Origin of the sequence: Streptomyces sp. NPDC006476, assembly GCF_040612015.1 — a bacterium.
Lineage (GTDB): Bacteria > Actinomycetota > Actinomycetes > Streptomycetales > Streptomycetaceae > Streptomyces > Streptomyces griseorubiginosus_B.
Genome location: NZ_JBEXPK010000025.1, coordinates 52118 through 109472, shown reverse-complemented (window position 1 = coordinate 109472; position 57355 = coordinate 52118). Strand labels below are relative to the sequence as shown.

The following is a 57355-nucleotide window of genomic DNA, read 5'->3' as shown; positions in this document are numbered from 1 at the left end:
CGCCGCCGCCGAGGAGATCTTCGCCGTGCTGGAGACACCCGTTCCGGCGTCGGGCACGGCAGCGGTGCCGACGGGCGCTGTGGCGTTCGAAGGGGTTTCCGTCCGGTACCCGGGCCGGGCTGAGGACGCCGTGTCGGACGTGTCCTTCTCGGTGCGTCCCGGAGAGACGGTCGCGCTGGTCGGACCGAGTGGTGCGGGCAAGTCGACGCTGCTGAACGTGCTGTTGGGGTTCGTGCCGGCCAGTGAGGGGCGGGTGCGGATCGGCGGCGCCGACCTCACCGACGTCGATCCGCAGCAGTGGCGCTCACGGGTCGCCTGGGTGCCGCAGCGGCCGCATCTGTTCGCCGGGACCATCGCCGAGAATGTACGGCTGGCCCGTCCCGACGCCGACGAGGCTGCCGTACGCAGGGCGCTGGCGGATGCCGGTGCGCTGGAGTTCGTGGACGCGCTGCCCGCCGGTGCCGAGACGGTGCTCGGCGAGGACGGTGTGGGTCTGTCCGCCGGTCAGCGGCAGCGGCTGGCCCTGGCGCGGGCGTTCCTCGCGGACCGGCCGGTGTTGCTGCTCGACGAGCCGACGGCCGCGCTGGACGGGGCCACCGAGGCCGAGGTCGTGGAGGCGGTACGGCGGCTCGCGGTCGGGCGGACGGTGCTGCTGGTGGTGCATCGGCCGGCGCTGCTCGGGGTGGCGGACCGGGTCGTCCGGCTGGCGGAACCGTCGGTCCCCGTTCCCGTGGAGAACCGGGCTTCCGGGGCACCCCGCGCTGAGCGGGAGACCGTCCAGGACATCGCCCTCGATGCCGCCGCGCCCACCGAGCCCCGGACGACCAAAGGCGGCGTCCTCCGCCGTGTCCGTGCCATGTCCGGCCCCCGCCGCAGCCGTCTCGCCCTCGCCCTCCTGCTCGGCTCCCTCGCCCTCGGCAGCGCCGTCGGACTGATGGCGACCTCCGGGTGGCTCATCTCGCGCGCCTCGCAGCAGCCGCCGGTGCTGTATCTGATGGTGGCGGTGACGGCGACGCGGGCGTTCGGTATCGGGCGGGCCGTGTTCCGGTACGCGGAGCGCCTGGTGTCGCACGACGCGGTGCTGCGGATGCTCGCCGACACCCGGGTCGCCGTCTACCGGCGCCTGGAGCGGCTGGCGCCCGCCGGGCTGCGCGACACCCGCCGGGGCGACCTGCTGTCGCGGTTGGTCGCCGACGTGGACGCGTTGCAGGACTACTGGCTGCGCTGGCTGCTGCCCGCCGGTGCCGCGGTGATCGTCTCCGCCGCTTCCGCCGGCTTCACGGCATGGCTGCTCCCCGAGGCGGGCGCGGTCCTCGCCGTCGGCCTGCTGGCGGCAGGCGTCGGTGTCCCCCTGGTCACCGCCATGGTGTCGCGGCGCGCGGAGCGCCGACTGGCTCCTGCCCGGGGGGTCCTGGCGACGCGCGTGACCGACCTGCTCACCGGCACCGCCGAGCTGACGGTCGCCGACGCCCTGCCCGCCCGTACCGCCGAGGCGCGGCGGGCCGACGGCACGCTCACCCGGATCGCCTCCCGCGCGGCCACCGCGACCGCGCTCGGCGACGGACTCACCGCGCTGATCTCCGGCCTGACCGTCGCCGCGGCCGCCCTCGCGGGCGCCCAGGGTGTCGCCGACGGCCGGTTGAGCGGCGTGGCGATGGCCGTGGTCGTGCTCACCCCGCTGGCCGCCTTCGAGGCCGTTCTCGGGCTGCCCCTGGCCGTGCAGTACCGCCAGCGGGTGCGCAGGAGCGCGGAGCGCGTCCACGAGGTCCTGGACGCGCCCGAACCCGTACGGGAGCCGCGGCAGCCCAGGCAGGCGCCCGCCTCCCCGTTCCCGGTCGCCCTCCGGGGCCTCACCGCCCGGTACGCGGGCCAGGACCGGGACGCCCTCGCCGGCCTCGACCTCACCCTCGCCCAAGGGCGCCGGATCGCCGTGGTCGGGCCCTCCGGCTCCGGCAAGACCACGCTGGCGCAGGTGCTGCTGCGGTTCCTGGACGCCGACGCGGGCTCCTACACGCTGGCCGGCGTGGACGCGTACACCCTCGACGGCGACGATGTCCGCAAGCTCGTCGGGCTGTGTGCGCAGGACGCGCACCTCTTCGACAGCTCGGTGCGCGAGAACCTGCTGCTGGCGAAGAAGGACGCCACCGAGGACGAACTGCGGGACTGTCTGCGGCGTGCCCGGCTGCTGGACTGGGCCGACGGTCTGCCAGACGGGCTCGACACGCTCGTCGGCGAACACGGGGCACGGCTGTCCGGCGGGCAGCGGCAGCGGCTCGCGCTGGCCCGCGCGCTGCTGGCCGACTTCCCGGTGCTGGTGCTCGACGAGCCCGCCGAGCACCTCGACCTTGCGACGGCCGACGCGCTCACCGCCGATCTGCTGGCCGCCACCGAGGGCCGTACGACCCTGCTCATCACGCACCGGCTGGCCGGGCTGGAGGCGGTGGACGAGGTTGTCGTACTCGACGGGGGACGAGTCGTGCAGCGCGGGACGTACGCCGAACTGGCCGCCGTCCCCGGGCCGCTGCGGGCGATGGTGGAGCGGGAGGCGGAGACGGAGTCGCTGGTGCTGGGAGCCGCGTAGGAGCGGAACGGTCTGCCGTTTCCTGTCGGCCGGACTACGCCCGCTGCGCCAGCATCCGCTCGATCACGACCGCCACCCCGTCGTCGTTGTTGGCGACCGTCCGGCCGGACGCGGCCGCGATGACGTCGGGGTGGGCGTTGCCCATGGCGTACGAGCGGCCCGCCCAGGTCAGCATCTCGACGTCGTTCGGCATGTCCCCGAAGGCGACGACCTCCTCGTGCGAGATGCCGCGCTCGGCGCAGCACAGGGCGAGTGTGCTGGCCTTGGAGACGCCCGGGCCGCTGAGCTCGAGCAGCGCGCTGGGGCTGGAGCGGGTGACGGTGGCGCGGTCGCCGATGGCGAGGCGGGCCAGGGTGAGGAAGGCGTCCGGGTCGACCGTGGGATGGTAGGCGAGGATCTTCAGGACCGGCTCCTCGGCGCCCGGGCCGTCGGGCGCGAGCAGGTCCTCGGCCGGGGCGAGGTTGTCCGGGATCTCCATGTGCAGGGCGGGATAGTCAGGCTCCTGGTGGAAGCCGTAGGTCTGCTCGATCGCGTACACCGTGCCCGGTGCCGCCTCCCGCAGCAGCAACGCGGCGTCCAGCGCGTTCTCCCGCGCCAGCTCGCGCACCTTCACGAAGCGGTGGGCGCCGGGGCCGCCGTGCAGATCGACCACGGCGGCGCCGTTGCCGCAGATCGCCAGGCCGTGGCCGTGCACATGGTCGCTGACGACGTCCATCCAGCGGGCCGGCCGTCCGGTGACGAAGAAGACCTCGATGCCCGCTTCCTCAGCGGCGGCGAGAGCGGCGACCGTGCGCGGGGAGACCGACTTGTCGTCCCGCAGCAGGGTGCCGTCGAGATCGGTGGCTATGAGCCGCGGCGGTACGGCGGCGGCCGGGGTCTCGGGCTGTCGAGTCGCTGAGGTCACCGCGCCATTCTCCCGCATATGCCCGCGCGACCGTGCGGGAGTGCCCACAGGCGGTGCACAGACGACACCCTGTCGCGGTCAGCCCAGCTGGGCGGGCGCCTCCATGGCGATCTGCTCGAAGACCTTCTCGTCGGCGGCGAAGACGGTGTCGGGGACGGGCCAGTGGATCACGATCTCGGTGAAGCCGAGCTCCCGGTGCCGGCCCGCGAAGTCCACGAACGCGTCCAGCGACTCCAGCGGACGGCCACGGTCCGGGGTGAAGCCGGTGAGCAGGATCTTGTCCATGTCCGTCGCGCTCCGGCCGATCGCGGCGCACGCGTCGGCGAGGTTCTCGGCCTGTCCGCGAATGGCTTGAACCGACTGTTCAGGAGTGCCGTTCTCGTACAGCCTGGGGTCCCCCGTGGTCACCCATGCCTGTCCGTACCGTGCGGCGAGCTTCAGCCCGCGGGGCCCGGTGGCGGCGATGGCGAAGGGCAGCCGGGGCCGCTGTACACAGCCGGGGATGTTGCGTGCCTCGTGCGCCGAGTAGAAGTCACCCCCGTACGACACCTCGTCCTCGGTCAACAGCCGGTCCAGCAGCGGCACGAACTCGGCGAGACGGTTCGCCCGTTCGCGCGGGGTCCACGGCTCCTGGCCGAGTGCGGTGGCGTCGAACCCGGTGCCGCCCGCGCCGATGCCGAGGGTGATCCGGCCGCCGGAGATGTCGTCGAGGGAGATCAGCTCCTTGGCGAGGGTGACCGGGTGCCGGAAGTTCGGCGAGGTCACCAGCGTGCCCAGACGCAGTCGTTCGGTGACGGCCGCGGCGGCGGTGAGCGTCGGCAGGGCCCCGAACCACGGGCCGTCCCGGAACGGGACGCGCCAGGAGAGATGGTCGTAGGTGTAGGCGGTGTGGAAGCCGAGCTGCTCGGCCCGCTGCCATGCCGTGCGGCCGCCCTCGTGCCAGCGGCGGTGCGGAAGGATCACGGTGCTCAAGCGCAGACTCATGTGTCGAGCGTAAGCGGGAGAGAGGGTTTCACGTGAAACGGGCACTGACGGTCATCGCACGCGGCCGCTGAGCCAGGGCGTGAGGGTGAGCATCGGCACGTACTCGCGATGCGTACGGTCCCCGGGCAGCGGCACGATCAGGAAGTGGCCGGGCAGAAAGCGGCGGCTCTTGACGTGGGCGCGATCGTCGAAGAGGGACCGGAGGAAGGCGGGGACGTCGTCGCGGGCGACGTCGGGGCACTGGACGCCCTCGACTTCGATCAGCGCGTCGTCGTCCGGGTAGAGCCGCACACTCACCCGGGGCAGTCCGCCGAACTCGGCATACGCCTCGTGGGGAAGGGAGCCGTCCGGATCGGTGGTGACACCGATGCCCGCGGCGGTGCGGCGGGAGGTCTGGTCGGCGCCGATGTCGTGGCTCACCTCGATCTCGCGCCCGTACTCGGCCGCGATGGCGCGAAGGGCGTTGACGGCGGCCTGGGTGGTGGGGAGACGGTCCATACCTTGGATCATGCAGGGCTCAGTGCGCTTCGGGGAACCTCAGGTGCCGCGGCGGTACGGCCTGCGTCAGCCACACGCCGTTGGCGCTGACGTGGAAGACATGGCCGTCGCGGTGCATGCCGCCCGCGTCCACGGAGAGCACGACGGGCCGTCCGCGCCGTGCGCCGACCCGGGTCGCCGTCTCGCGGTCGGCGGAGAGATGGACGTCGTGCCGGTTCATGGGGCGCAGCCCCTCGGCACGGATCGCGTCCAGGTTGCGGGCCACGGTGCCGTGGTAGAGGTACGGCGGCGGGGTCGCCGGGGGGAGACCCAGTTCGACCTCGATGCTGTGGCCCTGACTGGCGCGGATCCGGGTGCCGTCGATCGCGAAGCGCTTCTTGTCGTTGTGGGCGACCACATGGTCGAGTTCGTCGCGGGTGAAGCGGAAGCCGTGGGCGGCGGCCGCGGCGATCAGCACGTCGATCTCGACCCAGCCGGCCTCGTCCAGCGTGAGCCCGATCCGCTCGGGCTGGTGGCGCAGGTGCTTCGAGAGGTACTTGGACACCTTGACGGTGCGTCTTTCATCCATCCGCTCAGCATGACGGGAGAGACGCGCATCACGCAGATTATTTTCGCGCGGAGGTTTGATCCACAACCAACTGTAGTTATCCACAGGCTACTTGGTAGTTCTGTGGACAACTCCCCGACAAGTCAGCCCTCTTCGTCAAGATCGACTGGGGGCCCACCCCTTGACGTGAGCGCGTCCAACTCCCGCGCCCGCACCTCCCGTTCAGCCGCCAGCGCCACGAACTGGGCCACCCGCTCCGCCCCAACCAGTCCCTCCACCGCCCGGATTGTCTCCTCGGGCAGGAATACGGAGCGTGACACCGCCCGCTCCTCCGGCATCTCGTCCCTCTCCAACTGCCGCCGGAGATGCCGCACCGCCAACGACCGCATCGCCCGCGCCAGTTCCGCGTCCACCGTCTGCTGCGCCAGCGGCCGCAGCCGCCGTACCAGGGAGGCCGCCTCGGCCGCGTCCGCGTCGGTCGGACGGTGCGGTCCCCGCAGATAGCGAGCGAACACGTGCTCCGTGGTGAACTCCAGGAAACGGGCGGCGATGTGCTCGACCTGTCCCCTCAACTCCCGCAGATGACCGGAGATCGCGGACAGCGGCACGCCCGCGGCGTACAACTCGGCCGCGACGGCGAGCTCTTGGGGGCTGGGCACGAGGAAGAAGCCCTCGTCGCCGGGCACCGGCTCCAGCACCCCGAGCTCCACCGCCTCGGCGACCGCCTGGTCGTCGGGGGAGCCGCCGAACCGTTCGGCCAGCTCGGTGCGTGAGATCCGTACCGCCTCCTCGTCGGACCACGGCCCGTCCACCTCGGCGACCAGCCCCAGCACTCCGCCGAGCCCCCGGCCGGCGTCCCACGCCTCCAGGAGCTCCCTGATGGACGCCAGGGTGTAGCCGCGGTCGAGGAGGTCGGCGATCTGGCGCAGTCGGACGAGATGGGCCTCGGAGTAGACGTTGGCACGGCCACGGCGTTCGGGACGGGGGAGCAGCCCGCGGTCCTGGTAGGCGCGGATCGTACGGACCGTGGCGCCGCTGCGGTGCGCCAGATCCTCGATCCGGTATCCGGCCGTCCCGCTCACGCCGCCGTCCCCGCGGCGGGTGACCTGCGCAGGTACGCGACCGCGCGGCTCAACGAGCCTTCCCGCGAAGGGTGGTAGGACCGCCGGAAGTACCGCGGAATCGCCGCTCCGAGGTCCTTCCAGGCCGGCAGCAGACCTTTGCGCACGGCCTTGTTGTGCTCTGCCAGGGAGTAGCGGGCACGGCCGGGGAGCTGCGGGTCGTGGTGCATCAGGTACGCCGTTCCCCATACCCACAGGTACAGCATCACGGGCGCGGTCACGGCCATCGCGGCGAGGCGGCGGGCGTAACGGGGCGCGCCGGTGCCGCCGCAGTGCTGGTACATGTCGAAGGCGACCGCCCGGTGTTCGACCTCCTCGGCGCCGTGCCAGCGCAGCAGGTCGAGCATGACCTCGTCGGCGCCGGCCGCGTCGAGGCCGTCGGCGGTCAGGATCCAGTCGCCGAGCACCGCCGTGAACTGTTCGATCGCGGCGACGACCGCGAGCCGGAAGCGCAGCCACTCGCGCGCGGGCAGCGGCGCGTTCAGCGGAGGCCGCTCGCCCAGCAGCCTCTCGAAGAGGAAGTCGACGTACCGGGTGAAGTCCGCGGTGTCGAGCCGCAGGGCCGCCAGGTGGTCCAGCACGTACGCGTGCTGCACGCTGTGTGTGGCCTCCTGGCCCATGAACCCCCTGACGTCCGCGAGCAGTTCGGGATCCGTGACCAGCGGCAGCCCTTCCTTGAACACCTTCACGAACCACCGCTCACCCGCCGGCAGCAGCAGGTGCAGCACATTGATCACGTGCGTCGCGGTCGGCTCGCCCGGTATCCAGTGCAGCGGCGTGCGCGACCAGTCGAAGGACACCCGCCGGGGCGTGATCGGCGCGCTCACAGCGGTGGCTCCAGTCGTGCGATCGCCCGCAACGCGCGCGGGGTGAGGCGGGACATGAGCCGGGCGCCCCGCGCCTCGGGGGTGACGGGCACGACGGCCTGGTTGCGCACGACCGCCTTCAGGATCGCGTCGGCGACCTTCTCCGGCGGGTAGTTCCTCAGGCCGTACAGCCGTGCCGTCCTTTTCTGTCGCCGCTTCTCCTCCTCCGCGTCCACGCCCGCGAAGCGCGCGGTGGAGGTGATGTTCGTGTTGACGAAGCCGGGACATATGGCGCTCACGCCGATTCCCCGACCGGCGAGTTCGGCGCGCAGGCACTCGCTCAGCATCAGCACCGCCGCCTTGGAGGTGCTGTAGGCGGGCAGCGCCCTGGACGGCTGGTAGGCCGCCGCCGACGCGGTGTTGACGATGTGGCCGCCCTGGCCGCGCTCGGCCATCTGCCTCCCGAAGAGCCGGCAGCCGTGGATGACCCCCCACAGGTTGACGTCGAGGACCTTCCTCCAGTCCTGCGGGGTCGTGTCGAAGAAGGAGCCGCCCAGGCCGATCCCCGCGTTGTTGACGAGGACGTCCACCACGCCGTACTCGGCGGCGACCTTGTCGGCGAGCTTCTCCATGGCCTGCTCGTCGGAGACGTCGACCGTCTCCGCCCACGCCTCGCGAGCACCGATCAACCGGGACAGTTCCGCGGTGCGCGCGGCGGCCTCGGCGTCCCGGTCGACGGCTACCACGCGCGCGCCCGCCTCGGCGAACGCGAACGCCGTGGCCCGGCCGATGCCGCTGCCCGCGCCGGTGACCAGCACGAGCTGCCCGCCGAACCGGTCGGCGTACCTGCCGGTGGCCGCCGGTTCGCTCCTGCCTCCCTCGGTGGCGGTGACGAACTCGGTGATCCAGGCGGCCAGTTGGTCGGGCCGGGTGCGTGGGATCCAGTGCTTGGCCGGCAGCGTGCGGCGGGTCAGCCGGGGAACCCACTGCTCCAGTCCGTCGTAGAGGCGTTCGGAGAGGAACGCGTCCCCCAGGGGCGTGATGAGCTGCACGGGCGCGTGCGCGTAGGCGTCGGCGCGCGGCCTGCGCAGTCGGGCGCGGACGTTGTCCCGGTACAGCCACGCCCCGTGCGCCGCGTCCCGGGGCAGCGAGGAGGTGGGGTAGTCGCCGCCGGGCACCTTCTCAAGGCGCTGAAGGATGGCGGGCCAGCGCTTGCCGAGGGGGCCGCGCCAGGCCAGCTCGGGCAGCACGGGCGTGTGCAGCAGGTACACGTACCAGGACTTGGCGCCCTGGCCGAGCAGCTGGCCGACGCGGCGCGGGGTGGGCCGCTTCAGGCGGCCGTCGATCCAGTGGCCGAAGTGGTCCAGGGACGGGCCGGACATCGACGTGAAGGAGGCGATGCGTCCCTCGGTGCGCCGGACGGTGACGAACTCCCAGGACTGCACCGAGCCCCAGTCGTGCCCCACGACGTGCACCGGGCGGTCCGGGCTGACGGCGTCGATCACCGCCAGGAAGTCGTCGGTCAGCTTCTCCAGGGTGAAGCCGCCGCGCAGGGGCCGCGGCGCCGTCGAACGGCCGTGTCCGCGGACGTCGTACAGCACGACGTGGAAGCGGTCGGCCAGCCGTGGGGCCACCTCGGACCACACCTCCTTGCTGTCCGGGTAGCCGTGCACCAGCACGACCGTCGGCCGCCCGGGATCGCCCAGTTCGGCGACGCACAACTCGATGCCCCCGGTGTGCACCCGGCGCTCGCGCGCGCCCTCCAGTGCCGTCACTTCTCCTCCGCCCAGCGCCGCACGTGCGGCAGATCGTCGTCCAGCCAGAAGGCGCTCTGCAGGGGATCCCGCGAGTCGGTCACGACCAGGATCTCCTCGAACTTCGCACCCGTGCCCCGGAAGCCGAGATGGGGCTCCACCGCCCACAGACCCGGCTGCGGCGGGTGGTCGGAGAAGCGGTGGGGCGACCACAGCGGCGACCAGCCCTCGCGGTGACCGCGCAGCGCGTCGGAGGCGAGGCCCTTGAGCGCGTGGGTGCCGAACCCGAAGACGTGCGGTGACCAGCGATGCCGCTTCACCCGGTCGACCTTGTGGGCGATCACGCCGAAGGGGTAGGCGCGGTGCCGGTTGGCGTAGCCCTGGCGGACCATGAGGCGGTCCACGTCCTCGTAGATCTCGCGCAGCGGGCGCCGCTCGCGCACCTCGCGCAGGATCAGCTCCCGGTGCGCCTCCAGGTCCGCCATGAGCCGGTCCTGCACCGGGTTGGGGCCGAGGGAGCCGGAGTAGCCGATGTCCGCGGTGCAACCGTCGAGGACGGGAGCCATGTCGAGGATGAACGGCATTCCCGGCTCCAGGCGCCGGTCGGTCGGGAAGAACTGCAGGGGGACGCGGAAGTTCACGAACGCGGTGCGGTCGCCGAACCAGGCGAAGGGCAGATGGAACCAGTCCCGCACGCCCCGCTCGCGCAGCCAGGACCGCTGCATGCGGGCCGCCTCCCGCTCGGTCACCCCCGGTCGCAGCCGGGCGGCGACCGCCTCGGCGCACTCGTAGGCGAGGCGCTGCACCCTTCTGAACCCCCTCAGCCGCGCCGAGAGTTCGCCCGTCACTGCCGTCGTCATGCCACCGCCCACCCTCGTCGTACCTCGACCGCGGTACGTGTCCGTAACGTGACACCGGTGAATGTGACAGTTGTCAGTGGCTGCGTCAACAGCCGGGTTCCGGGCTGTGGATAACTCTGCGTAGCTCTCAGGTAGGGGAATCCCCCATGGACCCGTACGTCTGGAGACTGAGACGAAGACGGCCCTCGGGTCTGACTACAGGGGTGGTCCAGGTCACTACCTTCGAAGCGTGACTGTGATCGCGACCGAAAGCCTGAGCAAGCGGTTCCCCCGGGTGACCGCGCTTGACCGGCTCTCCGTCGACGTCGGGCCCGGTGTGACCGGACTCGTCGGAGCGAACGGAGCCGGCAAGTCCACACTGATCAAGATCCTGCTGGGTCTGTCCCCCGCCTCCGAGGGCCGAGCCGAAGTGCTCGGGCTCGACGTCGCGACCAAGGGTGCCGCCATCCGCGAGCGTGTCGGCTACATGCCGGAGCACGACTGCCTGCCGCCGGACGTCTCGGCGACCGAGTTCGTCGTGCACATGGCCCGTATGTCGGGCCTGCCGCCGACCGCCGCCCGCGAGCGCACCGCCGACACCCTGCGCCACGTCGGCCTGTACGAGGAGCGCTACCGCCCCATCGGCGGCTACTCGACCGGCATGAAGCAGCGCGTGAAGCTCGCGCAGGCCCTGGTGCACGACCCGCAGCTGGTCTTCCTGGACGAGCCGACCAACGGCCTCGACCCGGTCGGCCGTGACGAGATGCTCGGCCTGATCCGCCGCATCCACACCGACTTCGGGATCTCGGTCCTGGTCACCTCCCATCTCCTGGGCGAACTCGAACGCACCTGCGACCACGTCGTCGTCATCGACGGCGGCAAGCTGCTGCGTTCCAGCTCCACCACGGACTTCACCCAGACCACGACCACCCTCGCGGTCGAGGTCACCGACACCGACGCGCACCCCGACGGCACGCGCGCGGTGCGCGAGGCGCTGCACGCGCGCGGGGTGACCGTCGAGGCGGGCAGCGGCCTGCCGGGCGCGGGCCACATCCTGCTGCTGACCGCGCAGGGCGAGGAGACCTACGACCTGGTCCGTGACGTCGTCGCCGACCTGGGCCTGGGCCTCGTGCGCATGGAGCAGCGCCGGCACCACATCTCGGAGGTCTTCACCACCGAGGACGAGCAGCGCAAGGAGGCGGCAGTCAATGGCAGTTGAGCACCCCACGGCCGCTGTACCGGGTGACCAGACCCGCATCCACAACATCGGCTACCGCAACTACGACGGCCCCCGCCTCGGCCGCTCCTACGCCACCCGTTCCCTCTACTCGCAGTCGCTGCGCGGCGCCTACGGCCTCGGACGCTCCATCAAGTCCAAGGTGCTGCCGATGCTGCTGTTCGTGGTGATGTGCGTGCCCGCGGCCATCATGGTCGCCGTCGCGGTCGCCACCAAGGCCAAGGAACTGCCCGTCGACTACACGCGCTACGCGATCATCATGCAGGCCGTCATCAGCCTGTACGTCGCCTCGCAGGCGCCCCAGTCCGTCTCCCGGGACCTGCGCTTCAAGACCGTCCCGCTGTACTTCTCGCGGCCGATCGAGACCGCCGACTACGTCCGCGCGAAGTACGCGGCGCTGGCCTCCGCGATGTTCGTCCTCACCGCCGCCCCGCTGATCGTGCTCTACGTGGGTGCGCTGCTGGCCAAACTCGACTTCGCCCACCAGACCAAGGGGTTCGCACAGGGGCTGGTCTCCGTGGCACTGCTCTCCCTGCTCTTCGCCGGCATCGGCCTGGTCATCGCCTCGGTGACGCCCCGGCGCGGCTTCGGCATCGCGGCCGTCATCGCCGTACTGACCATCTCCTACGGCGCCGTCTCCACGCTGCAGGCCATCGCCGACGCGCAGAACAGCAGCGGCGCCATCCCCTGGATCGGGCTCTTCTCGCCCGTCACGCTCATCGACGGCGTCCAGTCGGCCTTCCTCGGCGCGAGTTCGGCGTTCCCCGGCGCGGTCGGCCCCAGCAACGGCGAGGGCGCGGTGTACGTGCTGGTCGTCCTGGGCCTGATCGCCGCCTGCTACGGCCTCCTGATGCGCCGCTACAAGAAGGTGGGACTGTGACCACGCTCTCCATCGACCACGTCTCCCGCTGGTTCGGCAACGTGGTCGCCGTCAACGACATCACCATGACCATCGGCCCCGGCGTCACCGGCCTGCTCGGCCCCAACGGCGCCGGGAAGTCGACCCTCATCAACATGATGGCGGGCTTCCTCGCCCCCTCCACCGGCACCGTCACCCTCGACGGCGAGCAGGTGTGGCGCAACGAGGCGGTCTACAAGCACATCGGCATCGTCCCCGAGCGCGAGGCGATGTACGACTTCCTCACCGGACGCGAATTCGTCGTCGCCAACGCGGAGTTGCACGGTCTGGGCGAGAAGGCCGCCCAACGGGCTCTCGCGACGGTCGAGATGGAGTACGCGCAGGACCGCAAGATCTCCACCTACTCCAAGGGCATGCGCCAGCGCGTGAAGATGGCGTCCGCGCTGGTCCACGACCCCTCGCTGCTCCTGCTGGACGAGCCCTTCAACGGCATGGACCCGCGCCAGCGGATGCAGCTGATGGACCTGCTGCGGCGCATGGGCGACGAGGGCCGCACGGTGCTGTTCTCGTCCCACATCCTCGAAGAGGTCGAGCAGCTCGCCTGGCACATCGAGGTCGTCGTGGCCGGACGGCACGCGGCCAGCGGCGACTTCCGCAAGATCCGCCGGCTGATGACCGACCGCCCGCACCGCTACCTGGTCCGCTCCAGCGACGACCGCGCCCTCGCGGCCGCGCTGATCGCCGACCCGTCCACGTCCGGCATCGAGGTCGACCTCGCGGAGGGCGCGTTGCGCGTCCAGGCCGTCGACTTCGGCCGCTTCACCGCCCTGCTGCCCCGGGTCGCCCGTGACCACGGCATCCGGCTGCTCACGGTCTCGCCGTCCGACGAGTCCCTCGAGTCCGTCTTCTCTTACCTGGTCGCGGCGTAGGAGGCCGAAGATGTACGACCCCACAGTCGCCCGGCTCACCTACCGGGCCCTGCTCGGCCGGCGCCGGGCCCTCATCCTGGGGGCACTGCCCCTGCTGCTCATCGTCATCTCCGTCGTCGTCCGCGCCCTCGCCGGAGCCGACGACCAGACGGCCTCCGACCTGCTGGGCGGCCTCGCGCTCGCCACGATGGTGCCCATCATCGGTGTCATCGCCGGTACGGGCGCGATCGGCCCGGAGATCGACGACGGCTCGGTGGTGTACCTGCTGTCCAAGCCGCTCAAGCGTCCGACGATCATCTTCACCAAGCTGATCGTGGCGATCGCGGTCACGATGGTCTTCTCGGCGCTGCCGACCTTGATCGCCGGGTTCATCCTCAACGGCAACGGCCAGCAGATCGCGGTCGCCTACACGGTCGCGGCCCTGGTCTCCTCGATCGCGTACGCGGCGCTGTTCCTGCTGCTGGGCACGGTGTCCCGGCACGCGGTGGTCTTCGGACTCGTCTACGCCCTCGTCTGGGAGGCCCTGTTCGGCTCCCTGGTGCCCGGTGCGCGCACGCTCAGCGTCCAGCAGTGGTCGCTGGCCGTCGCCCACAAGGTGGCCGGCGGGGACCTGGTGACCTCGGACGTCGGTCTGACCACGGCGACGGTGTTCCTGGTCGTGGTGACCGTCCTGGCCACCTGGTACGCGGGACAGAAGCTGCGGTCGCTGACGCTGGCGGGCGAGGAGTAGACGCAGGCCTTGTTGACAGGGACTTCACCCCTGTCCGGGCACACTGGGCAAAAGGGAAGAGTGGGCTGAGAGGAATGGGGATGGCAGACAACTGGGACGATCTCGTCCTGGACGAGAACTTCATACGGTCCGCCGAGACGACCGAACCCTCAGCCCGCGCCCGGATGCTCGCCGCCCGCTGGCGCACCGAGGAACCGGAGCCGCAGCCCTGGCGCTCCGACGAGCCGCCCGCCGGGTGGTTCTTCAGCAAGGGGCGCCGCCGGAAGTGGCGTCGGCGGTAGACCGTCGTACGGCCGTTTTATTCGGTGGCGTCCAACTCGTCCGACAGGCACAGTGGCTGTGTCCACACCGCCGGACGACGAGTCCGGCGCCACGTTCTGGGAGAGGAGCCGGCGATGTCCATGCACGACAGTCCGTCGAGCCCCCGCCAGGGCAGTTCACGGAGGACTCCGGTGTAGTTACCCCACCGTCGAGTCCACTTTCAGCAACTGCCCGGGGCGGCCGCTTCGAGCACGCGGCGCGCTGCGCCGGCGTGGGCCGCCTTCCCTGTCGCCCCCTGCTGCAAGGGGGCACCCACCGCTGGAGCGGCACGGGCCGGTCGCGCGACTAGGCGCCGACAGGTGCCGCTGCGCCCACCCGTGCCGCTCCAGCGGCGCGACTGCCCGCAGCTGCGTGGACCTGAGGCGGCTACGCCAACAACCGCTCCAGCACCACCGCGATCCCGTCCTCCTCGTTGGAGGCCGTCACCTCGTCGGCCACCGCCTTGAGCTCCTCGTGGGCGTTGGCCATGGCCACCCCGTAGGACGCCCAGGCGAACATCGGGATGTCGTTCGGCATGTCGCCGAAGGCGATGGTCTCCGCCGCCTTCACACCGAGCCTGCGCGCCGCCAGCGACAGTCCCGTCGCCTTCGACAGACCCAGCGGCAGCAGTTCCACGATGCCCGCGCCCGCCATCGCCACTGTGACGAAGCCACCGGCGGCTTGGCGGGCCGCCTCGGCCAGTTCGTCGTCGCCGAGCGTCGGATGCTGTATGTAGATCTTGTTCAGCGGGGCGGCCCACAGGTCGGCCGCGTCCGTGAACGGAACGGCGGGCAGTGAGCCGGTGACCGCGTACCCCGGACCGACCAGGACGTCGCCGTACAGCCCGTCCCGGCTCGCCGCCAGGTGCAGGGGGCCGACCTCCGCCTCGATCTTGGCCAGGGCGAGACCGGCCAGCTGCCGGTCCAGCGTCACGGACGTCAGAAGCCGGTGCTCCTTGGCGTCGTAGACCTGGGCGCCCTGACCGCAGACGGCGAGGCCGTCGTAGCCGAGGTCGTCGAGGATGTGCCGGGTCCACGGCGCTCCGCGGCCGGTGACGACGATGTGCGCGGCGCCCGCCGCGGCGGCTGCGGCGAGCGCGTCACGGGTGCGCCGCGAGACCGACTCGTCGGAGCGCAGCAGCGTTCCGTCCAGGTCGGTCGCGACCAGCCGGTAGGGGAAGTCGGTCACTTGGCGACCGGCTCCAGGACCTCCCGGCCGCCCAGGTACGGGCGCAGTACCGGCGGCACGTACACGGAGCCGTCGGCCTGCTGGTGGTTCTCCAGGATCGCCACGATCGTGCGCGGTACGGCGCACAGCGTGCCGTTGAGCGTCGCCAGCGGCTTGACCTGCTTGCCGTCACGGACGCGGATCTGCAGCCGCCGGGACTGGAACTCGGTGCAGTCCGAGGTGGAGGTCAGCTCGCGGTACTTGCCCTGGGTCGGGATCCACGCCTCGCAGTCGAACTTGCGGGCGGCCGAGGCGCCGAGGTCGGCGGAGGCCACGTCGATGACGCGGAACGGCAGCTCCAGCGAGCTCAGCCACTGCTTCTCCCACTCCAGCAGCCGCCGGTGCTCCGCCTCGGAGTCCTCGGGGGCGACGTAGGAGAACATCTCCACCTTGTCGAACTGGTGGACGCGGAAGATGCCCCGGGTGTCCTTGCCGTGCGAGCCGGCCTCGCGGCGGAAGCACGGCGAGAAGCCGGCGTAGCGCAGCGGCAGGCGGTCGGCGTCGAGGATCTCGTCCATGTGGTACGCGGCGAGAGGGACCTCGGAGGTGCCGACCAGGTAGAGGTCGTCGTTGTCGAGGTGGTAGACGTCCTGGGCCGCCTGGCCGAGGAAGCCCGTGCCCGCCATCGACTGGGGGCGCACCAAGGCGGGCGTCAGCATCGGCGTGAAGCCGGCTGCTGTGGCCTGGGCGATCGCGGCGTTGACGAGCGCCAGCTCGAGCAGGGCGCCGACGCCGGTGAGGAAGTAGAAGCGGGAGCCGGAGACTTTGGCGCCGCGCTCCACGTCGATCGCGCCGAGCAGGGTGCCGAGCTCCAGGTGGTCCTTGGGCTCGAAGCCCTCGGCGCCGAAGTCGCGGATCGTGCCGTGCGTCTCGAGGGTGACGAAGTCCTCCTCGCCGCCGACGGGCACGTCGGGGTGGACGAGGTTGCCGAGCTGGAGCAGCAGCTCCCGGGCCTCGGCGTCGGCCGCGTCGCGCTCGGCGTCGGCGGCCTTCACGTCGGCGGCGAGCTGGCCGGCCTTCTTCAGCAGCTCGGCCTTCTCGTCACCCGAGGCCTTGGGGATCAGCTTGCCGAGCTGGCGCTGCTCGGCGCGGAGCTCGTCGAAGCGGACGCCGGAGGACCTGCGCCGCTCGTCGGCAGACAGGAGAGCGTCGACGAGCGCGACGTCCTCTCCACGGGCGCGCTGGGACGCGCGCACACGGTCGGGGTCCTCACGGAGCAGGCGAAGGTCAATCACGTGGCCAAGGCTACCGGTGCGGGGATACGGCTCACGACTCAACCATTCCAACGATCACGAAAAGACCTTTACATGGCGTTATGGGTGAAATGCGCAGGGTGTCAATAAAAGGTGTCCCACTCCCCGAGACGGATCATGCCGTCGGCGTCGGGTTGACCTGAATCCCTTGTGCGGAGCGGGATTTGGGGATCGGTTGTCCACAGGGGTCCACACTCTCGGAAGAGTTATCCACAGGCTGTGCGGAGGATCTGTGGATTTCGGAATTGATCACTCCGAAACCGGGAGATCACGGTGAGGATTCCCTGCCCAAACCAGGTCTTACCCTCACTTTCGAGCGGAAAGTGGTCGCCCCAAAGGATTGCCTAAAGGAAACGAGTGGACGAACGGTGATGTGCTCGCATGTGGACGCGGCAGGGGTCGGAGGGCAGATTTGTCGACACGGTCGCCCCTTGATGTCGACTTGTCCCCAGGTCGAGAAGCGGACCTGTGGATAACTCCTGTGGATAACGAAAATCTGCAGGTCGGACTGGTCTACAGCGTCCGTTAACACGCTAGAAACGTCCGTCCTGGCAGCGCGCCACCCAGTCCGACGCCGCCACGAACTCCTCGTCCGAGGTCCCGGCCCGTGGAGCGCTCACGTCCTCGACGCCGACGTCCGCACGCGGGTACGAACCGAGGAACCGCACCTCCAGGCAGATCCGCTTCAGCCCCATCAGGGCCTCGGCCACCCGGCGGTCGGAGATATGGCCCTCGGCGTCGATGCAGAAGCAGTAGTTGCCGATGCCGGCGCCGGTCGGACGGGACTGGAGCAGCATCAGGTTGATGCCGCGGGTGGCGAACTCGCCCAGCAGATCGCGCAGACCGCCGGGGTGGTCGTCACGCTGCCACAGCACGACCGAGGTCTTGTCCGCGCCGGTCGGGGCCGCCGGACGGGCGGGCCGGCCGACCAGCACGAAACGGGTCTGGGCGTTCTCGGCGTCGTGGATGCCGGTCTCCAGCGCGTCCAGCCCGTACAGGGCGGCGGCGAACTCACCGGCGAAGGCGGCGTCGTACTGACCCTCCTGGACCAGCCGGGCCGCGTCCGCGTTCGAGGCGGCCGACTCCCAGTGCGCGTCCGGGAGGTTCGCGCGCAGCCAGTTGCGCACCTGCGGCTGGGCGGCCGGGTGCGCGGAGACGGTCTTGACGTCCGACAGCTTCGTGCCGGGCCTGACCAGCAGCGCGAAGGTGATCGACAGCAGCACCTCGCGGTAGATCATCAGCGGCGCGCCCGCCACCAGCTCGTCGAGGGTGGTGGTGATCCCGCCCTCTACGGAGTTCTCGATCGGCACGAACGCGGCCTCGGCCTCGCCGGAGCGGACCGCGTCGAGGGCGGACTGGACGGACACGTACGGGACCAACTCCCGCGTGGCCGCCTCGGGCAGCGTGCGCAGGGCGGCCTCCGTGAAAGTGCCCTCGGGACCGAGATAGGCGTAGCTCGCAGGCATGACCTCACCCTAATGGCCCTTGTAGAAGACGGCTCACGCGTCTCGGAGAAGCCCTTCGCGCAGCCCACGCGTCCCCGTCAAGCCCCTCCGTACGTCCCACGCGCCCCCGCCGAGCCCTTCCGCACCGCCCACCCGGCCCGTCACCCCTCCAGCAGCGCCTGACCCACGTACTCCCCCTTCGCCGCGCCGCCCGGCACCGCGAACAGGCCGCTGGACTCGTGGCGGACGTACTTCGACAGGGCGTCCCCGCGGTCGAGCTTGCGCTGGATGGTGACGAAGCCGCGCAGCGGGTCGGCCTGCCAGCAGACAAAGAGCAGGCCCGCGTCCGGCACCCCGTCGGCGTCGATGCCGTCGTGGTAGGAGAACGGCCGCCGCAGGATCGCCGCCCCGCCGTTCTGGTCGGGCCGGGTGATGCGGGCATGGGCGTTGACGGGGACCACGTACTCGCCCTTGGCGTCCGTCTTCTCCAGGTCCATCGCGGTCGTCTCCGAGCCGCCCGACAGCGGCGCGCCGTTGGACTTGCGGCGCCCGATGACGTTCTCCTGGGCGGTGAGCGAGAGCTTCTCCCAGTCGTCCAGCAGCATCCGGATGCGACGTACGACAGCGTAGGAGCCGTTCGCCATCCAGGACGGGTCCTTCGAGCCGGACGCCGGCACGAAGACGCGCTGGTCGAAGTCGGCGTCCGTCGGCTTGGGATTGCGCGTGCCGTCGAGCTGGCCCATGAGGTTGCGTGCCGTCATGGGGTGGGCCGTGGCGCCCGGGGTGCGGTTGAAGCCGTTCATCTGCCAGCGGACCTTCGCCGCGCTCCCGGCGTCCTTCTGGATCGCGCGCAGGGCGTGGAAGGCGACCAGGGCGTCGTCGGCGCCGATCTGCACCCACAGATCGCCGTCGCTGCGGGCCTTGTCGAGCTGGTCGGAGGAGAAGTCGGGCAGCGGGTCGAGGGAGACGGGCCGCTGCTTCTCCAGACCGGTCCGGGCGAAGAAGCTGTGCCCGAAGCCGAAGGTGATCGTCAGCGACGAGGGCCCGGCGTCGCGGGCCACGTCCGTGTCGTCGCTCGCCGCCGGTTCGCCCGCCATGAACCGCTCTGCCGTCGCCGACCAGCGGCGCAGCAGTGCGGCCGCCTCCTTGCGGCCGGCGCCCGCCACCAGGTCGAAGGCCACCAGGTGGCCGCGCGCCTGGAGACCGTCGGTGATGCCGGGCTGATGTTTCCCGTGAAACATTGCCATGTTCGCGCCGACGGAGGCCAACGGAGTGGCCTCGGAGGGTGCCGCCGCATACCCCACGGCACCCCCTGCCGCGCCGAGCACGAGCCCGGTGGCGCCCGCGGTGCCGAGCAGGGCGCGGCGCGAGATGCCGTCCCGGGCGGGGGTCTGCGGAGGGACACCCGTGTCGAGCTGGGTCCGGGCCTCCGGACTGGTCTGGTCAGCCATGGTGCGGTTCAGCCGATCTGCGCGTTCTTGGAGACGGTCACCTGGTCGATGTCGGAGGTGCGCACGGTGACGGCGACCTTCCAGTCGCCGGCCATCGGGATCTGCACCCCGTTCGCCGCCCAGTGCCCGGTGGTGACGTGGTCGGGAGAGACGGGCAACGGCCCGATCTTCTTGGCATCGAGGGTGAAGGCGACCTTCACCTCGGGGACGTCGAAGGCGCGGCCGTTGGGCCGGGTGACGTAGACGTGCATCTCGTTGGCGCCCACGCCCGCGGGATCGAGGTCGACCGACACCACGCCCTTGCCGTCGGTGCCGCCCGTGTCGAAGGGCATGGTCAGCGTGAGCGCGCCGGAGGAGGAGTCCGACGCGGAGGAGGAGGCCGACGAGGAGTCGGCGGCGGCCTTGGCGTCCTGCTCGGTACGGCCCGGCTCGGTCTGCGTCAACACCGTGGTGACGGCGAGCAGTACGACGGCCACCCCCGCCTCGGCGAGCACGGAGCGCCGCAGCCCGAACCGGTGGGGGTCGGCGTCGCGCTGCTGCTTCTGCCGTGCCGTGTCCATGGCCGCCTGCTGGCGGGCGAGCTGAGCGGCCCGCTTGGAGTCGCCGGTGGCCTTCGTCCCGCCCGCGGTCCCCTTCTTCCCGCCGGCGCCCGCGCTGACGTGCTCCTTCTCCCGCTTGCCCGCCTTGGCAGGCACGGTGTCCACCAGCCGGGCCGTCCAGCGCCGCGAGATCGACGCGATGCCGACGAGCAGCGCCACGAGCCCGATCTTGACGAGCAGCAGCTGTCCGTACGCGGTGTCGGTGAACGCCGACCAGGAGCCGAGCTGGCGCCAGGACTGGTAGACGCCGGTCGCCACCAGCGCCAGGACACTGCCGAAGGCGACGGTCGAGAAGCGCCGTACCGCGGAGGCCTCGATCGGGGTCGGGGAGCGGTACAGGGCGACCAGCAAGGCGGTGAGTCCGCCCAGCCAGGCCGCGACGGCCAGCAGATGGACCACGTCGACCGGCATGGCGATCCCCGGCTGCAGTCCGGTCGAGGCGTGCTCTGCCATCGCCCAGCTCGCCGCGAGCCCGGCGGACACCACGACCCCGCCGATCGCGAGCCCGAACGTCAGGTCCCGCTTCTCGTCGTCCTCGCGCTTGTCGTACGCACCGAACAGCACGGCGATGAACAGGGCCGCCGCGGCGAGCAGCAGCAGCCGGGACACCAGCGCCGCGCCCGTCTTGGTCTGCAGCACCTGTCCCAGCAGGCTCAGGTCGAAGATGTCGCCGACCTTGCCCGTGCTGGTGTACGAGCCGCGCAGGAGGAGCAGCAGAAGGGTCGCCGCGGTGAGCGAGAGCCACCCCGAGACCACGAGCCGCTGCAGTGGCCGTACGCCCGATCCGCGCTGCCAGCAGCCGAGGACGAAGGCCGCGCCGCCGACCATCACGATGAAGCCGGCGTACGACATGTACCGCCCGAAGCCGTACAGCCAGCCGACGACCCCACCGCCGACCTCCTGGCCGACCGCCTTGACGGAGGTCTTGGACGGGGCGCCGATGGAGAAGGTGAAGGCACCGGCGACGGGGTGGCTGTCCGCCGACACGACCTGCCAGGACACCGTGTAGGTGCCGTCGGCCAGCCCGCTGTGCAGGGGCACGGCGTATGTGGTGCCGCTGATGTTCGACGGCTTGGCGGTGTCGACCCGCTTGCCCTTGGGATCGAGCACGCGCAGGGAGTCGGAGTTGGTGGCGACCCTCTCGGAGAAGGTCAGCGCGACCTCGGTGGGAGCTTTGTCGACCACCACCCCCTGCGCGGGGTCGCTTCCGGTCAGCGCGGCGTGCGCCGAGGCCGGTCCGGCACCGGCGAGCAGCGCGCCGGCGACGGCCAGGAACAGCAGCACCAGGGCCCGCAGTCGGCGGGGGGTGATGGTCGGTGTCACGGTCGTGCCTTCCCTCAGTGGCCGGTCGCAGGGTTGTACGTCGCCGACTTCACCGGCATCTCGATCGTGATGGGATCGGATGTGGCGAAGTGCAGTTCGACGGTCACCTTCTCGCCCTGCACCGGCTTCCGCTTCAGGTTCTCGAACATCAGGTGGTTGCCGCCGCTCTTGAACACGAGTTGACCGTGCGCGGGCACATCCAGGGACGTGACCTGCTCCATGGACTGCCCCACGGTCTCGTGGAGGGTGACACGGGCGGAGGCGCCGCTGCTGACGGAGGTCAGCTCGTCCTTGGCGCCGCCCTTGTTGACGACGGTGAAGAAGCCCGCGGCCATGTCGCCGGTGACCGGCTGGGGCATGTAGGCGGAGCTGACGGACAGTTCGGGCTTGGTGTCGCCGGAGCCGCCGCAGCCGGTCAGGGCCAGCGTCCCGGTGATCAGCAGGGCCGTGGGGGCTATCCGGTTCACGGGTTCTGCCCCTTGATGATCTTGGGTAGATCCTTGGTGTAGTCGTCGACGGTGGCGTCCTCGCCGTACAGGACGTAACCGCCGTCGGTCTTCGGCGAGAACGCGATGACCTGGGTGCCGTGGACCGAGACGACCTTGCCGGTCTTCTTGTCCTTGTGGGTCGGCTCGATCGAGATGCCGAGGGTGCGGGCGCCGGCCTGGATGGTGGCGAAGTCGCCGGTCAGGCCGATGAACTGCGGGTCGATGCCCTTGAGCCACTTGCCCAGCTCCGACGGGGTGTCACGGGCCGGGTCGGTGGTGACGAACACGACCCGCAGCTTGTCCTGCTCGGCCTTGGGCAGTTGCTTCTTGGCGACGGCGATGTTGTTCATCGTCAGCGGGCAGATGTCCGGGCAGTGGGTGTATCCGAAGTAGATCAGCGTGGGCCGGCCCGCCGTCTCCTTTCGGAAGTCGTACTTCTGCCCCTTGGTGTCGGTGAGCACCAGATCCGGCTTCTCGAACGGCTGGTCGAGGACCGTCGCCGCCTTCTGCGAGGAGTCCTCGGAGACCACGGCGACGGGTGAGTCGCCGCTGTCACCACTGCCGCAGGCGGAGAGGGTCAGGGTGGCGGCGGCGAGCAGCGCGGCCGCGGCGAACGTCTTCTTGCGCATAGAAAAATGTCCCAGATGTGAGAGTCCCGGTGTGCACCGGGGGTCGCACCCCCCCGGTGCACACGGCGGATCGAGGGCTTCAGGCGTCGGTGCGCCGACGGCCGGCGAGGACGCCGTAGGCGACGCCCAGCGCGCCCACGGCGATGCCGACGACGCCGAGCACGCGCGCGGTGGTGTCGGTGCCGTCGCCGGTGTCGCCGGAGGAGTCCGCAGCGGTCGTGGTGGTCTTGTCGGAGGCGTCCTCGGCCGTCGCCGTGCCGTGACCGTCCCCGGAGGCGGCGGACAGGGTGAGGACGGGAGCCGGGTTCTCGGGCTCCTCCTGGCCGTCCTGCCGTACCTCGATCCAGCGCACGACCTCGTTGTCGGAGTACGTCTGCAGCGCCTTGAAGACGAGTTCGTCGGTGTCCTCGGGCAGGGCGCCGACGGAGACCGGGAACTTCTGGAAGTAGCCGGGCTCGACGCCCTTGTCCTCGGCGGTCCAGGTGATCTTGGAGACGGCTTCGTTGATCTTCTCGCCGTGCATCTCGACCGGCTTGGCCAGCTTGGACTTGGTGACCTGGATCTTCCAGCCGGCCATCGGCTCCGGCAGGGCGGAGGCCAGCGGGTGGTCGGTCGGGAAGGTGACCTCGAGCCTGGTGGTCGAGGCGTCGTCGCGCTCGTTGGGGACCTTGAAGTCGATCACCGCGTAGCCGCCCTTGGCGGCCGTGCCCTCCGGCTGCACGCTGACGTGCGCGAACGCGGGGGCGGACAGGGCCAGCACCGCGGCGCCGGCGAGGGCGCCGGTGGCGGCGAGACGAGAAGCCTTCATGGCAGGGAGCACTCCACTTCGAGTGAGGTTCCGTGATGACGAGGGGTACGCGCGTGTGGCCGTCACCGCGGTCGAAGACCTGGGCAACGCGGGCACGCGCGTGTGCGCCGCGCGACGGCGGCCCTGTCATCCGAAAAAACGGAAACCGGAAACCGGAAACCGGAGACCAGGAACCGGGAACTCGAAACCGGAGGGGCGGTCGCGTCGCGTCAGGCGGTGAGGGCGTACGCGACGGCCGGCGGGCCGCGCCGGATCACCGAGTGCTGGAGTGCGGCGGTACGGGGCTTCGGCGGCGCGAGCAGCGCGGTGCGCGGCGGTCGCGGGCCCGCCTCGGGGGCGGTCGGCAGTCCGGCGCGCAGGGCGCGCACCAGGGCGAGGGCGGCGCGCAGCGACCGTACGAGCGCCCCGTCGGCCAGGGAGCCGGCGGACAGGGCCATGAGCCGGAGCAGCGCGAGGTCGCCGCGGCGCAGCAGCCAGCCGGCGGCGACGGCCGCGAGGACGTGACCGAGCAGCATCGGCAAGGACGGCAGCAGTGTGGTCGTCGGGGACAGCGCGTCCGTCGGATGGCGCATGGAACTCATGTCCATGGCCGGGGTGGTGGACAGCCGGGCGTCGGCGAGGATCCGCCGGGCGTGCGCCGGAGTGATCGCCGCCGTCGTCGTGCCGCACACCAGCCGTGCCGCGCGTTCGACCAGCGAGGTGTCGGTCGACGTCATCGCCATCCCGCTGGAGGCCGAGGCGCTCTGTCCCAGCCCGAACAGCGTGTGCAGCACGGTCTGGCCGAGCGCCAGCAGCGCGGCGATGCCGGGCAGCGAGCGCTCGCGGCCGGCGAGCGGCGCCGCGACCAGGAGGACCCCAAGGAACCCCGCGCCCAGCGTCCACAGCGGAACGGTGGCGCAGGAGGCCAGCGTGTGACCGCCCGCGGCCAGCACGACGCAGACCGCGGCGAACACCGCGGCCCGCAGCATCCGGATGTCTCGTCCGGAGCGCGCCGTGCGCTGGTGGGGGTTGGTCATGGCGCGCTCATCATCCCATTGGCCGTACGGCCGCCACACGGCAGGTCCGCAAGGTCGTGTCCGGGCGGGAAGATCACCCTCTGGTGTGAGTCGATGGGGGCTGACCACACATACACCTATTCCGACCTGGATGCATCGACCATATGGGCGGTATCACGTCAACTCCGTGCTTACACACGGCCACGCGCGGCAATAAGAAACGGTATGTCGAGCCGCGGCCGGGAGGCTGGAGCATGAGCATCTGGTGGTCACTCCACTTGCGGCGGGAAGCTGCGAGCGTTCCTCTCGCGCGACGGCTGCTGCTCGGCACGATGGAGACGGCGGGCGTCGACCCCGACGTCTCCTACGACCTCTCGGTCGCGCTGAGCGAGGCCTGCGCGAACGCCGTGGAGCACGGCGGCGACGCGGCGCGGGGCGCGTCCTCGGAGGCGTACCGGGTCACCGCCTATCTCGACGGCGAGAAGTGCCGCATCGAGGTCACCGACTCCGGACCCGGCATCTCCGGCTCCGCCCCCGTCCGTCCGGCCCGCACCGACGCCGAGCACGGCCGGGGCCTCTGCCTCATCCAGGAACTCGCCGACCACGTCCACATCGGCGACAAGCCGGGCCGCGGCGGCACGGTGGTGAGCTTCGACAAGATCCTCAAGTGGCGCGAGGACGCGCCGTTGATGGCGGTGTGAGGATCCGACGGCATGACTGCGGGGGGACCGGTCTGCATACTGGCCAGACTGCGGAGTCGGTGCCCGTCCGGCAGACACGGTCCGGCCCGGCGCGCAGACGGGCGGACGTATCGCTGACGGCATCCGCGGTGCGCCGCGCACCACTGGGGCCGACGCCGGTCGGTCCGCTGTCGGAGTCAGGGGAACGCCGGGCTGCAGGGGGACTGTCAATGGCGTGGACGGTATGCGCGGCGGACGGGCGGCGGCTCTCGGTGGAGGATCGCGGTGATCCGCGGGGCCGCCCGGTGTTTCTGCTGCACGGCACTCCCGGCAGCAGGCTGGGGCCCGCGCCGCGGCCGTCGGTGCTCTACCGCATGGGCGTCCGCCTGATCACGTTCGACCGGCCGGGATACGGCGACTCCGACCGCAGGCCGGGACGCACCGTACGCGCCGCGGCCGAGGACGTGAGCCTGATCGCCGACGCCCTGGGGATCGACCGGTTCGGTGTGGTGGGCCGCTCCGGTGGCGCCCCGCACGCCCTCGCCTGCGCGGCCCTGCTCCCGGACCGTACGGCACGGGCCGGGGCGCTGGTGGGCCTCGCACCCCCGGACGCCGCCGACCTGGACTGGTTCGACGGCATGACCGAGGCCAACGTCCACGCTTACGTCAACGCGGCCGCGGGGCGGCAGCGGCTCACCGCCGCGCTGGGGCGCCGGTCGCTGACGATCCGCGCGGACCCGGCGGCCTCCGTCGCCGAGATGCGCAGCGAACTGCCCGAGTCCGACCGCTGGATCGTCGCGGACGCCGGCATCCAGGCCATGCTGGAGCGCAACTTCGCCGAGGGGCTGCGCAGTTCCGCGGACGGCTGGGTGGACGACGTCATGGCGTTCAGCACCAGTTGGGGCTTCGACCTCTCGGGCATCACGGCCCCCGTCTACCTCTGGCACGGGGAGGAGGACATCTTCGCCCCTGTGGCCCACACGCGCTGGCTCGGCCGCAACATCCCCGGTGCCCGGGTCGAGGTCGAACGCGACGCGGCCCACTTCGGCGCGCTGCGTGTGATGACCCGCGTCATCGGCTGGGCCTCGCAGCACAAGGGGGAGGAACAGCGGCGGTCGTGGCACCGGGGGTAGCACGGGTGGCCGAGGCCCGGCGTGCGGGGCAGCCAGGACGCCCTGTCACACCTGCTGCGGCTCCAGGTCCCGGTCGATCCGCCGCCAGGCCACCGTCGCCTCGCTCAGCGGGTGTGTCTCGCCCAGTCGCTGGATCAGTGCGGTCTCCGCCTCGTGGTGGAGTTCCGTGGCCTCGGTTCCTCGGCCCAGGTCGCGCAGGGTGATCGCGAGGTTGGCCATGCTGCTCACGGTGTCGGGATGGGTGGGACCGAGCCGTTTGCGCAGGCCGGCCATGGTCAGTCGCTCCCAGTGTTCCGCCTCCTCGTGCCGGCCGAGGTCGGCCAGGGTGTTGGCCAGGCTGGTCCCCGCGCTGAGGGCGGCCGGATGGAGGTTGCCGAGGGCTCCCGCCAACGCGGAGCGGGCCTGTTCGGCCAGGTCGGCGGCCGTCCGCGCGTCGCCCTGGGCCCGGTGATAGACGGCCAGGTTGTTGATGCAGAACATCGTGAACGGATGGTCGGCGCCGAAGGAGTTCCGGTACCCCTCCAGCACGTCCGTGACCTGCTGCACGGCCCGCGCAGCTCCCTGACCGGGGTCGGTGGCCAGGTAGTCGGCGGCGAGGTTGAGCCCGCAGGCGAGTTCCTCGGGGATGGAGCGGCCGTACCGGTCACGGGAGCGGGCATGGGTCTCCCAGGTCTGCTCGCTCAGCCGCAGCGCCTCCTGGTGCCGCCCGGCCCTGCGCAAGGACACGGCAAGGCTCTTGTCGACCCGCAGCACCTCCGGCACGTACGGGTTGAGGACCTGCCCGAACAACTCGCGCACCTCCTGCAGGATCCGCACGGACTCGTCGTACTCGCCGAGCTCCCTAAGGTCGCGGGCGTAGTGGCTGCGCGTGGTCAGCGTGTAGGGGTGCAGGGGACCCAGGAGCGCGGTACGGCGTCGGACGGTGTCCTCGTCCAGCCGTCGGGCGGCCTTGCTTTCCCCGGTCAGGCGGTAGTCGATGGCGAGGTTGTTGGCAGAGCTGAGGGTGCGCGGGTGGTCCTCGCCGAAGATCTCGCGGAAGCCGCTGTAGATGCGCTGGTCCAGTTCGAGCGCCTCGTTGAAGCGGCCGAGCGCCCTCAGATCGGCGGCCACGCTGCCGGAGGTGATGAGCAGGGACGGATGGCCCTCACCGAGGAGTCGGCGCTGCCGCTCCAAGGTGTCCTCGTCCATCTCACGGGCGGTCTGGTACTCGCCCTGGGAGCGCACGATGTTGGCCAGTTCGAAACGGAGGTTGAGTATCTGCTCGTCGTTGGAGTCGGGGAACTCGGTGCTCCAGAACTCGTTCAGCTGGGTGCCGAGGGTGCGGGCGACGTGCAGTTCGCCGCGCTTCCACAGGTAGCGCATGCGGTCCACCATCAGCTGCCGCGGCTCCTCCTCCGCGCACTCGCGGATCTGGGAGGGCACGAGGTGCGGCCAGATCACCTCGAACCCGGGCCACTGGGCGGGGTCGTCCACCGCACCTTCGGGCGGCCGCGCGGCGGCGAGGATGCGGTGCACCTCGTGAATGGTGTCGTTGAACGCCTCCGGCGCCATGCCGTCGCGGACCGCCGCCTGCACCAGGCGGTGCACCTGGATGGAGTTGTCGGTGGAGTCGACCTTGGCCAGCGCGAACCTGTTCAGCGCCTGGGTGACCTTGCCGAGCATGTACCGGGCACGCAGATCCTTGTCGTACGGCAGCAACGCCCTGATCATCGCGTCGCTGCCGACCAGCGTCATCGAGATCGGTTCGGCGGACAGGAAGCTGCACAGTTCGAGCAGCCGGGCGGCCGCGGGGGATTCCTGGCGCAGCCGGTTGATCGAGATGTTCCAGGTGGCGCCCACGGAGGACGGGTACTCCACGGCGCCGACGGCGGCCGGGACCGACAGCACCCGGGTGCTCTGCTCGCTGAGTTGTTCGATGTACTCGCCGACCGGTGTCGCCGTGGTCTCCAGCCAGGCCGCGGCGACCTCGATCGCCAGCGGAAGGTCGCCGACCGCCTCGGCGACCCGGGTCGCATCCTCGTCGCGCAGTCCGGGCACCCGCCGGGACAGGTGCTCGACGCTCTCCTCGCGCGTGAACACCTCCACCTCCACCGGCTGCACCTGGGTCGACGTGGGCTTGGTCCGGGTGGTGACCAGGAGATGGCCGTAGAGGTCGTCCGGGATCGGGGCGGTCAGGTCGACGAACCGGGTCAGCACCTGGTCCAGGTCCTCGACGTTGTCGAACACCAGCAGCCAGCGCTTGTACGGCCGTCCGGCCCGCAGTGCCTGCAGGGCGGCCAGGGCTGCTTCGTTGACGTCGTCGCCGATGCCGGGATCGAGGCGGCGGCCCAGGTCGGCGAGCTTGGGCGGGACCAGGTCGGGCTGCTCGGCGTCGACCCACCACACCAGGTCGTAGTCGGCCTTGAAGCGGTTGGCGTACTCGCGTGCCAGCTGGGTCTTGCCCACTCCGCCGAGCCCGTGCAGCACCTGCGGCAGCCGCTGGCCGGAGGAGCCGGCGACGAACTGCCGCCGCACCTGGTCCAGGATCGACGAGCGGCCGGTGAAGAACGGGTAGCGGGGCTGGACATTGGACACGCTCGTGCTGGCGTTCGGGAACCGCACGCCGTGCATGTTGCCGACCGGTCCCGGCGAGCTCGGCCGGCCCAGACCCGTGAGCAGCGCGGCGGCCGCCGAGTCCTCGTCCAGCCGCACCAGATCGATGGTGCCGTTCCGGCCGGCGTGGGGAATCTGCGGTACGTCCCCGACGCGCAGTGCGACGGGCTGGTGTTTCTGCGAACCGTCCGAGTGCATCGCGGCCTCCCAGACCGCGCGAGCCGTCCGTGAGCCGAGGAACGCGGAGGACACGACCGCGAGCACTCGTTGAGAGCCACCGGTGGATCCGGCGCCGACCTCCAGGGTCGTCATCGACCGCACGTCCTGGGAGGCCACGTCGAACCGGGACTCGCGCAGCACGGTCTCCAGCCAGTCCACCCACATCCGGTCCTCGGAGACGTACTGCAGCAGCAGCTTCGAGGGCGGCAGGGGGCGGCGGCGGGTGTAGGCCGAGACGTACTGGGCGCGCTTGACCTCGCTGATGGGCGGCAGGCCGGTCACCCGGTTCTCGGTGATGACCGCGGTCAGCCGTTCGCAGGCCGTCAGCATGGAACTGGCCACCTTGGGCGGGTCGCCGAAGGGGGCGAGGATCTCCTCGTAGGCGTAGTAGGGACGGTACGGGATCTCCACCGAGCCCCAGTAGGCGACGAGTTCGTCGGGGCTCATGCCGCTGGGCAGACCGTCGAAGCGCTCACGGGCGAGGGCCCTGCCCGCGTCCACCTTGTCCTTCTCGCCGTCGTCGATGCGCATGGCGACCGGGAGGATGCGGATCCCCTTCTCGCCGTAGCGCTCCTCGATGTCCCGGGCGACCGAGGCGGCACCGTCGATGCTCTGGTCGCTGAGGGTGTAGCAGACCACCAGCGTGCTGGGCATCTGGACGGTGCAGATGTCGGCGAGGTCGCTGTGGCCGGTGCGGCTGTCGATCAGCGTGTAGTCGTAGTAGCGCTCCATGTCCGCGCGCATCGCGTCGAAGAACTGCCCGCCGCCATAACTGCTGTAGAAGCGGTCCCAGTCCATGTTGCCGACGATCGGGTAGTCGCGGTGCCGCATGCCGGCCGACAGGAAGTCCAGGCTGCCGGGGGCCTGGAACGACCAGTCCAGGGAGATGGCGTGCGGCCGGACCCGGGCGTAGCGGCGGTGCCAGTCCGGCTCGCGGTCGGGAAGGTCGCGCAGCGCCTCGCGTCGGTAGTCGTCGATCAGGTTGATCAGGCCCGGCGTGGCCCGCAGCAGGGAGGGCCTCAGGAACGGGTGGAAGAACCTGTGCAGTCCCGGGGCCTCCAGGTCCCAGTCGACGGCGAGCACGCGATAGCCGTTGGCGGCCAGGATCCAGGCCACGTTGGCGAGAGCCATCGTGCGGCCGGTCCCGCCCTTGTACGAGTAGAAGGTGATCACTGAGCCCTTGCGGTTCTCGGTCATGGAGCCCTCCACTGTCTCGGCCTGCCCTTCCCTGTGCCGTGCCTGTCCGTGTGCTGCCCGAGTGCGTCCCGCGGGTGCTCGGCGCCCGCCTAGACGGGGTGCACCTGCCTGGGCAACCAGGGGGGATCGGCCGGCGGCCCCTTCGGCGGATATGTCATCGCGTGGGCCTCGAAGTAGCTGACGGCCTGTCGTACGGCCTTCTGCAGCTCGACGGCGAACGCCTCCAGGGTGCGGATGCCGCCGCCCGGGGACCGATGGCCCGAGCCCGCCGCCTGTCGCGTGGCCAGCAGCCGGTCGGTGAGCTCCTGCAGCTGCCGGTCCCGCTCGGGCGGGATGGTGTCGTCCTTGTGCTGGGGGATCATGACGCTGATCCACGGCCGTCGGCGCTCGGCCAGCTGTGCCATCAGCTCCTTGACGCGCGGGGAGTCCAGGGCCCACCGGTCGAGCAGCAGCAGGACGGGCGCGGTGGGCGGGCCGGAGGACAGCAGACGGTCGGCCTCGTTCTCGAAGTCGCTCACGGTGACACGGAAGTTCATGGCCCGGACGAGATCGGCGGCGTGTTCCACCAGTGAACGGGTCGAGACGGGGTGGTACGGGTTCCACTCGGTCGGGGTCTCGCCGTAGTAGTCGGGCACCCGGCCGTCCGGCAGGTCCCCGCGGCAGCGGGCGAGCACCGTGACATCGAACCCGGGTGGGTGCGCGGTGTCCCCGAACGCGCTGGGCAGCGACTCGTAGTCCCGGTAGATCTGCCCCTCTTCCAGATCGACGGCCCGGCTCGCCCGCACGATCCGCTGCGCCAGCCGGTAGACGGCGAGTTCGTACTGGTCCTTCAGATAGCTGAGTTTGGTCAGTCCGTAGAACCCCTCGGCCGCGTAGTCCTCCCCGAAGTCCGCGTGCTGGAACTGCAGGTCCTTGGCCACCTGGGGCAGTTGCGCGACTTCGACGGGCACCCATAACGCGGGGACGATGGCGCTCTCCCGGGAATCACCGCGCCGGGTGTGGCGGTATATCTCCCGCTGGGAGAAGGCCCACCACTCGCGGCCGCACTGCTCGCTGATGAAGTAGCGCGGCGAATAGAGCGGAACGAACACCTGACACCGGGCCAGGTTCTCCGACAACTCGTCCGTCCACCGCGTTCCCAGCGCCATTCCCTGGTCCAGAAACCCGGCCCTCGCCCCCACCGGTAACGACGTCATCTCCAGGATGTGGGCGCACAGGCCGTCGTAGAGCTTCTTCACCCATGCGTTGGGACCGGCGACCTCGGAGTCGTTGCGCGGGGTGTGGGCGTAGCTCAGGAAGAAGTACGGCCGTCTGTTCCTGGGGTCCTCTGCGTCCACTCGCACGAATGCCCCCCGATGAGCCGCCGACGGAGCTTCAGTGTAGGAACCAGGCTCCCTTCGCGGAACGGGGCCGCGAAATCCAGGAGTTGTCCTACGGCGGAAGGGCCTCGGGCGCGGAGAGCGAGGAAAGCGAGGAAAGCGGCAGTGCGCTCAGGACGCCGTGCGCCGCTTGTGGTCCGTCGCCGCCCTGCGTGCCTCGGTCAGGGCGTCCGGGCTCAGAGGCGCCGTCAGCCTGCTCGCCAGGGTCTCCCCCATGGCTGTCACGAACCGCTCGCCCTCTTCCGTCAGGGCTCCCGAGGCGGCCAGTGTGTCCACGGCCTCCGCGGTCTGCTCGCGCCACCGCGCGAACTGCGCTTCGGCGGCGCGCGCCTCGGCACCGTCCGTGGTCCTGTGACGCGCGTGCCAGAAGTCGACGACGGCGATGTGCGCGTACGTCCCCTGCAGGAGCCCTTCCAGGGGGCGCGGATCGGGGCGCCAGGGCGCGTAGAACAACTGCTCGCACGTGGGGTCGTAGAGGTCGGTCAGATCGAGTAGGGCGCCCAGCTTGACGTGCTGGAACTCGTGCACCAGCAGACAGGCCAGGGTCTCCGGCGCATCGGGTCGGGCGACAGCGACCGCACCGAAGGCGTCTCGCGCGGCCGAACTGATGTCCGCGCCGGAGACGCCCGCCCGCAACGGGGTGACAACGCTCAGCCCCGCGGCGAGCCCGGGGGCGTAGGCGGGCAGTTCACGCCGGATCCACTCCCAGGCGGCCGTGAGCCGGCCGCGCCACTTCTCGGCCGCCGCGTCGGACAGCCGCGGTTGCACGGCATACCCGTGGACGTCGCGCCAGGGGTCGGTGTCCTCCAAGGCGATCGTCCAGTCGGGCAGTTCGAAGAGGTGTCGGTCGAGCCACGAGGGATCCGTCCCCTGCTTGTGCCCGATCCGATGCTCCAGGCGCCCGACACGTACGGCGAAGCCGTCGTCGACGTTCCCGGTCACCTGTCCCTCGGCAGCGTCGCCCACCCTGAGTGCCCCGAGGGTCGGCAGCCGCAGCACCCCGGAGTGGGCGGGAACCGTCACCGTGCCCGGCCGGCCGGCCCGCACCAGCGCCGCGGCGGCCAGTTCGGCGACGCCGCGCATCGCGATCGGGCCGGCCTCCTCGTCACCGCCGAGGGAGCGCAGCGCCCAGGGCCTGAGATACGGGTGGGCGAGCACGGCGTCGACCGATCCGGGAGCCTCGGCGTCGAGGACGGTCAAGGTCTCCCAGGCGGCCGTCCCGGTCGCGCAGTGCGGGACCTCGTGCCAGACGGCGGCCAGGAGCTCACGGTTGACGGTGAGTTCGTGCCGGGCCAGCAACTCGACGGCCTCGTGTCCACCGAAGCCGGAGGCGAGTTCGGCGAGGTGCCCGCCGTTCCTGAGCGAGGGTGGCATGGACATCTTCTGGGTTTCCCTGTCGCGGATGCCGAGGATCAGCTGTTTGAGGTCGGCGCAGAACACCGACGGGTTCATGAACCCGTTCGCGTCGCTCCCGGTGCGGTAGCGGTGCGCGTAGAGACCGCCGCCGCAGGAACGGACGACCGGACAGGCACGGCAGGTGTCGCTCAGCCCGTCCAGCCCCCGTTGCCGGGCGACGATGCCGGGATGCGTAGCCATCTCGTCCAGTGAGTTGGCCTGCACGTGCATTCCGGTCGCAGGAGCGCCGTCGTACGCGGTCTTGAGGCTGTCCGCCAGCTCCAGCGCCCCGTCTGTCTCGATCACCGCCAGTTCCACGGGCGCCAGCCCCAGGGACTCGGTGAGGCTGCTCGCTCCGCGCAGTGTGCGCAGTACGGAGTCGAGGACGCGCACGCCCATAGGGCGGCCGTCGGACGTCCAGCGGTCGAAGATCCGGAGCAGCCAGTCACCGTACGCCGTTCCGGATGCGGACGGGCGCGGCGGGGGGTCGTCCCAGGTGGCGTGGGGGAGCAGGAAGTCGATGCGGGGAGGCGAGAGTGCGGCGAGGGCGCTGTAGACGGTGTCCGGATCGTTGCGCAGGTCGATCGTGCAGAGAATGCCGGCGAAGAGGTGCCGGTAGCGCGGCTGCCGCAGCAGGGTGATCGCGCGCAGGACACGGTCGTGGCTGCTGCGTCCGTCGCGGTAGCGGCGATGCAGATCGTTGGCGGCCCTGTCGCCGTCGAGCGAGACACCGATCTTGATGTCGAGCTCGGCGAACAGGTCGCAGAACTTCTCGTCGAGTGTGACGCCGTTCGTGTGGATGCGCAGGTCGAGGCCGCAGACGCCGGCGAGGGCGGTGCGTAACCCCTCCGCAGCACGACGCAGTCTGGCCCGGCCGGCGAGGAGGGGTTCCCCGCCGTGCAGGACCACGTGGACGGTGTCGAGCCGATGGGTTCGGGCGTGCTCGGCGATGCGCTCGGCGGTGATGTCCAGTACCGCTTCGGAGATCACCTTGGGGCGGCCTCGCCAACTCTGGTCCGCGTGTTCGAAGACGTAGCAGTGATCGCATGCGAGATCGCAGCGGCTGTGCATCTTCAGCACGAACTGGCTCAGGGGGTGAGGCGAGGGGTCCATGAGCGCACTGTTCGATTCCTGCCCGAGGGGCGGGGGATCAGACGGCCGACTGGAACGCCGCGACCGAGACGCGGGCGGGACCTCGCTCAGGAGCACCGTGCGACACCACCCGGGTCAGGGCACCGGACGCGACACCGTCCGGGCGGGCGGCGAGCCGTACCAGCGGGACCCGCTCGGGCCCGTCGGTCGACGGCTTCCCCGGCTCTTCGGCCGAGGTGTTGGTGGACGTGCTCATGGGCGAACCTCGATCTTCCGTGTGTCCACTGGACCGGCCAGAAGACAATCCACACGAAGCGGATATTACGGATACCTGGAGCGCACCGCTCGGCGAACACGCTCGTGAGTCTGGGGGAGCCATGAAACCATACGGCCGGAAAGGATCGCGACGCGCCTGGTCGCGCACCAACTGCCAGCATCTGTAACGAAGTTGAGCAGCAGGAAAATCCCATTCGGACCCCCGCCTCCGAAGGGTCGGAGTGGCGGAAACGCGCTCGATAGCTCCTTCGATAGGAGTCCAAGAAATACCTGACCAGCTCCGACCTCGGCGATTTTTTACCAAGACTTTACTCTAGGGGGGAGTTTGAGATCCATTGGCCCCGGCGCACTGGGCCCGTTACCCACCCGGTCCGTGCACCTTCGCGCCCCGCGTTTTCACCCAGCCGCGTCATCCGACCGGCGGCCCGCCTCGTAGCCGGCCCCATCGCGTACGACGCCACCACCGTCGCCCCGCCCAGCAGCAGCCACCCGGGTGTCCCCCACCCCACCAGCAGCGAGGTCAGGACCAGCGGGCCCAGGGTGCGGGCCACCGTCACCCCGGTCCCGAAGAAGCCCTGGTACTCGCCGACCCGGTCCACCGGCGCGAGGTCGAAGGACAGCTGCCAGGAACCGGCCGACTGCCCCATCTCGGCGACGACCTGCAGCACGGCTCCGACGACCAGGAACCCCACCGCCGGCCAGCGCGGCACCCCTCCCGAGAGCGCGAACACCGCGCACGCCGCCAGCATCACCCACCCCGAGCGCCGCACCGCGCGCGTGGCGGACCCGAGCCCCGTGACACCGCGCGTCATCCGTACCTGGAACACCATCACCGCGCCGGTGTTGAGCACGAACAGCGCCGAGACCAGCCAGGCGGGCGCGGTCGTCCGCTCGGCGATCCAGAGCGGCAGCCCCAGACTGAGCAGCGGCATCCGCAACAGCAGCACGGTGTTGAGCAACGCGACCACCACATACGGCCGGTCCCGCAGCACACCGAGCCTGTCCCGTTCCCGTGTCGGCCGCCCCCGGAGCACGCCCCGCTCCCGCCCCTCGTCCACCGCGACCGGTGCCACGGTCGGCAGCCGGAGCAGCAGGACCGCGCACATGAGGAAGCTCGCCGCGTCCAGGGCGAACACCCCGAGGTACGCCGCCCGGCTCCCCGCCTGCAACGCCAGTCCGCCCAGCCCCGCGCCCACCGCCAGCCCGGCGTTCAGCGTCGCCTGCAGGTGCGCGAGCAGCCCCGTCCGCTCCCCGGCGGTCACCAGTCCCGCGAGCAGTGCCTGTCGGGCCGCCGCCAGGCCCGACTGCGCCGTCGCGTACGCGCAGGCGGCGAGGACGAACGGAATGAACCCCCGCACCACCAGGAACGAACCGACAGCGGCCGCGGTTCCCACCGCCAGCAGCACGGCCGCACCCCGCGCCCCGCGCCGGTCGGCGACTCGCCCGAGCGGCACCCCGGCCAGCGACCCGACCGCCCAGGCGACGGTCAGCCCGAGCCCCACGCGCGCGGGCGCCAGGCCGACGACATGCGTGAAGTACAGCGCGGAGGTCACGTAGTAGGCGCCGTCTCCGATCGAGTTGGCCAGCTGGGCCAGCGCCAGCACGCGCCGCGGACCGGCGGGCGGAACGAGTCGAGAGGTCATGCCAGTGACAATACGAAGGCAATGGACCCTCGGACAGGCCCAATCACCCGCCGCCTCGCTGGCCCAATTCAGCTGCCGTCCAGGACCTTGCCCAGCACCTCCAACGCCTCCGGATACACCCGCTCCCGAGGCGTCCCGTACCCCACGATCACGCCCTGAGGCCGGTCCTCGCCCGGCGTGTGCCAGTGGTCGCCGAGCCGCCCCAGCGCGAGCCCCTCCGCCTCGGCGCGCTTCAGTACCTCCGCCTCGTCGGCGACCTCCACGAGCGCGTGCAGCCCGGCGGCGATCCCGCGCACGTTCCGTCGCCCGCCGAGCCGGTCCAGGAGCTGGTCCCTGCGCCTGCGGTATCTGAGCCGGCACGCGCGCACGTGCCGGTCGTAGGCATGGCTGTCGATGAGCTCCGCGAGCGCCAGCTGGCCGATGGACTCGGTGTGGTGGTCGCTGTGCAGCTTGGCGTCGGCGACCGCGTCGACCAGGTGCGGCGGCAGCACCATCCAGCCGAGCCGCAGCGCCGGCCCGAGCGTCTTGGATGCGGTGCCCAGATAGACGACCTGCCCGGGAGCCATCCCCTGCAACGCGCCCACCGGCTGGCGGTCGTACCGGAACTCCCCGTCGTAGTCGTCCTCGACGATCAGCCCGTCACGCGCGCGTGCCCAGTCCGTCAGCGCCCGCCGCCGCTCGGGGCGCAGGGTGACGCCGGTCGGGTACTGGTGGGCGGGCGTGACGACGACGGCCTTCGCGTCCGCCAACGCGTCGGCGCACACCCCGCGTTCGTCGACCGGCACCGGCACCACGGTGCCGCCGTTGTGCCGCACGACCTCCCGGTGGAACGGCAGCCCCGGATCCTCCATGGCGATCTCGCCGCCTTCCAGCACGCGCGTGAGGAGCGCGAGCCCCTGCACGTACCCGGAGGTGATCACGATGCGCTCCGGGGGCGCGATGACCCCTCGCGCGCGCCCCAGGTATCCCGACAGCGCCTGCCGCAGCTCTGTGCGGCCGCGCGGGTCCCCGTAGTCGTACGCCAGCAGGGGAGCCGTGGCGATGGCGCGTCTGAGCGCCCGCAGCCAGGCCGCCGCCGGGAACGCCCCGACGTCCGGGCTGCCCGGCCGCAGATCGAAACGCGGGGTACGCGCGTGCGTGGCCGCGTCGGGCGCCTCCTGGTCGGCCGAGGGCAGCTGCGCGACCTGCGTCCCCGATCCCTGCCGAGCGGTCAGATACCCCTCGGCGACCAACTGGTCGTAAGCCGCCTTCGCGGTCCCCCGGGAGATCCCGAGTTCACTCGCGAGCCGCCGGGTGGCGGGCAGCCGTGTGCCGGGCGCCAGCCGCCCGTCGCGCACGGCGTCCCGCAGGGCCCGCTCCAGCCCGACCCGCCGGCCGTCACCGGCATCGGGCTCCAGATGCAGGTCGACCCCGACACCGGCCAAGAAGTCGTTCACGAAAACCCTCCCCCTAGGTACGTGTGTCCAGGCACGTCGATGGCCGGGCACCTCACTGGTACCCGGCCATCCGTCCCGTATCAGCCCTTGAGCGAAGCCATCCAGGCCTCGACCTCGTCCGATCGCCGGGGCAGGCCCGCCGACAGGTTCCGGTTCCCGTCCTCGGTCACCAGGATGTCGTCCTCGATCCGGACACCGATGCCCCGGTACTCCTCGGGCACCGTCAGGTCGTCGGCCTGGAAGTACAGCCCCGGCTCGACGGTGAGGCACATCCCCGGCTCCAGCGTGCCGTCGACGTACGACTCCACGCGCGCGGCGGCGCAGTCGTGCACGTCCAGGCCGAGCATGTGGCCCGTCCCGTGCAGCGTCCAGCGCCGCTGCAGCCCGAGCTCCAGCACCCGCTCCACGGGTCCCTCGACCAGCCCCCACTCGACGAGCCGCTCGGCGAGCACGCGCTGCGCGGCGTCGTGGAAGTCCCGGTACTTGCCGCCCGGCTGCACGGCCGCGATACCGGCCTCCTGGGCGTCGTACACGGCGTCGTAGATCTTCTTCTGGATCTCGCTGAACCGCCCGCTCACCGGCAGCGTCCGCGTGACGTCGGCGGTGTAGTACGTGTGCGTCTCGACGCCCGCGTCCAGCAGCAGCAGCTCACCGGAGCGCACCGGCCCGTCGTTGCGCACCCAGTGCAGCGTGCACGCGTGCGGCCCGGCCGCGGCGATCGTGCCATAGCCGACGTCGTTGCCCTCCACCCGCGCGCGGAGGAAGAACGTGCCCTCGATGTACCGCTCGCTGGTCGCCTCGGCCTTGTCGAGCACGCGTACGACGTCCTCGAAGCCGCGCACCGTCGAGTCGACGGCCTTCTGCAGCTCGCCGATCTCGAACTCGTCCTTGACCAGCCGCGCCTCGGAGAGAAAGACCCGCAGCTCCTCGTCGCGCTCGGCGGTGACCTTGTCGGTCAGCGCCGCCTCGATCCCGGCGTCGTACCCGCGCACGACGCGCACCGGGCCCCTCGCCTCGCGCAGCGCGTCGGGCAGCTCGCGCACGTCGGAGGCCGGGATGCCGTACAGCTTCTCCGCCTCGGTCAGCGAGTGCCGGCGGCCGACCCACAGCTCGCCCTGGCCGGAGAGCCAGAACTCGCCGTTCTCGCGGTCGGAGCGCGGCAGGAGGTAGATCGTCGCCCGGTGGCCCTCGGCGGTCGGCTCGAGCACGAGCACGCCGTCCTCGGTCTGGTTGCCCGTGAGGTACGCGTACTCGACGGATGCCCGGAAGGGGTAGTCCGTGTCGTTCGAACGGGTCTTCAGGTTGCCCGCGGGGATCACCAGACGCTCGCCCGGGAAGCGCGCGGACAGCGCCGCGCGGCGGGCCGCGGTCTCGGCGGCCTGGGCGATCGGCTCCAGGTCGCGCAGCTCCGTGTCGGCCCAGCCGGACTTCATGTTCTCGGCCAGCTCGTCCGACACGCCCGGGTACAGGCCGTTCTTGCGCTGCTTGATCGGCTCCTCAGACTCAGTCTCCGGGTCCGCTGCGGCAGCAGCAGATGTCTCAGCCGGATTGAGCTCTTCGGCCACGGTCATCCTCCTCGATACGGCACTGGACCCCCTCCATCGTACGGTCGTACGGAAGGGGGCCCAGGGACGAAAGGCCTGTTACCGAGGGAAGCGGCGCGCGTACGGAAGAACACACCTCCGGCTCACTCGAACCGTGCCGCCAGCAGGACGACGTCCTCCTCGCCGGCCGCCGCGTCCAGCCCCTCCGGCAGCACGGTGCGCAGCACGTGGTCGGCGATCGCGTCGGGGTCGTGGCGCAGCGCCCTCGGCACACCGGCCGCCGCAGCGTGCAGCCGGGCGAAGGCGCGGTCGGTGGGATCCCCGGTGCGGTGCAGCAGGCCGTCGGTGTAGAGCAGCACCGTCTCACCGGGCTGGGCCTCGAGTTCCACGCTCGGCGCCTCCCAGCAGGCGAGCATGCCCAGGGGCGCGGACACCGACGTCTCCACGTACTCGGTGCGCCGCTCGCCGACCAGCAGCGGCGGGCAGTGTCCGGCGCCGGCCAGGGTGATCTTGCGCAACGCGGGTTCGCAGTAGGCGAACAGGGCGGTCGCGGAGCGGGCGGGCTCGGTGAGGCGCAGCAGCAGCTCCAGGTCCGACAGGACGGCCACCGGGTCCTCGCCCTCCATCACGGCGTACGCGCGCAGGGAGGCCCGCAGCCGGCCCATCGCGGCCACGGCGCTCGGCCCGGAACCGGTCACCGAGCCGACCGCGAGGCCGAGGGCGGCGTCCGGCAGCGGCAGCGCGTCGTACCAGTCGCCGCCACCACGCGGGCCGGTGCGGTGCCGGGAGGCGAGCTGGACCCCGGCGACGCGGGGGAGCCGGGACGGCAGCAGCTCCTCGGTCATCGTCGCCATGCACGCACGCGTGCGCTCCACTTCGACCAGCCGGCCCAGATGCTCCCCTGCGTACCGCGCGTACAGGCCGACGAGGTGGCGCTGGCGCTCGACCGGCTCGGCGGGTTCGTCGTACAGCCACACGGCGGCCCCCAGGCGGCCCGTGGCCTCGGCGGACAGGGGGAGGGAGTAGCTTGCGGCGTAGCCGAGCCGGGCGGCCACCTCGCGGTGGCGGGGATCGAGGCCGTCCTCGGAAAGCAGGTCGGGTTCGGCGATCTCGCCGTCCGCGCCCGGCAGTCCGTCCAGGATGCGGCCGTACGGCATCGCGCTGCGCGGCACGGTCTCGATGTGACCGAGGTCGGCCCGGCCGAGGCCCAGGCCGATCGTCGTGGCCGGACCGAGTCCGTCGGCCGGTTCCAGTACGACGAGACCGCGCCGGGCGCCCACCAGGGCGGCTCCGGCGCGCAGCAGTTCGGTCAGGGCGTCCGCGAGTGCGTCCGTGCGGGCCAGCCGTTCGGTCAGTTCATGGAGGGTCGTGAGGTCCGAGACCCAGCCCGCGAGGCGGTCCTGGAGCAGTGCTCCCGGCGCGTTCGGCAGGGGGACCGGAGTGGCTCCCGAGGCGACGGGCGCGGGCGCGACAGTGTGTGCGGGCGCGGGAACCGTTGAATCGATTCCAGCCACTTTCGGAGGGTGAGGGGCGTTCATGGCGTCCGGCTTTCCGACCGGTGCGTACTGCTCAAAAGCATCGCAAACCCCCATGTCATTCTGCGCCGCTAGCAGTGTCTCCACATGTACACGCACTCGTAAGGGGATGTCCAGCATTGTCCTGCTGGGATTCCTGGTGTCCGTGGTAAGCGAGTGCCTCGCCTGCCATAAAGCAAAGTTGGCCTAAAACTGCCTCGGGTAACGGGGTATTGCGGTCGACTGGCCTTGCTCCACGGAGCGTCACAGCGGTCGTGATGGGTACGTACTCGGAGAAGACCAGGGGTGGTTGACAGCCACCCGGAACCTGGTGACCGACCCGGGCGTCCTATCCACCGACGACCGTGCCCCATCCTCCCGTGGCGGAGGCGAAGAGAAATACGCGGGACGGCAAAACGCCAGACTTCGCCACCCCCCGCCATGCCCATGCTTTTGACTGACGCAGTATGGGTGGCGAGGCTGCCACGGAAGCAGCCCACGTTCTACCCATAGGGGTTCCCCTTGCCTCCAGCAGGGGTGTGATGCGCCAACAGGTACGCACAGTGAAGTGATCGACACATGGTGTGATGTGGCCCACGGTGTTGCCAGCGGTGCAACGGAAAGGAACGAGCGCTCATGCGCGAGATCCTCGGAAGGCGACGCAGGCTCCTGTCCCAGCGCAGTGACGGAAGGCCTGAGTTGATCAGCGCGGCCCTGACCTTCGCGACGGAATGGCAGTGGCCCGTACTCCCGGGTGTGGCGGCGGATCCGCAGGGACGTTCCCGCTGCTCCTGCCCCGACCCCGAGTGCACGGTGCCCGGCGCGCATCCCTTCGACCCCGGTCTTCTCGCCGCCACCACCGACGCCCGGATGGTGCGCTGGTGGTGGACCAACCGGCCCGCGGCGCCGATCGTCCTGGCCACCGGCGGCTCGGCGCCCTGTGCGGTGAGCCTGCCGGCCCTGGCCGCCGCGCACACCCTCACAGCCCTGGACCGCATGGGCCTGCGCCTGGGCCCGGTCGTGGCCTCGGCCGGCCGCTGGGCGATCCTGGTGAAGCCGTACTCCCTGGAGCAGCTGGGCGAACTGCTCTACGCCAAGGACTTCGTCCCCGGCTCCCTGCGCTTCCACGGCGAGGGCGGCTACATCGCGCTGCCGCCGTCCGAGACCGGTGAGGGCGAGATCCGCTGGGAGCGCGCGCCGCTGCCCGGTTCCGCCTCCCCCTGGGTCCCGGACGTCGAGCCCGTGGTGGACGCGGCGGTGGAGGTCCTCACTCGTACGGGTGTGAGCGCGCCCGAGTTGTAGGGGTGTCGAGCGCGCGTGGGACGGCACACGCGCGCGTGGTCGTTATCTTCCGCTCTATGCCGCGTCATTCTGGTGGGCACCCCACGGACCCCCGAACCCGTCTGCTCGCCCTCACCGCCGTCGTGGTGTGCGCGGTCGCGCTGCCGCTCGCCGTGGCGTCCGCGGGCCCGGTGGGCGACCAGGGCCGTGCCGTCGTACGCACCCTGACCCACGACGACCCCAAGCTGCCCACCGCCGAGCCCAGCAGCTCCCCCTTCCTGCTCGGCCTGGGCCTGGCCACCGCGGCCCGCTGCGGTCCCCAGCTCACCTCCCCCGAGGGCGTCGAGGCGCAGACCTGTGTGCTCACGCAGGGCCAGGACACCTGGGCGCGCACCTACTACCGCAACGCCACCGGCCGGGCCCTGGACTCCGTCCTGAGCCTCATGGGCCCCGGCGGCCGGACCGTGCAGACGAACTGCGCCGTGGACGGCGGGGACGAGCCGGGGACCTGTGAGACGCCACGGGAGCGCACCCGGGACTCACTGGACGGCTACACGGCCGTGTCGGAGTTCGCGGAGCGCGCCGGGAGCGGGCCGCTGCTGCTGCGGTCCGGGAGCAACTCCGGGGACACCGCGGGAAGTTGACGAGCGACGGCATTCCGTAAAGGAAGCGCGGCATGAAAAAGACCCGGTTGCTGGCGACGGGGGATGCACCAGCAACCGGGCTACTCGAACGGTAACAAGAGATCGGCGGTTCGCAAATTCGATCCGGGCTTTCCGGTCACCCATGTGCCGTGCCCCTGGCGGGACTTGTGCGCGTGGTCGCCGGTCGCCCGCGACCCGGCGGGGCTGATCCGCCGTTCAGCCCCGTCCGATTTCGTCGCCGCCTGTCAACTGAGCGTGACCTGCCGGTTGGTGAGGCCGCCGCGCGCGCGGCGCTCGTCGGCGGTCAGCGGCGCGTCCGAGGCCAGAGCAGCGGCGAGCCGCTCGGCGAACTCCGCGGCCGGCTTCTCGATGTCCTCAGCGGTGACCGAACTCGGCAGGTCCCAGACCGGCACGGTGAGCCCGTGAGCGCGGAAGGAACCCACGAGGCGGGTGCCGTCACCGAGGTTCGACCGGCCCGCCGCGTGCAGCCGCGCGAGAGCGTCCAGAAGCCGCTCCTCCTCGTGCGGCATGACCCAGCGCAGGTGGTTCTTCTCCGGCGTCTCGCACCAGTACGCGGCGTCCACCCCGGTCAGCTTCACGGTCGGGATGGCCGCGGCGTTGGCCCGCTCCAGCGAGGCGGTCACATCCGGGGTGGCGTTCTCCGGGTCGGGGACCCAGAACTCGAAACCGCTGTGCACAACTGGCTCGAACGCGCCTTCGGGATCGAGCAGCTCCTGCAGCCGCGGGCCGTCGGAGGGCGCCCGCCGGCCCTCGACCGGGGTGCCCGGCTCGGCCGTGAGCGCGCGCCGGAGCGTGTCGGCGAGGTCGCGGCTGATGTCGCCCGACGCCATGTCGTTCTGCAGGCCGAGCAGCACCGAGCCGTCGTCGCGGCGCAGCGCCGGCCAGGCCATCGGCAGCACCGTGGCGAGCGTGACCGACGGAACGCCCTCGGGGAGGCCGTCCTTCAGCGTCAGCTCGACCGTGGCCGCCGGAACCAGCTCGCGCAGCGCCACCCAGTCGCACTCACCGGGCAGTCCCTCGAAGGGACGGTGCACCAGCTCGGTCACCGCGTGCTGGGCGGCCCGGCCGTGACAGGCCTTGTAGCGGCGGCCGCTGCCGCAGGGGCAGGGCTCGCGCGCGCCGACGACCGGGATCTCTCCATCGGCGATCTGGGGCTTGGCCTTCGTCTGGGGTCGCTTCTTGGCCATCGTGGGTGTCTCCCGGTTACGGCTCGTCTCGTACGTCGGGAGCCTAGCCGTTCACGCCATGAGCGACGGGAGCCTGTGGACAACCGGCGACGCTCGTGGCGACCTGTGGACAACGTGCCGGCCTGTCCCGGAACCGGCGCCTCAGTCCAGGTCGTCGAACGCGTCCGCGAACTCCAGGCCGGGCATTCCGGGGATCCGTGACACCGTCGGTGCTGTGACGCGAGTGGCGAAGTCGTCGCGCCGGCGTCCGGCGTCCGGGTCGTGAACGTCCTCGTGGACGACCACCCACACCGTGACCTCGCCCCGGGCGTCGTCCCGCACGCCCCAGTCGTCGGCCAGCGCGGTGATGATGTTCAGCCCGCGGCCGCCGTGCGCGGTGACCGAGGGCGTCGCCGGAGCAGGGCGGGTGGGCCCGCCGCCGTCCGTCACCTCCACCGTGAGCCTGCCGCTCACGTCGACCCGCCAGGCCGCGCGGACGTCACCGTCACCGGCCAGGGCGTCGCCCAGTGGCCGGCCGTGTTTGCACGCGTTGCTCAAGAGTTCGGAAAGAATCAGTACGGCATCGTCGATGACCGCTTCCGACACACCGCCCCTGCGCAGTTGCGCACGCATACGGTGTCTCGCCTCCCCCACGCCCGCAGGGCCATGGGGTACGGCCATGCTCGACGACGTGGGCACCTCCTGTGCCACCACCAACGCCACCCCCGAGACCTCCTTCGCCCCACGCCACGGTGTGGATGCCCCATTGGCCTGTACCGGAAACCGGCCGGCACGAGCCCGGTGACGCATTCGCAACGATCGAATACGGATCGAACGCGCCGGAGCACTCCCTGTAGTCGAGTGGCCTGATTTCGACGGTCGCCGGAGTGGGAGAATGGCGTTAAAGGGGGCGAAGGGTCAAGAGTTCTTCACAGGTCTTTACCAGTGGCACACCATCAACGGCCGAGCTGACGCAGCACCGCACGCGGGCGGTTGGTGATGATGGCGTCGATCCCCAGCTCCAGGCAGAGGTCCACGTCCTCGGGCTCGTTGACGGTCCACACGTGCACCTGGTGGCCCGCCCGCTTCAGGCGCTCGATGTACCCCGGTTGGTTGCGCACGATCCGGATCGAGGGGCCTGCGATCCGGACACCGGCCGGCAGCCGCCCGTCCCGCAGTCGCGGTGAGACGAACTGCAGCAGATAGACCGTCGGCAGGTTCGGCGCGGCGGCCCGCACGCGATGCAGCGATCGCGCCGAGAAACTCATCACGCGGACCGGGGACTCCGCGGCCGAGGCGGGCGCGTCCAGCCCGAACCGCTTCAGCAGCACCAGCAGCCGCTCCTCCACCTGCCCCGCCCAGCGCGTGGGGTGCTTGGTCTCGATGGCCAGTTCCACGCGCCGCCCGGCGTCCGCGACCAGCTCCAGCAGCCGTTCCAGCGTGAGTACGGCGGTGTGCTCACGCCCCTCGGGCAGGTACTCCCAGTCGGGCTCCTCGTCTCGCGTCCGCCAGAACTCGCGAGCCTTGCGGGAACCGAAGTCCAGGGCGGCCAGATCGGCGAGCTCCAGTGCCGACACCGCGCCCCGGCCGTTGGACGTACGGTTGACGCGACGGTCGTGGACGCAGACCAGGTGGCCGTCGGCCGTCAGGCGTACATCGCATTCGAGGGCGTCCGCGCCGTCCTCGATCGCCTTCTTGTAGGCGGCGAGGGTGTGCTCCGGGGCCTCCTCGGAGGCTCCGCGGTGGGCGACGACTTGGATCGTGTGCTGCCGTACGTGGGTCACCGCGTCATGGTGCCACCGCCAGGGGGTAGTCGTGGCGTCGAAGAGGCAGAGAATGCATCCTTTTTGCGAGTCATGACCTATATAAGGAAAGGCCCCGGACCCACAGGCACCGCTTATGGTGCCCTGACGGCTCATGGGAAAAGCTGACGGCATACAAAAGGACATGCACAGCTGCAGCGCGCCGGACCGTCGAGCAACGTGAACGGGCGTGACCGAGTGCGACCGAGAAGAACAGCCGTGGATCGAGGAGAGAAGCTGTGAGCACCGAGAACGAGGGCACCGCGGTACCCCCGGCCCCGTCTGCACCCCCCGTGCCGGTGGACGCTCCCGCTCCCTCGGCACCCGCGGACCCCGAAGGGGGCGCGCCGACCACCCCGCTCCCGCCCGCTCCACAGGGCGCTCCCGGCCCGCAGGGGCAGGACCTGCCGTACGCGGGCCACGCGCCCGCGTACGCGTCGACGGAACCGCACAACCCCCAGGGCCACGGCGGCTCCGGCGGCTCGGCCCCCGACGCCTCCTGGCCGCCCCCGCCGCCCGCGACCCCCTCGTACGCCGACGGCTCCGGCGGCTCGAACTCCGGCTGGGGCTCCTCCTACCAGCAGCAGCCGCAGTCCCCGAAGTCCGGCCGCGGCGGCCTGGTCGCCGCGATCCTGGTGGCCGCGCTGGTCGCCGGCGGTCTGGGCGGCGGTCTCGGCTACACGCTGGCCAAGAACAACGACGACAACAGCGGTTCCACGACGGTCTCCTCCTCCACCAGCGGCGGCGCCGTCAAGCGCGACGCTGGCACGGTCGCGGGCGTGGCCGCCCGGGCGGTGCCCAGCACGGTCACCATCGAGGCCGAGTCCACCAACGGCGAGGGCGGCACCGGCACCGGGTTCGTCTTCGACACCCAGGGCCACATCGTCACCAACAACCACGTCGTCGCCGACGCCCTCGACGGCGGCAAGCTGACGGCCACCTTCCCGAACGGCAAGAAGTACGACGCCGAGGTGGTCGGACACGCGCAGGGCTACGACGTCGCCGTCATCAAGCTGAAGAACCCCCCGTCGGACCTCAAGCCGCTCACCCTGGGCGACTCGGACAAGGTCGCGGTCGGCGACTCCACGATCGCCATCGGCGCCCCCTTCGGCCTGTCGAACACGGTGACGACGGGCATCATCAGCGCCAAGAACCGCCCGGTGGCCTCCAGTGACGGACAGGGCACCAACGCCTCCTACATGAGCGCCCTGCAGACGGACGCCTCGATCAACCCGGGCAACTCGGGAGGCCCGCTCCTCGACGCCCAGGGCAACGTGATCGGCATCAACTCGGCGATCCAGTCCACCGGCAGCGGGGGCCTGGGCGGCACCAGCCAGTCCGGCTCCATCGGTCTGGGCTTCGCCATCCCGATCAACCAGGCCAAGTACGTGGCCCAGCAGCTGATCAAGACCGGCAAGCCCGTCTACGCCAAGATCGGCGCGTCCGTCTCCCTGGAGGACTCCGGCAACGGCGCCAAGATCACCGAGCAGAGTTCCGGGGGCGCCCCCGCGGTGGAGTCCGGCGGTCCTGCCGACAAGGCCGGCCTGAAGCCCGGGGACGTCATCACCAAGCTCGACGACATGGTGATCGACTCCGGTCCGACGCTGATCGGCGAGATCTGGACCCACAAGCCCGGCGACAAGGTCACGATCACCTATGAGCGCGACGGCAAGTCCCACACCGTGGACCTGACCCTCGGCTCCCGCGTCGGCGACAGCTGACCCCGCCGCCCCCACGCGCGCGTACCTCCCCGGTCGATCAACAACCGACCCACGCGCGCGTGCGGACCCGTTACCCTGGTCCCCGCGCCGTTCGATCTCCTGGACGGCGCGGGGTGGGTTGCCCGAGCGGCCTAAGGGAACGGTCTTGAAAACCGTCGTGGCAGCGATGTCACCGTGGGTTCAAATCCCACACCCACCGCTTCGCAGGTCAGAAGCCTGCGGGTCAGTGTCAGAAGGGGTGCCCCTCCACGGAGCGGCACCCCTTCCGCGTGCAATGCACCGTCCCGGGGATTGCAGGTTGTCGCCACGATCTTAGAATCGAACGTGTGAACGACCCGGTCCCGTCGAGACTCGCACTGCTCCGTTTCCTCGAGCGCGTGCAGGAACGGGACCTCGCCCGCACCCGCCGGTGGATCCTCGACGAGGAACGCCGTGAGGCAGAGCGCCAGCGCGGCATCCAGGCCCGTCCGCCGGCGCCTGAGTGGCTCATCGAGGTGGGGCTGAACCGGCACACCGCACCGGAGTACGTGCACGTGGGGGACTGCTGGAACGCGGGCAGGCGCAGCCAGGGCATCAGCCGCGACCAGGCACGGCGCGCGCTCGCCGACGGAATCAAGCCCTGTCCGCAGTGCCAGCCGGACACGGCCCTGGGGATGCTGGACTAGGCAGCATCCGGGCGGCGCTCGGGCTACAGCTCGAAGTCCCGTGCCAGTCCCGCCCAGTCCACCTCCCGCAGACCCGCCTCCGCGTCGCATTCGTGCGGAACGTCCGGGGTCGGCTGGAACCAGATGACCGTGAGGGAGGAGCGGTACAGGACCGGATCGTGGGCGGGATCGAGGGGTGCGGAGTGCAGGGAACCGACGCAGGCGACCGGCGGCAGGACCTCGACCGGGCCGAACGCGCCGGAGTACTGGTCGGGGTACTCGCGCGCGGGCGGGACGAGATGGACCGGGGTGGTGGGGAAGACGCGCTCGGCGGTGTGGAGCAGGCCCTTGATCTTCATGTCGTTGACCAGCCTGCAGGGATAGCCCTCCAGCATCCCGCCGTACGTCGACGACAGCCGAAGCTCGGTGAGCTCGACGGAGCGGCCGGAGGTGAGGATCACGCGGGTCAGCGACATGAACCGCACTCTAGGGCGGTCGTGCATGGACTTCCTTTGCTTTTGGTGCCGGTGGCCTCACGGCCGGTGCCCTGTCATGCGCGCCGCCGACGCGATCGTCGCCCGTGCCTCGCGTTCGGTCAGGCCGGTGTTGAGCGCGGCGTCGACCAAGGGGGCGACCAGGGCGGGGCCGATTCCGTTCTCGTAGGCCCGGCAGGCCGCCCAGAACAGCCGGGTGTTGCGCTGCCCCTCGTGCGCGGCGAGGACGAACTGGACCAGCCCCTGCCCGTGGTCTCCCGCCGAGGGATGCGTCGCCGGGTGGACGGGCCGTGGCGGCGGGAGCAGCAGGCGCAGCAGGGCCGGTGGGCAGGAGGCCGGGGCGAGGTGGGCGGTGCCGGGGGCCGTCGTATAGGCGCCGTGGTCGGTGCGGGAGCCCGGCCCGACGAGGTAGCCGCCGGCGCCTCGGATGTCGATGCCCGGGGCCAGACGGCCGGCGGAGTTGGGGACGGCCGCGTCCGGCGGGCCGGTGAGCCACAGATGGCGGCCGCCGCTGGGGGTGAGCACGACCACCGTGTCCGGGATGGTGAACAGGTGGCGTAAGGCGAGTTCCCGCAGCGCCGTCGAGGAGTCCGTGCCGGTCTTGGTGTCGAGGTCGACGCCGATCAGGTGGTGGGGCGGCAGGCCGCAGGCGATGCCGTAGCCGGTCGCCCAGGGGGCCGCGGCGAACAGTTCGCGGATGCGCGCAGGGTCGGTCGAGGCGTCGTACACGCCGTGGCCGAGGCGTCCGCACTCGCCGTGGCAGGGGCGGGGCTCGGGGTCGTCGCGGTGAGGGGAGCGCAGGGCCGGGAGTTTCGTCCGGGACAGGGGGATGACGGCCAGTCCGCGCTCGGCGGCTGACAGGGCGTGTGCGAGGGCCAGCGTCGTGGCCTGCCGGTCGGTGGTGGCCATGCCTCTATGTTCGTACGCATGTTCGAAAAAGGGAAGGGTCTTCGAACGTGACGCGCCCGTCGGGAGAGATTGGCCGGAAAACTGCCGGAACGCTTCATCCCTTCTGTCACTTGAAGGCCGGGTGCCCGCTCTGCCCCGAGTTGGATATGGAAAGTGGCGAAAGGGGTTTATCGACTTGTCGTAGCGCTTGAGAGGGAATCGAGGCTTCCGGGGTGGTTCGCCGGGGATTCGGTGGGCAACCCTGGTCTCGCGACGTCGTGCACAGCACCGAGGCGGTCGGCCAACTGCCTTGGTAACAGCTTCACTTGACGCACTACCGGCCAGAAGGCCGGGTTCTGGAGGAAGAAACATGGCAAGCATCCGTACCGCCCGCGTCATCGCCGCCGTCTCCGCCCTCCCGCTGGCAGCCGCCCTGTTCGCCGGCGTCGCGGCGGCGGACAACGGCGCCTTCGCGGGCGACGGATCGAACGCGGGTGTCGCGAGCGTCGTCGGCAGCGGCGTCGGACACAACAACAACGGCAACTCGTCCACCACGCAGCAGAACGCGGTCGGCTCCGGTGCCTCGAACCAGAGCAACACCGCGCAGGTCAACGGCTCCGCGTTCACCGCCATCCAGCAGGGAAACGAGAACGTCGCCGTCCACTTCAGCCACCTGTGGTGAGCCGACGGCCCTGACTCGCGGAGTCGGGCGCCCGGGGGGTGGGGGGTAATGCGTCGCGCGGCGGTACTTCGGTGCCGCCGCGCAGACGTGTGTTTGCCGTGGGGGGCGACCTTCGCATCGCATCGGGGACGGCCCTCACTGCGCATCGGGGACGACCCTTCGCGGCGCATCGGGAACGACCTTCACGGCGCACGGGAACGACCTTCACAGCGCATGGGGACGACCTTGACAGTCCACCTGATCTGACGGACAGTCAGAAAACTCTCGCCGAGGTCGTGGAACCCGACCGGCGGCTGCGGTGTACCAGAAGTGTCAATGCGATGCGGCGCGGGACGAGGGGGCGATGGTGAGCGAGGACGAGCTGGTCGCACGGCTGAAGGCGTACGAGGGACGGGCCGCCGCCGTCTCCGGTGTGGGCAAGGACCCGGTCAACCTGCCCATGATCCGGCACTGGTGCGAGGTGATGGGCGACACCAACCCCGCGTACGAGGGCCCGGACGCCATCGCCCCGCCCACCATGCTCCAGGCCTGGACCATGGGAGGCCTCTCTGGGCACACGGGCCGTTCGCAGGCGTACGACGAGCTGCTCGGCCTCCTCGACGACGCGGGCTGCACCTCGGTCGTCGCCACGGACTGCGAGCAGGAGTACGTCAGGCCCCTGCGGCCCGGCGACGAGGTCAGCTTCGACACCGTGATCGAGTCGGTCTCCGACCGCAAGACGACCAAGCTGGGGACGGGGTACTTCGTCACCACACGCACGGAGGTACGGGTCGGCGCTGCTCGCGATCTTGTCGGCACTCACCGCTTCCGGATCCTCAAGTACGCCCCTTCGGGCAGGAGGCGCAAGGAATCGGAGAGCAAGGAGAAACAGCCGGCCGGAAGCGGGACTCGGCCACCCGCCCGCCGTCCCCGCCCGGTCGTCAACCGCGACAACGCCGGTTTCTGGGAGGGCGTGGAGCGCCACCGCCTCCTCATCCAGCGCTGTACAGCCTGCGGCACCCTCCGCTTCCCCTGGCTGCCGGGCTGCAACGCCTGCGGTGGCCCGGACTGGGACACGGTCGAGGCGAGCGGCGAGGGCACGGTCTATTCCTACGTCGTCATGCACCACCCGCCCTTCCCGGCCTTCGACCCCCCGTACGCCGTGGCCCTGATAGAACTCGCCGAAGGCGTCCGCCTGATCAGCAACGTCATCGGCGTGCCCTACGACAAGGTGCGCATAGGACTGCCCGTCCATCTCGAATTCGAGTCGTACGACGACGAGTTGGTGCTGCCTGTGTTCCGCGCCCGAGAGGAGGAGACCGTATGAGGGCCGGTGAGAAGCTGCCGCCGCTGGAGATCCCGATCACCCGCACCCTGATCGTGGCCGGCGCCATAGCCTCCCGCGACTACCAGGACGTGCACCACGACGCCGAGTTGGCCCGGCAGAAGGGCTCCCCGGACATCTTCATGAACATCCTGACGACGAACGGCCTGGTGGGCCGCTACATCACCGACCACTTCGGACCCACGGCCCACCTCCGCAAGGTAGCCATACGACTGGGGGCGCCCAACTACCCCGGCGACACCATGGTGTTGACGGGTACGGTCGAAGAGGTCGACGGCGAGACGGCGACGGTCCGGGTGGTCGGGTCGAACGGCATCGGCAGACACGTAACCGGCACGGTGACGGTCACGGTCCCTTCGGCAGACGCGGTAACCGTTCCCACCGACGCCGCCGTGGGCTCTGGTGCCGCCGTGCCCACCGATGGCGCCGTGGGATCCGATACCGCCGTGCCCACCGACGCCCCCGTGCCCACCCGCACCGTCGCCCCCTCAGGAGGTGCCCGATGAGTGTCCGCGGCCGGGACGGCCTCGGTGGCCGGGCGGCCGTCGTCGGGATCGGGGCCACCGAGTTCTCCAAGGACTCGGGACGCAGTGAGCTGCGGCTCGCCGTGGAGGCGGTGCGGGCGGCGCTGGAGGACGCGGGGCTGACGCCGGGCGACGTGGACGGGATGGTGACGTTCACGATGGACACCAGCCCGGAGATCACCGTGGCGCAGGCGGCCGGGATCGGTGAGCTGTCGTTCTTCTCGCGCGTCCACTACGGCGGCGGCGCGGCCTGCGCCACCGTCCAGCAGGCGGCGCTGGCGATCGCCACCGGTGTAGCCGAGGTCGTCGTCTGCTACCGGGCCTTCAACGAGCGCTCCGGACGCCGCTTCGGCTCGGGCGTGCAGCACCGGGAGCCGTCCGCGGAGGGCACCGCGCTCGGCTGGTCCCTGCCGTTCGGACTGCTCACCCCGGCCTCCTGGGTGGCGATGGCGGCGCAGCGCTATCTGCACACATACGGGCTGACCCCGGAGGCGTTCGGGCATGTGGCGGTGGTCGACCGGAAGTACGCGGCGACGAACCCGGCGGCGTACTTCCACGGCCGACCGATCACCCTCGCCGACCACGCGGCCTCCCGCTGGATCGTCGAACCGCTCAGACTCCTGGACTGCTGTCAGGAGACGGACGGCGGCCAGGCGATCGTCGTGACATCCGTCGAGCGCGCCCGCGATCTGCCCAACCCGCCCGCGGTCGTGGCGGCGGCCGCCCAGGGCGCCGGGCGCGGCCAGGAGCAGATGACGAGCTTCTACCGCGACGACCTCACCGGCCTGCCCGAGATGGGCGTGGTGGCCCGCCAGCTGTGGCGGACCTCCGGGCTCACGCCGGCCGATGTGGACGTGGCGATCCTGTACGACCACTTCACACCGTTCGTGCTGATGCAGCTGGAGGAGTTCGGGTTCTGCGGCAAGGGGGAAGGGGCCGAGTTCATGGCCGGGGAGAGCCTGCCGGTCAACACGCACGGCGGACAGCTCGGAGAGGCGTACCTCCATGGGATGAACGGGATCGCCGAAGGGGTGAGACAGCTGCGCGGGACGGCGGTGAACCGAATACCGGGCGCGGAGCGGGTCCTGGTCACGGCGGGCACCGGCGTACCCACCTCCGGCCTGGTCCTGACGGCGGACGGCTGACCTGGGGCCCGGTCCGGCGGCCGACCGCCCGACCTCGCGCGATCCCGGCACGGGGGTCGCCCGGACGGAGCGACGGCAGGAGCCCGGGGTGCTCCCCCAGGGGTAATCCCGCAGTTCGTGTCACCCCCTCGTCCACCTTCAGGAGGTGCAGTCAACCCCACCCCTACAACCTGAGGGGGACTCGGCTTCGGGACCTGCGGCCGATGAGCCGGAGGCGCCCTCGCTCCTAGCGTGTAGTCCATGACCACACCCGTCTGCACCAGCGCTTCGACCGCCGCCGCCCCGGCGACGCAGACCCTGTCGTACCCGTCGTTCGCCTCGTACATGAGGGCCCGGCAGTCGGTGCTGCTGCGTACCGCCCGGTCGCTGACCGCGAACCCGAGCGACGCGGAGGACCTGCTGCAGACCGCGCTCACCAAGACCTACGTCGCCTGGGAGCGGATCGAGGACCACCGTGCGCTGGACGGCTATGTGCGCCGGGCGCTGCTGAACACGCGGACGTCGCAGTGGCGCAAGCGCAAGGTCGACGAGTTCGTGTGCGAGGAGATGCCGGAGCCGGAGCCGGCGCCCGGCGGGGAGGACCCGGCCGAGCAGCAGGCGCTGCACGACGCGATGTGGCGGGCGATCATGAAGCTGCCCGACCGGCAGCGGGCGATGGTCGTCCTCAGGTACTACGAGGACCTCAGCGAGGTGCAGACGGCCGAGGTGCTCGGCGTGTCGGTGGGCACGGTGAAATCGGCGGTATCCCGTGCGCTCGGGAAACTCCGCGAGGACCCTGAGCTGGGGCTTGTGCGTTAATGCGCCGACCTGGAGGCTATTGGTGACCGCAGTGATGCGATCGATCACCGGCACCTAGTGACATACCGCGCGGTATGTGCGCAGAATCAGCGCATACGTTACCGCCGCGTAGGCAATGTCGCCCCGGGAGGACACCGTGCTGAGCACGATGCAGGACGTACCGCTGACCGTAACCCGCATCCTGACGCACGGGACGCTGGTGCACGGACGGTCGCAGATCATCACCTGGACCGGCGAGTCCGAGCCGCATCGACGCAGCTTCGCCGAGGCGGGCACCCGCGCGGTGCAGCTGGCGAACGCCCTGCGGGACGAGCTCGGCGTCCAGGGCGACGACCGGGTCGCGACGCTGATGTGGAACAACGCGGAGCACGTCGAGGCCTACTTCGCGATCCCCTCCATGGGCGCGGTGCTGCACACGCTCAACCTCCGGCTGCCGGCAGAGCAGTTGGTGTGGATCGTCAACCACGCGGCCGACAAGGTCGTGATCGTCAACGGTTCGCTGCTGCCGCTGCTCGCCCCGCTGCTGCCGAAGCTGCCGACGGTGGAGCACATCGTGGTCTCCGGTCCCGGTGACCGTTCGGTGCTCGAGGGTGCCCGGGCGCGGGTGCACGAGTACGAGGAGCTGATCGCGGACCGGCCGACGACGTACGACTGGCCGGAGCTGGACGAGCGCCAGGCCGCGGCCATGTGCTACACGTCGGGCACGACGGGCGACCCCAAGGGCGTGGTGTACAGCCACCGTTCGATCTACCTGCACTCCATGCAGGTCAACATGGCCCAGTCGATGGGGCTGACGGACCAGGACACCTCGCTGGTCGTGGTGCCGCAGTTCCACGTCAACGCCTGGGGCCTGCCGCACGCCACCTTCATGACCGGCGTCAACCTGCTGATGCCGGACCGCTTCCTGCAGCCCGGCCCGCTGGCCGAGATGATCGAGACCCAGCGCCCCACCCACGCGGCCGCCGTCCCCACCATCTGGCAGGGCCTGCTGGCGGAGCTGAACGCCAAGCCGCGGGACGTCTCCTCCCTCACCCAGGTCACCATCGGCGGTTCCGCCTGTCCGCCCTCCCTCATGGAGGCCTTCGACGAGCTCGGTATGCGGGTCTGTCACGCCTGGGGCATGACGGAGACCTCCCCACTCGGTACGATCGCCCGTCCGCCGGCCCATGTGGTGGGCACGGACGAGGAGTTCGGGTACCGGCTGACGCAGGGCCGTTTCCCGGCCGGTGTCGAGGCGCGGCTCAGCGGCCCCGGCGGCGAACGCCTGCCCTGGGACGGCGAGTCGGCGGGCGAGCTGGAGGTCCGCGGCCCCTGGATCGCGGGCGCCTACTACAACGGCCCGGACGCCGAACCCCTGCGCCCCGCCGACAAGTTCAGCGAGGACGGCTGGCTGAAGACCGGCGACGTCGGCACGATCTCCCCCGAGGGCTTCCTCACCCTCACCGACCGCGCCAAGGATGTCATCAAGTCCGGCGGCGAATGGATCTCCTCGGTCGACCTGGAGAACGCCCTCATGTCCCACCCAGAGGTCGCCGAAGCGGCCGTCGTCGCCGTCCCCGACGAGAAGTGGGGCGAGCGTCCGCTGGCCACGGTCGTCCTCAAGGAGGGCGCCACCGCAGACTTCGCGTCCCTGCGCGCCTTCCTCGCCGACGAGGGCCACATCGCCAAGTGGCAGCTCCCGGAGCGCTGGACGATCATCGAGGCGGTGCCGAAGACGAGCGTGGGCAAGTTCGACAAGAAGGTCCTGCGCAGGCGGTACGCCGACGGCGACCTGGACGTCACCCAGCTCTGACGGACCCCGGCATCCCCGGGCACCGACTGGCGTGGCCCGTGTCCGCGTCAGTCGGTGGTCAGTCGGTGGTCAGTAGGCGGTCAGTTGGTGCCGATTCGCGCCAGCAGGTCGACGATCCGCGACTGCACCTCGGCGCTCGTCGACCGTTCCGCCAGGAACAGCACCGTCTCGCCGGACGCCAGCCGCGGCAGGTCCGCCTGGTCGACGGCGGCGGTGTACACGACGAGCGGGGTGCGGTTGAGCTGCCCGTTCGCGCGCAGCCAGTCGATGATCCCGGCCTGCCGCCGGTGCACCTGCATCAGGTCCATCACGACCAGGTTCGGCCGCAGCTGTCCCGCCAGCGTCACCGCGTCCGCGTCGCTGGCGGCCCGCGCCACCTGCATCCCGCGCCGCTCCAGCGTCGCGGTCAACGCCAGCGCGATCTCCGCGTGTTCCTCGATCAGCAGCACCCGCGGCGGATGCTGCTCGCTGTCCCGCGGCGCCAGCGCCTTCAGCAGTACGGCGGGATCGGCGCCGTACGCCGCCTCGCGCGTCGCCTGCCCCAGTCCCGCGGTCACCATCACCGGCACCTGGGCGGTGACGGCGGCCTCCCGCAGCGACTGCAGCGCGGTCCGGGTGATCGGCCCGGTCAGCGGGTCCACGAACAGCGCCGCCGGGAACGCGGCGATCTGCGCGTCGACCTCCTCGCGCGAGTGCACGATGACCGGGCGGTACCCGCGGTCGCTGAGCGCCTGCTGGGTCGTCACGTCAGGGGCGGGCCACACCAGCAGCCGCCGAGGGTTGTCCAGGGGCTCCGGGGGCAGTTCGTCGTCCAGCGGGACGGGCCGCGGGGTGTCCGCGATCTCCACGGCACCGCCCGGACCGTCCAGCGGCTCGGGCCCCTCGGCTGCGTTCTCGTCCGGCGCGCCTATGGCGTACGACCGTCCGCTGCCCTCGGTGGCCTGCGCCAGCCGCGACTGGCCGGCCAGGGACGGCTGGGGGACCTGCGCGGGCGTCTGCTCGCCGCCCGGATGCGGCCGGGCCGCCTGCTCCGGCGCTGCCCCCGCCCCGGTCCGCGTTCCCAGCTTCCGCCGCCGCCCCGAACCGCCCGGGTTGTGCGGAGCGGGCGTCGTCGTGGGCTGCTGCACCTGCGCGGCCTGACGCGTGAACGGCACGCCCTGCCCCAGCGTCCGCACACTGATCGCCCGCCCCTGCGTCGAGTTGGGATCGACGGCCGGGTCGGCGGCCACGGCCTGCGCCTCGGGAGGCAACGGGGCACCGGGCTGCGGCGCGGCCTGCGGGGGTACGGCACCGGTGGCACCGCCGACCGGCACGCCGGCACCGGCCTCTGCGGGCAGGGCCTGTCCGGGAGCCGCCGGTACCCCGGGCGCCCCAGGCACAGCCTGCGCACCAGGCGCCGCAAGCGGCTGCCCTGCAACCGGCTGCATGCCCGCCCCGGCCACCGGCTGAGCCGCGCCCGGCTGCACTGGCGGAACCGGCTGGGCCTGCTGAGCGGGCAGCGCGACCTGCCCGGTGGGGTTCTGCAAGGGAACACCGGGTGCCTGGGCCTGTACGGGGACGGACTGACCGGGGGAAGCCTGTGCCGGGACCGGCTGACCCGGGGCGAGTTGTACGCCCGCCGGGAGCGGGCCCTGCGCCGGAACGGTCACAGCGGCCTGCTGACCCTGCGCGGCCTGCTGACCGGCGGCCTCCTGCGCGGTCGTACCCGCCGGTTGGGCCACGGCACGGCGACGACGTCCGGTCGGCGCGCTGGTGGGGTGCGGCTGGGGCGGGGTGTGGTCGCCGGACTGGTCATGCGGAACGGCATCGTGCCGCCCGTCCTCGCCGATCGCGTCCCCGACGCCATCCGGCCCACCCTGCCCGGGCACCTGCGCCGGCACGGCGACCTGCGGCTGCCCGAGGGCCTGCGGCTGTCCAGGAACCTGGGGCTGCCCGAGGGCCTGCGGCTGTCCAGGAACCTGGGGCTGCCCGAGGGCCTGCGGCTGTCCAGGAACCTGGGGCTGCCCGAGGGCCTGCGGCTGG

General features: G+C 71.2%; 47 protein-coding genes, 1 tRNA gene and 2 pseudogenes (1 of these 50 only partly in view). 19 read left to right on the top strand and 31 right to left on the bottom strand.

Annotated features, from left to right (window positions below; all coding sequences use genetic code 11):
* Positions 1–2581, top strand: partial view of a thiol reductant ABC exporter subunit CydD gene (gene cydD / locus ABZZ74_RS27380; RefSeq protein ID WP_356769246.1) — the 3' portion only. It extends 914 nt beyond the left edge of the window; the window shows 2581 of its 3495 coding nt (coding positions 915–3495); its start codon lies beyond the left edge, outside the window; the stop codon is at positions 2579–2581.
* 34 nt (positions 2582–2615) lie between these two features.
* On the opposite strand, the gene ABZZ74_RS27375 is transcribed toward cydD, so the two are convergent.
* The 8 genes from ABZZ74_RS27375 to ABZZ74_RS27340 form a co-directional block, all read right to left on the bottom strand.
* Positions 2616–3485 carry an HAD hydrolase family protein gene (locus tag ABZZ74_RS27375; RefSeq protein ID WP_356769244.1) on the bottom strand — a complete coding sequence of 290 codons (870 nt, stop codon included), beginning with the start codon at positions 3483–3485 and terminating at the stop codon, positions 2616–2618.
* Between the two features lie 78 nt (positions 3486–3563).
* A complete protein-coding gene (locus ABZZ74_RS27370) occupies positions 3564–4469 on the bottom strand; it encodes an LLM class flavin-dependent oxidoreductase (protein ID WP_356769242.1) in 906 nt (301 codons plus the stop codon).
* 51 nt (positions 4470–4520) lie between these two features.
* Complete coding sequence (locus ABZZ74_RS27365) at positions 4521–4967, bottom strand: hypothetical protein (RefSeq protein WP_356769240.1); 447 nt, start codon at positions 4965–4967, stop codon at positions 4521–4523.
* 19 nt (positions 4968–4986) lie between these two features.
* On the bottom strand, positions 4987–5535 hold the full coding sequence (locus tag ABZZ74_RS27360; protein ID WP_356769238.1) for an RNA 2'-phosphotransferase: 549 nt from the start codon (positions 5533–5535) through the stop codon (positions 4987–4989).
* 122 nt (positions 5536–5657) lie between these two features.
* On the bottom strand, positions 5658–6596 hold the full coding sequence (locus ABZZ74_RS27355) for a MerR family transcriptional regulator (RefSeq protein WP_356769236.1): 939 nt from the start codon (positions 6594–6596) through the stop codon (positions 5658–5660).
* Positions 6593–7462 carry a metal-dependent hydrolase gene (locus tag ABZZ74_RS27350; RefSeq protein WP_356769234.1) on the bottom strand — a complete coding sequence of 290 codons (870 nt, stop codon included), beginning with the start codon at positions 7460–7462 and terminating at the stop codon, positions 6593–6595. Before ABZZ74_RS27350 ends, ABZZ74_RS27355 begins: the two co-directional genes overlap by 4 nt.
* Complete coding sequence (locus tag ABZZ74_RS27345) at positions 7459–9216, bottom strand: SDR family oxidoreductase (protein ID WP_356769232.1); 1758 nt, start codon at positions 9214–9216, stop codon at positions 7459–7461. The genes ABZZ74_RS27350 and ABZZ74_RS27345 overlap by 4 nt, the downstream gene beginning before the upstream one ends.
* Entirely contained in the window at positions 9213–10055 is an 843-nt protein-coding gene (locus ABZZ74_RS27340; RefSeq protein WP_356769230.1) for a M24 family metallopeptidase, read from the bottom strand. The genes ABZZ74_RS27345 and ABZZ74_RS27340 overlap by 4 nt, the downstream gene beginning before the upstream one ends.
* Positions 10056–10290: 235 nt before the next feature.
* On the opposite strand from ABZZ74_RS27340, the gene ABZZ74_RS27335 reads away from it, so the two are divergent.
* From ABZZ74_RS27335 to ABZZ74_RS27315, 5 genes are all read left to right on the top strand, one after another.
* The gene (locus ABZZ74_RS27335; protein WP_356769310.1) at positions 10291–11253 is read left to right on the top strand and encodes an ABC transporter ATP-binding protein; all 963 of its coding nucleotides are present in this window, start codon (positions 10291–10293) and stop codon (positions 11251–11253) included.
* Positions 11243–12151 carry an ABC transporter permease gene (locus tag ABZZ74_RS27330; RefSeq protein ID WP_356769228.1) on the top strand — a complete coding sequence of 303 codons (909 nt, stop codon included), beginning with the start codon at positions 11243–11245 and terminating at the stop codon, positions 12149–12151. Before ABZZ74_RS27335 ends, ABZZ74_RS27330 begins: the two co-directional genes overlap by 11 nt.
* Positions 12148–13059, top strand: coding sequence for an ABC transporter ATP-binding protein (locus ABZZ74_RS27325; protein WP_356769226.1), 912 nt, complete (start codon positions 12148–12150; stop codon positions 13057–13059). The genes ABZZ74_RS27330 and ABZZ74_RS27325 overlap by 4 nt, the downstream gene beginning before the upstream one ends.
* A 10-nt stretch (positions 13060–13069) precedes the next feature.
* Positions 13070–13789, top strand: a complete 720-nt coding sequence (locus tag ABZZ74_RS27320; RefSeq protein ID WP_356769224.1) for an ABC transporter permease — start codon at positions 13070–13072, stop codon at positions 13787–13789.
* 80 nt (positions 13790–13869) lie between these two features.
* Entirely contained in the window at positions 13870–14070 is a 201-nt protein-coding gene (locus ABZZ74_RS27315; RefSeq protein WP_208777941.1) for a hypothetical protein, read from the top strand.
* 406 nt (positions 14071–14476) lie between these two features.
* Here the strand turns inward: ABZZ74_RS27315 and ABZZ74_RS27310 are convergent, their stop codons facing one another.
* From ABZZ74_RS27310 to ABZZ74_RS27270, 9 genes are all read right to left on the bottom strand, one after another.
* Positions 14477–15277, bottom strand: coding sequence for an HAD family hydrolase (locus ABZZ74_RS27310; protein ID WP_356769222.1), 801 nt, complete (start codon positions 15275–15277; stop codon positions 14477–14479).
* Entirely contained in the window at positions 15274–16551 is a 1278-nt protein-coding gene (serS, locus tag ABZZ74_RS27305) for a serine--tRNA ligase (RefSeq protein WP_356769220.1), read from the bottom strand. The genes ABZZ74_RS27310 and serS overlap by 4 nt, the downstream gene beginning before the upstream one ends.
* A 551-nt stretch (positions 16552–17102) precedes the next feature.
* Positions 17103–18035, bottom strand: a complete 933-nt coding sequence (pheA, locus tag ABZZ74_RS27300) for a prephenate dehydratase (protein WP_356769218.1) — start codon at positions 18033–18035, stop codon at positions 17103–17105.
* 140 nt (positions 18036–18175) lie between these two features.
* Positions 18176–19465 (bottom strand): iron uptake transporter deferrochelatase/peroxidase subunit, encoded by a 1290-nt coding sequence (gene efeB / locus ABZZ74_RS27295; RefSeq protein WP_356769216.1) that lies wholly within the window; start codon positions 19463–19465, stop codon positions 18176–18178.
* A gap of 8 nt (positions 19466–19473) precedes the next feature.
* Positions 19474–21387: a copper resistance protein CopC gene (locus tag ABZZ74_RS27290; RefSeq protein WP_356769214.1), complete on the bottom strand. Its 1914-nt coding sequence runs from the start codon at positions 21385–21387 to the stop codon at positions 19474–19476.
* A 14-nt stretch (positions 21388–21401) separates the two neighbouring features.
* On the bottom strand, positions 21402–21845 hold the full coding sequence (locus tag ABZZ74_RS27285; protein WP_356769308.1) for a copper chaperone PCu(A)C: 444 nt from the start codon (positions 21843–21845) through the stop codon (positions 21402–21404).
* A gap of 5 nt (positions 21846–21850) precedes the next feature.
* Positions 21851–22504, bottom strand: coding sequence for an SCO family protein (locus tag ABZZ74_RS27280; RefSeq protein WP_356769212.1), 654 nt, complete (start codon positions 22502–22504; stop codon positions 21851–21853).
* A 79-nt stretch (positions 22505–22583) separates the two neighbouring features.
* A complete protein-coding gene (locus ABZZ74_RS27275) occupies positions 22584–23312 on the bottom strand; it encodes a YcnI family protein (protein ID WP_356769210.1) in 729 nt (242 codons plus the stop codon).
* Between the two features lie 209 nt (positions 23313–23521).
* A complete protein-coding gene (locus ABZZ74_RS27270) occupies positions 23522–24328 on the bottom strand; it encodes a hypothetical protein (RefSeq protein ID WP_356769208.1) in 807 nt (268 codons plus the stop codon).
* A gap of 233 nt (positions 24329–24561) precedes the next feature.
* Between ABZZ74_RS27270 and ABZZ74_RS27265 the strand changes: the two genes are divergently transcribed.
* Both ABZZ74_RS27265 and ABZZ74_RS27260 read left to right on the top strand, forming a co-directional pair.
* Positions 24562–25008 (top strand): ATP-binding protein, encoded by a 447-nt coding sequence (locus ABZZ74_RS27265; protein WP_356769206.1) that lies wholly within the window; start codon positions 24562–24564, stop codon positions 25006–25008.
* A 209-nt stretch (positions 25009–25217) separates the two neighbouring features.
* Complete coding sequence (locus ABZZ74_RS27260; RefSeq protein ID WP_356769204.1) at positions 25218–26120, top strand: alpha/beta hydrolase; 903 nt, start codon at positions 25218–25220, stop codon at positions 26118–26120.
* Between the two features lie 45 nt (positions 26121–26165).
* Here ABZZ74_RS27260 and fxsT read toward each other — a convergent pair whose 3' ends face one another.
* From fxsT to ABZZ74_RS27220, 8 genes are all read right to left on the bottom strand, one after another.
* Positions 26166–30128 (bottom strand): FxSxx-COOH system tetratricopeptide repeat protein, encoded by a 3963-nt coding sequence (gene fxsT / locus ABZZ74_RS27255; RefSeq protein WP_356769202.1) that lies wholly within the window; start codon positions 30126–30128, stop codon positions 26166–26168.
* A gap of 89 nt (positions 30129–30217) precedes the next feature.
* Positions 30218–31471 carry a TIR-like protein FxsC gene (locus tag ABZZ74_RS27250; RefSeq protein WP_356769200.1) on the bottom strand — a complete coding sequence of 418 codons (1254 nt, stop codon included), beginning with the start codon at positions 31469–31471 and terminating at the stop codon, positions 30218–30220.
* Positions 31472–31618: 147 nt separating this feature from the next.
* Positions 31619–34015 (bottom strand): FxsB family cyclophane-forming radical SAM/SPASM peptide maturase, encoded by a 2397-nt coding sequence (locus tag ABZZ74_RS27245; RefSeq protein WP_356769198.1) that lies wholly within the window; start codon positions 34013–34015, stop codon positions 31619–31621.
* A 37-nt stretch (positions 34016–34052) separates the two neighbouring features.
* A complete protein-coding gene (locus tag ABZZ74_RS27240) occupies positions 34053–34250 on the bottom strand; it encodes an FXSXX-COOH protein (RefSeq protein WP_356769196.1) in 198 nt (65 codons plus the stop codon).
* 328 nt (positions 34251–34578) lie between these two features.
* Positions 34579–35913, bottom strand: coding sequence for an MFS transporter (locus ABZZ74_RS27235; protein ID WP_356769194.1), 1335 nt, complete (start codon positions 35911–35913; stop codon positions 34579–34581).
* A 68-nt stretch (positions 35914–35981) separates the two neighbouring features.
* Positions 35982–37349, bottom strand: a complete 1368-nt coding sequence (locus ABZZ74_RS27230) for a PLP-dependent aminotransferase family protein (protein WP_356769192.1) — start codon at positions 37347–37349, stop codon at positions 35982–35984.
* 80 nt (positions 37350–37429) lie between these two features.
* Positions 37430–38920, bottom strand: coding sequence for an aminopeptidase P family protein (locus ABZZ74_RS27225; RefSeq protein ID WP_356769190.1), 1491 nt, complete (start codon positions 38918–38920; stop codon positions 37430–37432).
* Positions 38921–39036: 116 nt separating this feature from the next.
* Entirely contained in the window at positions 39037–40548 is a 1512-nt protein-coding gene (locus tag ABZZ74_RS27220; RefSeq protein WP_356769188.1) for a PP2C family protein-serine/threonine phosphatase, read from the bottom strand.
* Between the two features lie 495 nt (positions 40549–41043).
* On the opposite strand from ABZZ74_RS27220, the gene ABZZ74_RS27215 reads away from it, so the two are divergent.
* Positions 41044–41709 (top strand): bifunctional DNA primase/polymerase, encoded by a 666-nt coding sequence (locus tag ABZZ74_RS27215; protein WP_356769186.1) that lies wholly within the window; start codon positions 41044–41046, stop codon positions 41707–41709.
* 56 nt (positions 41710–41765) lie between these two features.
* Positions 41766–42332, top strand: a complete 567-nt coding sequence (locus tag ABZZ74_RS27210; RefSeq protein WP_356769184.1) for a hypothetical protein — start codon at positions 41766–41768, stop codon at positions 42330–42332.
* Positions 42333–42577: 245 nt separating this feature from the next.
* Here ABZZ74_RS27210 and ABZZ74_RS27205 read toward each other — a convergent pair whose 3' ends face one another.
* From ABZZ74_RS27205 to ABZZ74_RS27195, 3 genes are all read right to left on the bottom strand, one after another.
* On the bottom strand, positions 42578–43540 hold the full coding sequence (locus ABZZ74_RS27205) for a DUF5926 family protein (protein WP_356769182.1): 963 nt from the start codon (positions 43538–43540) through the stop codon (positions 42578–42580).
* A 141-nt stretch (positions 43541–43681) separates the two neighbouring features.
* Entirely contained in the window at positions 43682–44329 is a 648-nt protein-coding gene (locus tag ABZZ74_RS27200) for an ATP-binding protein (RefSeq protein ID WP_133049772.1), read from the bottom strand.
* A 146-nt stretch (positions 44330–44475) separates the two neighbouring features.
* On the bottom strand, positions 44476–45303 hold the full coding sequence (locus ABZZ74_RS27195) for a glycerophosphodiester phosphodiesterase (protein WP_133049771.1): 828 nt from the start codon (positions 45301–45303) through the stop codon (positions 44476–44478).
* 257 nt (positions 45304–45560) lie between these two features.
* Here ABZZ74_RS27195 and ABZZ74_RS27190 point away from each other — a divergent pair, with 257 nt between their 5' ends.
* The 3 genes from ABZZ74_RS27190 to ABZZ74_RS27180 all read left to right on the top strand — a co-directional run bounded on the left by ABZZ74_RS27190 (position 45561) and on the right by ABZZ74_RS27180 (position 47707).
* On the top strand, positions 45561–47042 hold the full coding sequence (locus ABZZ74_RS27190; RefSeq protein WP_356769180.1) for a trypsin-like peptidase domain-containing protein: 1482 nt from the start codon (positions 45561–45563) through the stop codon (positions 47040–47042).
* A 112-nt stretch (positions 47043–47154) separates the two neighbouring features.
* A tRNA-Ser gene (locus tag ABZZ74_RS27185) sits at positions 47155–47241 on the top strand.
* A 127-nt stretch (positions 47242–47368) separates the two neighbouring features.
* On the top strand, positions 47369–47707 hold the full coding sequence (locus ABZZ74_RS27180) for a DUF6233 domain-containing protein (protein WP_356769178.1): 339 nt from the start codon (positions 47369–47371) through the stop codon (positions 47705–47707).
* 23 nt (positions 47708–47730) lie between these two features.
* Here the strand turns inward: ABZZ74_RS27180 and ABZZ74_RS27175 are convergent, their stop codons facing one another.
* Entirely contained in the window at positions 47731–48162 is a 432-nt protein-coding gene (locus ABZZ74_RS27175) for a hypothetical protein (protein WP_165955205.1), read from the bottom strand.
* A 57-nt stretch (positions 48163–48219) separates the two neighbouring features.
* Positions 48220–49089, bottom strand: coding sequence for a bifunctional DNA primase/polymerase (locus ABZZ74_RS27170; protein ID WP_356769176.1), 870 nt, complete (start codon positions 49087–49089; stop codon positions 48220–48222).
* Between the two features lie 349 nt (positions 49090–49438).
* On the opposite strand from ABZZ74_RS27170, the gene ABZZ74_RS27165 reads away from it, so the two are divergent.
* From ABZZ74_RS27165 to ABZZ74_RS27140, 6 genes and pseudogenes are all read left to right on the top strand, one after another.
* Entirely contained in the window at positions 49439–49750 is a 312-nt protein-coding gene (locus ABZZ74_RS27165) for a hypothetical protein (protein ID WP_356769174.1), read from the top strand.
* 343 nt (positions 49751–50093) lie between these two features.
* Positions 50094–51056 carry a bifunctional MaoC family dehydratase N-terminal/OB-fold nucleic acid binding domain-containing protein gene (locus ABZZ74_RS27160; RefSeq protein WP_356769172.1) on the top strand — a complete coding sequence of 321 codons (963 nt, stop codon included), beginning with the start codon at positions 50094–50096 and terminating at the stop codon, positions 51054–51056.
* Positions 51053–51433, top strand: a pseudogene (locus ABZZ74_RS27155) (MaoC family dehydratase); the annotation flags it as partial. The gene ABZZ74_RS27160 and the pseudogene ABZZ74_RS27155, both read left to right, overlap by 4 nt.
* Before the next feature lie 143 nt (positions 51434–51576).
* Entirely contained in the window at positions 51577–52743 is a 1167-nt protein-coding gene (locus ABZZ74_RS27150; RefSeq protein WP_356769170.1) for a lipid-transfer protein, read from the top strand.
* A gap of 240 nt (positions 52744–52983) precedes the next feature.
* Positions 52984–53541, top strand: a complete 558-nt coding sequence (locus ABZZ74_RS27145) for a SigE family RNA polymerase sigma factor (protein ID WP_133049763.1) — start codon at positions 52984–52986, stop codon at positions 53539–53541.
* 115 nt (positions 53542–53656) lie between these two features.
* Positions 53657–55333: a long-chain fatty acid--CoA ligase gene (locus ABZZ74_RS27140; RefSeq protein ID WP_356769168.1), complete on the top strand. Its 1677-nt coding sequence runs from the start codon at positions 53657–53659 to the stop codon at positions 55331–55333.
* A gap of 80 nt (positions 55334–55413) precedes the next feature.
* Here ABZZ74_RS27140 and ABZZ74_RS27135 read toward each other — a convergent pair.
* Positions 55414–57355 (bottom strand): annotated as a pseudogene (locus ABZZ74_RS27135) (histidine kinase); the annotation flags it as partial.

What these genes read in the sequence shown, in the direction of transcription:
- ABZZ74_RS27245 (WP_356769198.1), bottom strand. Translation starts at nt 34,015, where the DNA reads ATGGACCCCTCGCCTCACCCCCTGAGCCAGTTCGTGCTGAAGATGCAC.
- ABZZ74_RS27165 (WP_356769174.1), top strand. Translation starts at nt 49,439, where the DNA reads ATGGCAAGCATCCGTACCGCCCGCGTCATCGCCGCCGTCTCCGCCCTC.
- ABZZ74_RS27275 (WP_356769210.1), bottom strand. Translation starts at nt 23,312, where the DNA reads ATGAAGGCTTCTCGTCTCGCCGCCACCGGCGCCCTCGCCGGCGCCGCG.
- ABZZ74_RS27200 (WP_133049772.1), bottom strand. Translation starts at nt 44,329, where the DNA reads ATGCGTCACCGGGCTCGTGCCGGCCGGTTTCCGGTACAGGCCAATGGG.
- ABZZ74_RS27175 (WP_165955205.1), bottom strand. Translation starts at nt 48,162, where the DNA reads ATGTCGCTGACCCGCGTGATCCTCACCTCCGGCCGCTCCGTCGAGCTC.
- ABZZ74_RS27365 (WP_356769240.1), bottom strand. Translation starts at nt 4,967, where the DNA reads ATGGACCGTCTCCCCACCACCCAGGCCGCCGTCAACGCCCTTCGCGCC.
- ABZZ74_RS27265 (WP_356769206.1), top strand. Translation starts at nt 24,562, where the DNA reads ATGAGCATCTGGTGGTCACTCCACTTGCGGCGGGAAGCTGCGAGCGTT.
- ABZZ74_RS27205 (WP_356769182.1), bottom strand. Translation starts at nt 43,540, where the DNA reads ATGGCCAAGAAGCGACCCCAGACGAAGGCCAAGCCCCAGATCGCCGAT.
- ABZZ74_RS27340 (WP_356769230.1), bottom strand. Translation starts at nt 10,055, where the DNA reads ATGACGACGGCAGTGACGGGCGAACTCTCGGCGCGGCTGAGGGGGTTC.
- ABZZ74_RS27315 (WP_208777941.1), top strand. Translation starts at nt 13,870, where the DNA reads ATGGCAGACAACTGGGACGATCTCGTCCTGGACGAGAACTTCATACGG.
- ABZZ74_RS27150 (WP_356769170.1), top strand. Translation starts at nt 51,577, where the DNA reads ATGAGTGTCCGCGGCCGGGACGGCCTCGGTGGCCGGGCGGCCGTCGTC.
- ABZZ74_RS27330 (WP_356769228.1), top strand. Translation starts at nt 11,243, where the DNA reads ATGGCAGTTGAGCACCCCACGGCCGCTGTACCGGGTGACCAGACCCGC.
- ABZZ74_RS27320 (WP_356769224.1), top strand. Translation starts at nt 13,070, where the DNA reads ATGTACGACCCCACAGTCGCCCGGCTCACCTACCGGGCCCTGCTCGGC.
- efeB (WP_356769216.1), bottom strand. Translation starts at nt 19,465, where the DNA reads ATGGCTGACCAGACCAGTCCGGAGGCCCGGACCCAGCTCGACACGGGT.
- ABZZ74_RS27370 (WP_356769242.1), bottom strand. Translation starts at nt 4,469, where the DNA reads ATGAGTCTGCGCTTGAGCACCGTGATCCTTCCGCACCGCCGCTGGCAC.
- ABZZ74_RS27145 (WP_133049763.1), top strand. Translation starts at nt 52,984, where the DNA reads ATGACCACACCCGTCTGCACCAGCGCTTCGACCGCCGCCGCCCCGGCG.
- ABZZ74_RS27160 (WP_356769172.1), top strand. Translation starts at nt 50,094, where the DNA reads ATGGTGAGCGAGGACGAGCTGGTCGCACGGCTGAAGGCGTACGAGGGA.
- ABZZ74_RS27235 (WP_356769194.1), bottom strand. Translation starts at nt 35,913, where the DNA reads ATGACCTCTCGACTCGTTCCGCCCGCCGGTCCGCGGCGCGTGCTGGCG.
- ABZZ74_RS27140 (WP_356769168.1), top strand. Translation starts at nt 53,657, where the DNA reads ATGTCGCCCCGGGAGGACACCGTGCTGAGCACGATGCAGGACGTACCG.
- ABZZ74_RS27210 (WP_356769184.1), top strand. Translation starts at nt 41,766, where the DNA reads ATGCCGCGTCATTCTGGTGGGCACCCCACGGACCCCCGAACCCGTCTG.
- ABZZ74_RS27215 (WP_356769186.1), top strand. Translation starts at nt 41,044, where the DNA reads ATGCGCGAGATCCTCGGAAGGCGACGCAGGCTCCTGTCCCAGCGCAGT.
- ABZZ74_RS27225 (WP_356769190.1), bottom strand. Translation starts at nt 38,920, where the DNA reads ATGACCGTGGCCGAAGAGCTCAATCCGGCTGAGACATCTGCTGCTGCC.
- ABZZ74_RS27170 (WP_356769176.1), bottom strand. Translation starts at nt 49,089, where the DNA reads ATGGCCACCACCGACCGGCAGGCCACGACGCTGGCCCTCGCACACGCC.
- fxsT (WP_356769202.1), bottom strand. Translation starts at nt 30,128, where the DNA reads ATGACCGAGAACCGCAAGGGCTCAGTGATCACCTTCTACTCGTACAAG.
- ABZZ74_RS27280 (WP_356769212.1), bottom strand. Translation starts at nt 22,504, where the DNA reads ATGCGCAAGAAGACGTTCGCCGCGGCCGCGCTGCTCGCCGCCGCCACC.
- ABZZ74_RS27220 (WP_356769188.1), bottom strand. Translation starts at nt 40,548, where the DNA reads ATGCTGGACATCCCCTTACGAGTGCGTGTACATGTGGAGACACTGCTA.
- ABZZ74_RS27260 (WP_356769204.1), top strand. Translation starts at nt 25,218, where the DNA reads ATGGCGTGGACGGTATGCGCGGCGGACGGGCGGCGGCTCTCGGTGGAG.
- ABZZ74_RS27360 (WP_356769238.1), bottom strand. Translation starts at nt 5,535, where the DNA reads ATGGATGAAAGACGCACCGTCAAGGTGTCCAAGTACCTCTCGAAGCAC.
- pheA (WP_356769218.1), bottom strand. Translation starts at nt 18,035, where the DNA reads ATGCCTGCGAGCTACGCCTATCTCGGTCCCGAGGGCACTTTCACGGAG.
- ABZZ74_RS27270 (WP_356769208.1), bottom strand. Translation starts at nt 24,328, where the DNA reads ATGACCAACCCCCACCAGCGCACGGCGCGCTCCGGACGAGACATCCGG.
- ABZZ74_RS27240 (WP_356769196.1), bottom strand. Translation starts at nt 34,250, where the DNA reads ATGAGCACGTCCACCAACACCTCGGCCGAAGAGCCGGGGAAGCCGTCG.